This is a genomic window from Nonomuraea sp. NPDC050643, assembly GCF_040654715.1.
Classification (GTDB): Bacteria; Actinomycetota; Actinomycetes; order Streptosporangiales; family Streptosporangiaceae; genus Nonomuraea.
The window spans coordinates 1-55,948 of record NZ_JBFAIM010000029.1; the positions used below are offsets into that span (position 1 = coordinate 1).

The window sequence follows — 55,948 nt, forward strand, 5'->3', positions numbered from 1 at the left end:
ACATGATCACCGGCCTCTACACCGCGCTGGCCGACTCGATCCCCATGATCTGCGTGACCGGGCAGGCCCCCGGCACGACGGCCCGCGCCGCGCCGCCGGGCTGATCGAGGAGCTGATCCGCGCCCGTACGGCGCCGCTCACCGGAGGCCGGCCGTGAGATCCGAAGAACTACTGGACGCGCCGTACGCCGACGTGCCGACGATCCCGGCGCCCGTCGACGTCATGCCGAGCCTGATCGCGGCCGGCCGTACCGCGCCGGTCGTCAGGGTCGGCTACTACGGGGGCACCGCGTGGGCGGTCACCGACATGGAGCTGGTGCGCGCCGCCCTCACCGACCGGAGGCTCAGCAAGGACATCGAGCTCACCCCCGAGTGGATGCGGGTGCCCGGCGTCATGCTCGGCTCGCAGCCGCGCGCCGACGTCGCTCGTACGATGGTGATGAGCGAGGGCGCGGAGCACGCCCGCATCCGGCGGCTGCACGCGCGGATCTTCACGCCGCGCAACGCCGAGAAGTGGGGCGCCCGCCTGGAGGTCCTCGCCGAAGACCTGCTCGACGAACTCACCGGCGGGGCCGGCAGCGGCGGGGCCGGCGGGGCGGGCGAGGTCAACCTCGTCGAGCGTTACACCTACCCGCTGCCGCTCGCGTTCATCTGCGACATGCTCGGCCTGCGGCCCGGGATGCGTGCGGTGATGCGGCAGGCCACCGACGCCATCATCTACTCGCCCTCGCAGGAGACGCGCGTCGGCGGCGTCGGCGCGCTGGCCGGCGCGGTCGCGGGCTGGGCGGGCGATCCCGGCCCGCTGGACGACGGGCTGATCACCGGTCTGCTCGACGCCGTCGACGGCCAGGAGGCGATCACCGTCAACGAGGTCGTGACCTGGACGGTCGGCCTGGTGATGGCGGGCTACGAGTCCACGGCGAGCCTCATCTCCGCCGGGATCCTGGAGGCGCTGCGCCGTGGCGGGCACGAGCGGCCGCGTACGCCGGGGCAGATCGACGCGTGGATCGAGGAAACGCTGCGGGTGCACCCGCCCTTCCCGCACGCCACCTGGCGGTTCGCCACCGAGGACATGGACCTCGGCGGCTACCTCATCCCCGCGGGCGCACCCGTGCAGATCAACGTCGCGGCGGCCAACCGCTGCCCGCACAGCGAGAACGCCGGTGACGACACCGACGAGTTCGACCCCAAGGCGGGCCGCGGTCACATCAGCTTCGGGCTCGGCCACCACTACTGCCTGGGCGCGCCGCTGGCCCGCCTGGAGGCCCGGATCGCGCTCACCGCGTTCCTCCACCGTTTCCCGAACGCCCGGCTCAGCGAGGAGAGCGAGGTGGGATGGGAGTCCGAGTGGATGACCCGTCGCATCAACGTCCTGCCCGTCGTGCTGGGACGACCCACCCGAACCCGGAAGGGATGACCCCCGTGGCCGCGACCTCAGAATCCGTCCTCGCCCTCGCGATGCTGCCCGAGCACGAGGCGTACCCCGCCGTGGCCGCCCTGGGCCCCGCCGCGATCGCCGAGATCGTGCTGGCCGAGGTGGCCGCGCTGACCGGCGTGCTGCCCGGCCCGGAGGAGAAGGTGCCGGTCCAGTTCGACCTGGGTTTCGGCGGCGCGCGGATCGGCTACGTGCTCACCGTCGGAGGCGGCGGCGCGGCGACCGTGGAGGCGGGCACGCTCGCCGAGCCGGACGTGGTGATCCGTCAGGACCTCACCGAACTGATCCGATCCGTGTACGGCGAGGCCGGAACCCACGTCGCCACCAGGGAGATCACCCTCAACGCCCCGGACGGCCCGCCCGGCTCCGACCCCACCGGGCAGCTCGCCCGCCGCCGCGCCAACGCCGTCGCCGCCGCCCGGTCGGCCTCCCGGGCCGCGACGCAGAACCCGGCCGGCCTGACCGAGCTCGCGATCGGCACCGGCACCGACAAATGGGGCAGGCACTGGTACACCGCGACCTACGAGCGGCACTTCGACCGGTTCCGCGACGGCCGCGTGCGCGTGCTGGAGATCGGCTGCGACGGCGGCGAGTCGATGCGCATGTGGACACACTACTTCCGGCGCGGCGAGCTGCTCCGGCTGGACTCCAAGGACAAGGCGCTGATCACCCCGCCACGCGCGCGGTCGGTGTTCGGCGCGCAGGACGACGTGGGGTTCCTGACCCGGATCGTCGCCGAGCACGGGCCGTTCGACGTCGTCATCGACGACGGCAGCCACGTGAACAGCCACGTCATCACCTCGTTCGGCACGCTCTTCCCCCATCTGCGGGCGGGTGGCCTCTACGTGATCGAGGACCTCGGCGCGTCGTACTGGCCGGGATGGGGCGGCAGCAGCACCGAGCTCAGCTCCCCCGCGACGACGGTCGGGTTCATCAAGGAGCTGCTCGACGGGCTCAACCACCAGCAACTGGTACGCGACGGCGCCTACGAGCCGTCGCTCACCGACCGTACGGTGTCGGGCCTGTCGCTGTATCACAACATCGCGTTCATCCACAAAGGGCTGAACAGCGAGCGGGGCGCCCCCGCGTGGGTGACCCATGCCAAGTCCGCGCTGTTCCTGTGACCGGGGAGACCTGCGATGACGCGAACCTGTCCGCTCCCGGAGTTCCCGTTCGTCCGGTCGAGCGCGCTCGACGCCGACGCCCAGGGCATCGAGCTGCTCGGCGACGCTCCGGTCGTGCGGGCGCGGTACCGCGACGGCGGCGAGCTGTGGGTGGCGCTCGGCAACGCGACCGCGCGGCAGGTCGTCACCGACCCGCGCTTCTCCCGGCAGGCCGCCGTCGCGCCGGACGGCCCGAAGATCGGCAACGCCGTGCCGGACCTGCTGATCAGCATGGACGGCAAGGAGCACCTCGCCGCGCGCAGGCTCTTCGCCAAGGCGTTCACGCCGCGCACGGTGGAGCGCCTGCGGCCGTGGATCGAGGGCCTGGTCAGCGACCTGCTCGACGAGGTCGAGAGGGTGGGCCCGCCGCTCGACCTGGTGGAGCACCTCACCGCGCCGCTGCCGGTGACCGTGATCTGCCAGCTCCTCGGCGTTCCGTACGAGGACCGCGGCGACTTCATGGACTGGACGGACCGGATGCTCGGCGACACCGGCTACACCCCGCGGGAGATCGGTGAGGGCATCGGCCACCTGCAGACGTACATGCGCGGGCTGGTGGCGTACAAGCGGGACAATCCCGGCGACGACCTCACCACCGAGCTGATCCACGTCACCGAGAACGGCGCCCGGCTCACCGAGGACCAGCTCGTCAACAACCTGTTCCTGATGCTCGGAGCGGGCCACGACACGACGCTCAAGCAATTGTCGAACTCGTTGCTGCTGCTGCTGACGCGCCGCGAGGAGTACGTCCGGCTGTGCGAGCGCGCGGACCTCATCCCCAACGCCGTCGAGGAGCTGCTGCGCTACCTCCTGCTGTCCCCGACGGGAATGCTCATCCGCGTCGCGGTGGAGGACGTCGACCTGGGCGGGCAGCCCGTCCGGGCCGGGGAGACGGTCGCCGTGCTGCACCACGTCGCGAACCGCGACCCCGCGCTGTTCGCCCGCCCCAACGACCTCGACCTCGCCCGCGAGGACGCGATCAAGCACCTGTCGTTCGGCGCGGGCCCGCACTTCTGCCTCGGCGCCCCGCTGGCCCGGCTCGAGCTCGTCACGGCCCTGACCCAGCTCACCCGGAGGCTCCCGGGCCTGCGGCTGACGGTGCCGGCGGAGGAGGTGCCGTGGAAGGAGGGCGGCCTGCAGCGCGGACCGCTGCGGCTCCCCGTCGAGTGGTCACCCCGTGCCTGACCCGGATGACTTGTGCCTGACCCGGATGAAAGGAAACACCGATGATTGAGCTCCCGCTCTTCCCGTTCGTGCTGCGGGAAGCCGATGAGGACGACCCGATCGCGCTGAAGTTCCGGGAGAGCGGCCCGCTGGTGCGTGCCCTCACCGAGGAGGGCACCGAGGCGTGGGTGGCGCTCACGTACGAGACGGCTCGCCAGGCGATCACCGACCCCCGGTTCAGCAGGCCCGCGGCGTTCGAGGCGGAGTCTCCGAAGACGACGCCCGCCCAGGCGACGCCGGAGATGCTGCCGAAGCTCAAGAAGGAGGACCACACGCGGGTACGCCGGGCGATGCTCAAGGCGCTCACCCCCGCCGCGCAGGAACGGCAGCGGCCCGCGATCCGCGCGCTCGTCGAGCGGTTCCTGGACGGCTTCGGCACGAGCAGGCCGGTCGACCTGCTGGCCGCGTTCCTCACCCCGCTGCCCGTCACGATGATCTGCCGGCTCTACGGCGCTCCCGAGCAGGACTGGGACCCGTTCGTCAGATGGGCCGACCACATCCAGCAGACGACGTCGTTCACCGCCGTCGAGATCATGGAGTCGGCCGCCGAACTGCAGAAGTACGGCGAGGATCTGGTGCGGGCCAAACGCGCCGACCCCGGCGACGATTTCACCTCCGACCTGATCCGCATCGGTGAGGAGACCGGTGGCCTCACCAACGAGGAGATCGTGCAGAACCTGCTGCTGATCCTCGTGGCCGCGAACGACGCCTCGCTCAAGGAGATGGCGGTCTGCTTCACCGCGCTGCTCAAGCGCCCCGACCACTACGCGTGGCTCGTGCGGCACCCCGAGCACGTGCCCACCGCGGTCGAGGAGCTGATCCGCTTCTCCCGCCTGTCCCGTAGCGGCCTGCCGGTCCGGGTGGCGCAGGAGGACGTGGAGGTCGGCGGCCGGCTCGTCCGCAAGGGCGAGGGGGTCATCCCGCTGCACCATCTGGCGCACCGCGACCCGGAGGTGTTCGCGGATCCGGACCGGCTCGACCTCACCCGCCAGGAGGCGGGGCGGCACCTCGGTTTCGGTGGCGGCGCTCACTACTGCACGGGCGCCCCGCTCGCGCGCGTGATGATGCAGGAGGCGTTGAGCGGACTCACCACCCGGTTCCCCACCCTGCGGCTCGCGGTGCCGTGGGGGGACCTGGAGTGGCAGGAGGGCGGGCTGCTCCGCTCCCCCAAGGCCATTCCCGTCCAGTGGTGACATCCCTGTCCAGCAATTTCCATCCACGAGATTTCGGAAGGTCTTCCATGGTCCAGACGCGAACGAAGGGCGCGTTCGACGGCGTCTTCGACAAGGTCGCCGGCGAGTACGACACCGAGGGCGTCCTGTTCTTCAAACCCGTCGCGGAACGGCTCGTCACCCATCTCGGAGTAGAGGAGGGCGGGCAGGTCCTCGACGTCGGCTGCGGCCGTGGCGCGGTGACGTTCCCTCTCGCCGCGGCCGTCGGCCCCAAGGGCCTGGTGTTCGGCATCGACGTCTCGGTGGGCATGGTCGAGGCGCTCGGCGCGTCGGTCAAGGCGGCCGGGGTGCGCAACATCCAGGTGCGCCTCATGGACGGGCAGGACCCGGCGTTCGCGCCGCAGGACTTCGACGCGATCACCGGCAGCATGAGCATCGTCATGCTGCCGGACCTCGCCTCCGCGTTCCGCAACTACGCGCACCTGCTCAAGCCCGGCGGCACGCTGGCCTTCACCGCGCCCGACACCCGCAACCAGGTCGGCGCGTGGAAGTCCGGCCCGGTCGACATCGGCAGGATCGCCGCGGAGATCCCTGAGGAGGTGCTGCGCTCGCACCCCATGCTGGCCAGGCTGGTCAACGGTGACCTGCTCGATCTGTCGGCCGTCGCGGGCCTGCTGGCCGAGGCCGGTTTCGTCGACGTGGCCGAACACCGCGAGGAGGTCACGGTGGTCGCCGACACCCCTCACGGGCTCGTGCGCTGGACACAGCGGCATGGCATGCGAGCGGTGTGGGACGCGGTCCCGCAGGACCGCCGCGCGGTGGTCGAGCAGGCGCTGATCGCCGAGGCGACGGCGCAGGCCGACGCCGACGGCAAGGTCCGTTTCGGTTTCCCTGTCGCGTATTTCGTGGCGCACACCCCGCAGGCGGGCGCCGGCGGCTGCCCGTTCGCCTAGCCCCTACATCGTCATCGCCCTGGAGGTTCCCCGTGACCGTCGCCATCGACGCGCTCGACGAGCTCGCACGTCCCGAATACCGCAGGGACCCGTACCCGTTCCTGCACTGGCTGCGCGAGAACGATCCCGTGCACCAGACGAAGTTCGGCTTCTACCTGCTCAGCAGCTACGACGACGTGTTCTACACGATGCAGCACACCGGTACGGCGTTCACCGTGCCGGACGAGACCTCGATCTGGCGGGACATCCCGCCGGACAAACACCACCATCCGTCGATCAGCAAGCAGATCGCGGCGTTCGCGTCGAAGAACCACCCGCACTACACGCGGCTGCGGTCGGTCATGGCGCGCGACATGACGGCGGCGCGGGTGCAGAAGCTGCGCCCGCGGATCCTGGAGCACCTGGGCGACATCCTCGACGGCATCGCGCCGAGGCTCGCCGCGGGCGAGACGGTCGACCTGCACGCCGAGGTGTCCACCCCGCTCACCCAGTTCGTGTTCGCCGACCGGGTGGGTGTGCCCACCGAGGACAAGGAGTGGATCGCCGACACGATCGCGCTGATGATGCAGGCGCTGGTGACCACCGACGAGAAGGTCGTCCTGGCCGCCGACGAGGCCAGCGACGCGGTCGAGGACTACTTCCGGGCGCGGGTCGCCGAGCGGCGGGCCGATCCGCGGGACGACATGATCACCCGGCTGGTCAAGGTCCACGACGGCTACGCGCCCGAGGACGACAAGCTGCTCATCGCGATCCTCTGGATCATGTGGATGACCGGGTACGAGAGCACGATCTCCGGCATCGATCGCGGCATGCAGGCGTTCTTGTCGCACACCGAGTACCGCTCGTGGTGCGACGGGGACGACGAGTCGAAGGTGCAGGCGTTCGTCGAGGAGACGCTGCGCCACGACGGCGTCGTGCTGTACACGCCGATCCCGCGCATCGCGCTGGACGACGTGGACATGAGCGACGTCACGATCCCGGCGGGGTCGTCGATCCGCATGCTGCTCGCCGGCGCGAACCGCGACCCCGGCGTCTTCCCCGACCCGGACAGGTTCGACCCGAGCCGCAACACCCACCGCATGCTGAACATGGGCTACGGCATGTTCCACTGCAGTGGCGCGGCGCTGGGCCGCGCGGAGATGGCGCACGTGCTGACCGGTCTGCGGCGGCGGTTCCCGGCCCTGACCTCGGCCGGTGAACCGAGGTGGAGCGACATCATCGAGACGCGCATCGTCGAGACGCTGCCCGCCAGGCTGGCCTGACCCTCTGGAGGACCAGGTCCGTCGTCACCCGTGGAGAAGGGCGTAGCAGCGGTGAAAGCACTCGTACTCGCGGGAGGGTCGGGCACCCGGCTGCGGCCGATCACCCACACCTCCGCCAAGCAACTGGTCCCCGTCGCCAACAAGCCGGTGCTGTTCTACGGCTTGGAGGCGATCGCGGCCGCCGGGATCACGGAGGTGGGCCTGGTGGTCGGCGGCACGCAGGCGGAGATCGAGGCGGTCGTCGGCGACGGGTCGGCGTTCGGGCTGCAGGTGACGTACCTGCGGCAGGAGGCGCCGCTCGGCCTGGCGCACGGGGTGCTGATCGCCCGCGAGTTCCTCGGCGACGACGACTTCGTCATGTACCTGGGCGACAACTTCATCGTGGGCGGCATCAACGGCCTGGTGGAGCGGTTCGCACGGGCGCGGCCGGCCGCCCAGGTCATGCTCACCCGGGTCGGGGACCCGCGCCGGTTCGGCGTGGCGGAACTGGACGCGAGCGGGCGGGTCGTCGGGCTGGAGGAGAAGCCGGTCCGGCCCAGGAGCGACCTGGCGCTCGTCGGCGTCTACCTGTTCAGCCCGGCCGTGCACGCGGCGGTGGCCGAGCTCAAGCCGTCGTGGCGGGGTGAACTGGAGATCACCGACGCGATCCAATGGCTGATCGAGGCGGGCCTGCGCGTCGACTCCTCGGTGATCTCCGGCTACTGGAAGGACACCGGCAACGTCACCGACATGCTGGAGGTCAACCGGCTCGTGCTGGAGTCGCTGGACGCGCGGGCCGACGGCCGGGTGGACGGCGCCAGCGAGCTGATCGGCCGGGTGGTCGTCGAGCCCGGCGCCTCGGTCGAGCGGTCCCGGGTCGTCGGCCCGGCCATCATCGGCGCCGGCGCCCGCGTCCGCGACAGCTACGTCGGTCCGTACACCTCCATCGGGGCCGGATGCGTCATCACCGAAAGCGAGATCGAGTATTCGATCGTGCTGCCGCGGGCCTCCATCGACGGCGTGGGCCGCATCGAGGCGTCCCTGATCGGCCACGACGTCGAGGTCACGCCCGCGCCCCACCTCCCCCGGGCCCACCGTCTCGTGCTGGGCGACCACAGCAAGGTGCAGATCCGGTCGTGAAGGGCCCGGTGACGAGGGCGCGAACTCACCGATAGGATCTTCGCATTCTCGCTGAAGCCTGGTCAGCCGCCCGCCGCTACCGCTACGGCCCCGCGGCTGCCGTGATCGTCGTGCTCTACCTGGCCGCCGTGGTCGCGGCCATCGTGTTCTCCGCCGTCACCGGTGAGGTGGGCACCGCCTGGACGGTCGTCGTGTGGTCCCCGTGGCCCGGGCCGCCCCCGGGGTGGTCCGGAAACGGGTTCGTGCCGGCGTTGATCGGCTCGCTACGGGCCTGGATGCTCTGGCAGGTCCTGCGTGGGCCGGTCGTACGGGTGCCCCGTCCGCCGCAGGAGCGTGAGGCGGTCGCGCTGCGGCTTGCTCTCTACCTGGGCGTGGCCGTGAACCTGATCCCCTGGAGCCAGGGCGGCGGCCTGTACCAGGAGGTGGCGTCCGTCGTCTCCTTGGTCGTGCGGGTGGCGCTGGTGGTGCTGTTCGCGCTGGTCCTGACGGGGACGCTGCCCGGGTTCCGGACGGTGGCGCTCGCGCTGGGGGTGGTCGGTGTGGCGGGGGCGGCCCTGGGCCGGGTGCTGGTCCCGACCGCGACCTCGGAGGGCGGGCTGGGACCCGTGCCGGTGTGGCTGGTGTTCGAGGTGCTCGGGCTGGTGCGTGTCGCCTGGCAGGTGATGATGCTGCGCGGTCAGCGCGGCGACGGCCGGTGGAGCGCCGCCACCGTGCGCTATGGCGTGCTGGACCTGGTGGCCTTCCTCGCGCTGCTGGTCGTCAACGCCGTCAACTGGCGGATGTGGAATCCGCCGATCGAGGCCCTGGCCTTGGGGTGGGTCCTCGCGGCGCTGAACGTGTTCGGGCCGATCTGGTGGGCGCGGACGGCCCATGAGCTCGCGGACGACCGTCGGCAGCGGGTGGTCGCGGGCCGTTAGCGGGTGCTCGGCGGCGTCAGGGCCGTGGTCCATCCCGGACGGTCGGCGAAGGAGGTCGTCCATCGGCCGCTGCTCGCGGATCGGAACACGTGAGGCACGGTGACCGGCTCCGTTTTTCAGCGGGTGGTGAACGCGCCGCCGTTCACGTGGATGGTCTGGCCGGTGATGTGCCGGGCGCCGGGAGAGGCGAGGAAGACGATGGTCCGGGCGATGTCGTCGGGTGTGCCCGGCCGCTTGAGCAGGGTCTCCTCCACGAGCCTGCGGTGGCGTTCCTCGGTCATCCCGTCACCGAAGAAGTTGGTGCCGGCGACGTAGCCGGAGGAGATGACGTTGCAGGTGACGTCGCGGGGGCCGAGCTCGGCGGCCAGGGAGGCGTTCCAGGCGGCGAGCGCGGCCTTGGCGGCGCCGTAGGAGCCGCCGCCGCGTTCGGCGCCGATCGACCCGAGGCTGACGATCGCGCTACCCGGGGCGAGCCGGTCGCGGACCGCCGCCGTGGTGAGCACGGCGGTGAGCACGTTGGCGGAGACGCTGGACAGCCACTGCCGGGCGAGCGCCTCCAGCGGCGGAGCGCCCGCGTCCGGGGCGGCGGGCAGGCCACCGGCGGCGTTGACGAGCACGTCGAGCGACCCGGCCGGCTCCCCTGCCAGGGCGGCGACCTCCTCGGGGCGGGTGGCGTCGCAGGCCAGCCCGCGCACCCCCAGTTCCTCGGCCGCGGACTCGACGGTGTCCCGGTGGCGGCCGGTGATGACGACGTCGGCGCCGTCGGCGGCGAAGCGGGCGGCGACGGCCCTGCCGATGCCGCTGGTTCCCCCGGTGACGAGGACGGTTCTGCCCATGATTCCTCCTGACGGCTGATATGTTTAGACCTAAATATAGTGGAGGGTTCTCACAGCGGATGACCGACACCCCTACCAGCCCTGCGGAGATCGCGGCCGCCTGGCAGCGCGAGCGCCCCGGCACGCCGACCGACTCCATCGAGATCGTGACGCCGATCTGGCGGCTGGCCAAGATGCTCGCCGACGACCGCGCCCGCGTCCTGCGCGCCGCCGGCATCGACGCGGCCACGCTCGACCTGCTCTCCGTGATCCGCCGCTCCGGCCCGCCCTACCGGCTGAGCACCCGCGAGCTGGCCCGCCGCACCCTGGTGACGGCCGGCGCGATCTCGCAGCGCGTGGCCAGGGCCGAGCGTACGGGCCTGATACGGCGCAGCCCCGGCGACACGGGCCGCAAGAGCGTCGCGGTGTCCCTGACGGACGAGGGTCACGCGCTCATCGAACGATCGGTCGACTCGGTCCTCGGCCGCGAGGCGTCCCTGGTCGCCGGGTTGACCGCGGCCGAACGCGTCACGCTCGCGACGTTGCTGGAGAGGCTGACCATCGACGTCCGGCACCGGATGTCGGCCACGGCGCCGCCTCACACCTGATCAAGGGGCCGGCGGTTGTGCGTCCGGGGCAGGCTCGCCGACGGTCGGCGAGCCTGCCCGCCGGTCAGTTGCGCGCCTGGTCGGCGGGCTCGGACACGGACGGCTTGGATACGGACGGGTCGGGCACGGACGGGTCGGGCACGGACGGGTCGGGCACGGACGGCTCGACGGCCTGGCGGGTGTCGCGCCGGGACTTGAGCATGCTGGCCCCCGTCGTGACGGCGAGCACGGTGACGATGACGGCCAGCGAGATCCAGTTGTTGATCTCCGGGACCCAGGTGACGTGCTCGCCGCCGTTGATGAACGGCAGCTCGTTCTCGTGCAGGGCGTGCAGCACGAGTTTCACGCCGATGAAGCCCAGGATGATCGCCAGGCCGTAGGTGAGGTAGACGAGTTTCTCCACAAGCCCGCCGAGCAGGAAGTACAACTGTCTCAGCCCCATCAGCGCGAACGCGTTGGCCGCGAAGACCAGGTAGGCGTCCTGTGTGATGCCGAAGATCGCGGGGATCGAGTCGACCGCGAAGACCAGGTCCGCGCCGCCGATGGCGATGATGACGATGAACATCGGGGTCAGCATGCGGCGGCCGTCGTGCTTGATGGTCAGCCGTGAGCCGTGGTAGGCGTCGGTGACCGGGAACAGCCTGCGCACCAGCCGTACGACGCCGCCGTTGGGGTCGTAGTCCTCGTCGTCCTTGCTGCCGAAGGCGAACTTCCACGCGGTGTAGATGAGAATGCCGCCGAAGAGCCAGAACACCCAGCTGAAGCGCTGTACGGCCTGCGCGCCCACGCCGATGAAGACCCCGCGCATGACCAGCGCCATCATGATCCCGATGAGCAGCACGCGGTGCTGGTGGATCGCGGGCACGGCGAAGTTCGCCATGATGAGCATGAAGATGAACAGGTTGTCGACGCTCAGCGTGTACTCGGTGATGTAGCCGGTGATGTACGAGGCCGCCTGTTCATCGCCGCCGAAGATCCACACGGCTGCGCCGAAAGCGACGGCACAGCCGATGTAGAAGGCGATCCAGCGCGCCGACTCGGCGATCGTGACCTTGTGGGGTCTCCTGTTGACGATGATCAGATCGAGGAGAACGAGCCCGAGCAGAGCGGCGATGGTGGCCGCCCACAGCCAGGCGGGCACGGACATAGGTGGGGGCATAGCGCTCCTCCGACTTGGCGTTGGCACGTCCGTCGGAGGTCTTCTCCGCCCGCAGCGTCGCGGACCGACCGCGCCGGGCCCCGAGGGCGGGTCCGTGATGACGACGCGGCCGCGAAGGAGTACTCCCCTCCACTTCGCCTGCGATCATACATACCGAATGGGATAAGCCAACATCCCCCTGGTGAGGCCCTGGCTCGGCGCGGGCCGCCGAAGGGGCCCTCGGCGGCCCGGCCGGGCGGGTGCCGACGGACCCGTCCAGGTGCCGCACATTCATGTCGAAGGCAATGTTCGGTAGGGAAACCGGTGGAACGGCGCGGCCCGCCACATCTCCCTGGGAGGCCTTCGACACTTGACCTGCACGAGATAACTGACAACCCGGGAAAGGCCCAGAAAAGGGCCCAAGGAGGTGCCGAATCATGTCTCAGGGCGGATCCGCGGACAAGCAGACAATGGCGTCCAACGCGAAGCGGGCGCTGGGTCTGGATGAATCCACCAAAATATGGCACGCCACCGTCTCACCCTCTCCGGAAGGGGCCGCCGAGTTCGTCAACAGGCCCCCTGCGCAGGGCGCGGGGGAGGCCGCGTTCTCCAATCGCAGCGACGGCTCCGTGGACGTCTACTACTACCTGTGACGAACCGGCGTCTCACTCCTGCGCCGCCGGGAAGCGCGGCAGCGGGCGGATCAGCGGAGTGAGCGTGCGTACGGCGTCGTCCAGGGTGATCACGTCGCGGGTGGCGATCGGGACGATCTCGCGCGCGGCGACGTGATCGTGAACGTGCTCGCCGATGATGCGCCCACGCCGGTCATGCGGCCAGTACATGAGGATCCGGTTGCGCTTGGTGAACCAGTCGTCGGACGGCTCGATCGGGAAGCCCTGGGCCGCGAGCTCATGGCCGGTCATGTAGAAGTGGAACGAGGAGTCGGCCCAGAATCCGGCGTCGCTGACCGTGAGCACGGGGTCGTGCACGGAGAACATGTGGCCGACCTGCTGTTCGTAGAACGCCTGCACCTCCTTGCCGGTCAAGGTCACGCTGGCCCCGTCGAGGTCGAGGAAGTAGACCGGCTCCTCGACCATCATGTCGGGCGCGAACAACTCCGGCCAGCGGCCGGTGAGCTCCAGCAGGTAGTGGCGCCTGACGACCTCGAGGATGTGCCGGCGCAGGGGTTCGCGGGCGGTCCTGATGAGGGCGTCCAGCGCCCGGGGGATGTTGGTGAGATCTGCTTTGGCCATGACGGCCCCTTTCGCGTCCTGTCGTGGAAGGGCGCAGCGAGGAGGCGCCCATGCGTTAGGGCGTTCCATGCGGTTCCGCCCTTGGGACGTGTCGGGCTGCGATGGTGAGCCGGTCTCCGGCAGGAGGGTGATCCCGGTGTCCGGTCGAGCCGGACTCGTCAGGGACGGTTCGGATCCGAAGGGGGCGCGAACCGTACGGTGATGGACAGGCCGCCTTCGGGGCGTGCGCCGGTGCTGAGGGTGGCGTGGTGGGCCCGGGTGACAGCGTGGACGATGGCGAGGCCGAGACCGTAGCCGTCGCGGCGGCCGTGACGTTCGGGCGCCAGCCTCTGGAAGGGCTGGAAGAGGCGCTGGATCTGGTCGCCGGGGATGACCGGGCCGCTGTTGGTGACGGTGAGGGCCGCCTGAGTGCCGGAGGTCCGCGTGGTGACCTCCACGTGCCCGCCCGCGTGGTTGTGGCGGACGGCGTTGTCGACGAGGTTGGCGACCAGGCTTTCGATCAGTCCCGGGTCGCCGGCCGTCACCGCGGGCGTCAGGTGTACGGCGAGGTCGAGGCCGGCCTGCGCGGCCAGGTCGCGGCGGGAGGCGAGCACTCCTTCGACGACGTGGGCGAGGTCGAAGGTGTCCCGGCGGGTGAGGCCTCGCTCGCTGGTGGCCAGCGCGAGCAGTGCCTGGACGAGCCGTTCCTGGTGCGCGCCGAGGGCGAGGGCGTCCTGGCAGGCCGCGCGCAACGTGCCGGTGTCGGCGTCGGGGTCGGCGAGCGCGACCTCAAGGAGGGTGCGCAGCCCGGCCAGAGGGGTACGCAGCTCGTGGGATGCGTTGGCGACGAAGTGGCGCTGGGCGTCGAAGGAGGCTTGCAGGCGGGCGAACAGGTCGTCGAGGGTGTGACCGAGCTCGGTCAACTCGTCCGTGGGCTCGCCGAGGTCGAGGCGCCGATGAAGGTCTCCGGCGGAGATGACCTTGGCGGTGGCGGTGATGGCGCGCAGCGGCTGCAGGAAGCGGCCGGCGACGTACCAGCCGAGAGCCAGCGCGAGGGGAACCAGGAGGACGAGCGCGACGGCGGATCCCGTGAGGAGCTGGGGCAGGCCGATCCCGGGCCCGGTCTCGGTGATCACCCTCGACGAGGGGTGGTCCTTGGAGGTGGCCGCGTCGATGCTGGCGAGCGGGACGGCGACCATGACGAGCACGAAGACCCCGGCGGCGTAGATGCCCGCCGCGTAGGCGAGCGCGAGCCGCGTCTGCAGGGACCTGCCGGCGAGCCTCTGGGAGGTCATGCCGGTCCGATGCGGTAGCCGCCTTCGCGGATGGTCTCGATCACGGGCGGGTCGCCGAGCTTGGCCCGCAGCCGGTGCATGGTGTGCTTGACGGCGCTGCTGAAGGGGTCGGCGGCCTCGTCCCAGACACGCTCCAGCAACTCTTCGGCGGAGATGACCAGGCCGGGCACGGCCAGCAGGCATTCGAGCAGGGCGAACTCCCTGGGGCTCAGCTCGAGACGCCGCCCGGCCCGGAACGCGGTACGGCGGGCCGGGTCGAGGGTGATGTCCCCGCACGTCAGGGTGGGCGGCAGCGGCGGGGTGGCGCGGCGGGCCAGGGCGCGGACGCGGGCGACCAGTTCGGCGAACGCGAACGGCTTGGCCAGGTAGTCGTCGGCACCGAGGCTGAGCCCGTCAACGCGATCCTCGATCGTGCCGGAGGCGGTGAGCATCAGGACGCGGGTCTCGCAGCGGCCGTGGGCCAGCCGCCGGCAGATCTCGTCCCCGTGGACGCCGGGCAGGTCGCGGTCGAGGACCACCACGTCGTAGCGGACGGCGGCCAGGCGGTCGAGGGCGGCGGTCCCGTCCAGGACGACGTCGACGGCCATGCCCTCACGGCGCAGCCCCGTGCCGATGGAACGGGCGAGGACCTCGAAGTCCTCGACGACGAGGACCCTCACCGCCGCCCACCACCGGTCGTCGCGCGCACGGGGCGGCCGAACCTGCCGCCGGGTCGGGATGCCATGCCCGCAACGATGCCAGATCCCCGGTCGCAGCCAGGTCGCAGCCGCCGCGACCCGGCCGGAACCGGGTGCCGCGTACAACCGTCGGCATGAGTTCGTTCACGCCTCACCCACCCGGCCGACGGGCCGGCTTCGCCGCGTCACTGCGCGCGGAGTGGGCCACGTTCCGCTCCACGCGGGGCTGGGTGCTCACCATGGCGGCCTCCGTGCTGGTCACCGTGTCGCTCGGACTGCTGGTCGCCGGGGGCGCCCGCAGCGCCTGCGTGACCTACCGGGGCGAGGGCCCCTGCCCCGCGCCTCTGCTGGGACCCGACGGCACGGCGGTGAGCGACAAGTACTACTTCGTGCACCAGCCGCTCAAGGGAAACGGCAGCATCACCGCCCGCGTGTCGGACATGACCGGGCAGATGCGGATGCCGGACGCCGTACCCGGGGTGCGCAACGTCAAGGCGGGCGCGGTGCCCTGGGCGAAGGCCGGGCTCCTGGTCAGGCAGAGCCTCACGCAGGGCACGCCGTACGCCGCCGTCATGATCACCGGCGCTCATGGCGTGCGGATGCAGCACGACTTCACCCACGACGTGGCCGGCGGTCCGGTGCGGGGTCCGCGGTGGCTGCGGCTGACCAGGTCGGGCGACACCATCACCGGCTACGAGTCAGGCGACGGCGAGAGGTGGGCGAAGGTCGGCACGGTCGAGCGGGCCGGGCTGCCGGAGACGGTCGAGATCGGGCTGTTCGCCGCCTCGCCCGGCGCGGTGTGGGACATGGCGAGGGCCTTCGCCGAGGCCACCGCCACCTTCGACCGGATCACGCTGCAAGGCGCGAACGGTTCGTGGCGGCACGACGACGTCGGCGTCTCCTTGGGGCCCGACGGCAAGAGCCCGCACCATCCGGGCCGGGTCGTCGAGTCCGGCGGCAGGCTCCTCGTGACCGGCGTCGGTGACATCGGGCCGGCGACGGCGGGGGGCGGCCTGCGCGCCGACCTCATGCTGATCGGCGGGGGCGTCGGGCTGATCCTGGTGCTCGTGGTGGCGGTCCTGTTCTCCACCACGGAGCACCGGCGAGGGCTGATCGGGACCGGTCCGCCGCCGGCACGACTGCTGGCCGCCAAGGCGGTGGTGGTCGGCGCGGTCGCGTTCGCGGCGGGGCTGGTGACCTCGGGAGTGGTCGTCCCCGTCGGCCTGGCGCTGCTGCGTGCCCATCAGAACCCCATTCAGCCGATCACCCTGGTGACCGAGCTGCGGGTGATCGTCGGCTACGCGGCGCTGAGCGCGGCCGCCGCCGTGCTGGCGCTGGGCCTCGCCGCGCTGGTCAGGCGGGCCGTCATCGCCATCGTGCTGGCCGTCGCGCTGGTCGTCGCGCCCTACCTGCTGGCGTCCGTGGGGCTGGTGCCCTGGCTGCTGATGATCACCCCTGCCGCCGGGTTCGCGATCACGCAGAGCGTTCCCACGTTCGCGCACGTGGACGTGGACCTGTCACTGATCGGCGGCTACTACCCGCTCCCGCCGTGGGCGGGTCTGACCGTGACCTGCGGATATGCCGCCCTCGCCCTCGGGGCGGCGATCGCCGCGCACCGCGGGAAGGCGCCACGTCCGGTGCCGCCCACCTGAGCGCGCGGGAGCCGCACCGCGACAGGCGGACGAGAGAATGACGACAGATCACCGGAAGCGCGTTTTCTTAAACTTTGTCCAGCCAGGATTACTGGACAGTGGAATGGAGCTGATAAATGAGGCTCGTCAAAGAATTCGCGGTCACGGCCGCCGTCGCCGCCGCGCTGGTCGTGCCGGCAGCGCTGGCACCGCCGGCCATGGCGGCCGAAAACGGCCGCGTCAGCGTGGCAGGATCATCGGCCAATGATTCCGCCCATGTCATGGGCGGACGAGTGGGCCCGTTCCGGACCTGGCAGGAATGCCAGAGATCGCGCAGGGAATGGGACATCGATTACGGCGTCAGCCTCTGCTATCACTCCGGGCCCTACCCCGACATGTTCTGGTTCGACTGGTACTGATCGGATCAGCGGCGACGCACCAGCCCGTGCTCATACGCGTAGATGACGGCGTGTACGCGCGTCCGCAGGCTCAGCTTGTGGAGAATACGGGCGATGTGCGTCTTGACCGTCCCCTCCTCGATGGTCAGGGCCCTGGCGATCTCACTGTTGCTGAGACCGCCGGCCAACTGGTGGAGCACCTCCCGCTCACGGGCGGTGAGCCGGTCAAGAGCGCCGGTGGCCGGGGCAGGCGACAGCGCGGCGAAGCGATGGATGAGCCGCGTGGTGACCTGCGGGTCGAGCAGGCCCTGACCACGGTGCAGCACCCGTACGGCCTCCAGCAGCAACTCCGGACCACTGTCCTTCAGCAGGAACCCGGCGGCGCCCGCCTGGAGCGCGCCGAACAGGTACTCGTCGGTGTCGAAGGTCGTCAGCGCGAGCGTCGGGGGCGGCGTCTCGGTGGCCATGAGCCGCCGGATCGCGGAGATCCCGTCGGCCTTCGGCATCCGCAGGTCCATCACCACGACGTCGGGCCGCCGCCACAGCGCCTGGCGTACGGCCTCCACGCCGTCGGCCGCCTCGCCCACCAACGCGATGTCGGGCTCACTCTCGAGAGTGAGTCGCAGCGCGTTCCGCACGGCGGGCTGGTCGTCGGCGATCACCACGCGAATGGTCATGCTCGATCCTCCCGGACCGCCACGGGAGGTGCGACCGGTGCGGGGGCGATCGGGACCGTCGCCTGGACGAGCCATCCGCCCGGTGGCCGCGGGCCGGCCATGAGCGTGCCGCCGTGCTGGAGCACGCGTTCCGTCATTCCTCGTAGGCCGCGCCCTTGCGCGGCGGGGTGCGGGACGGCCGGACCGTTGTCGCGAACGGCCAGCGTCACCTCACCGTGATCGCGTCGCAGGCTCACCACCACCTCGGTGGCCCGCGCGTGCCGGACGGCGTTGGTGAGCGCCTCCTGGGCGACCCGGTAGACCGTGTGGGCCACGCCGGGCGGCAGCGGGTCGTGCGGGCCGTCGCGGCGTACGGTGATCCGCAACGGCGGGATCGAAAGCCGGCGGGCCAGTTCTTCGATGCCCTCCAGATCGGCGCTCGTGTCAGAGGGCCAGTCACGCAGCGTGCCGAGCAGGGCGCGTACCTCCCGCAGAGCGGTGGTGGACAGGTCGGCGATGGTGCCCAGGGTCGTGTCGGCGGTCGCGGACGACCCGCGCAGCGTCCGGCGGGTGGCGGTGGCCTGCATGTGGATCGCGGTCAGGTGGTGGCCGACGCTGTCGTGCACGTCGCGGGCGAGCGCCGCGCGTTCCTCCGCCACGGCGCGTCTGGTCTCGGCCTGATCCAGCAGCGTTCGGTGGCGGGCGCGTTCGCTGTGCAGCCGCAGGGCGCGGCCGACGGCCACGGGCGCGATGCCCATCACGACCAGGTCGGTGACCCCCGACACGCCTGGCAGGGCCGCCGGCAGCACCAGCCCGTAGCCGAGCGTCCACTCGACGGAGCAGCCCGGCACGAGCCACGGACGGTGCGGCAGGTGGTAGGCCGCCGCGCCGAACATCGCCATCGTCACCAGTCTCCCCGGCCAGCCGATCACCTGCAGGCCGAGCAGCGTCACCGCGGCCGACAGCAGGGCCCCCGCCAGGGGATGGCGGGCCCGCAGCGGCAGCGGGAGCGCCGCCAGGACGCTGAGGCCGGCCAGGAGGAGCGCCCCGGTCCGCCCCGGACCGCCGCCGCCGTCCAGCACGGTCAACGTGACGAGCAGGACGACGGTGGCGAGCAGGAGCCCCCCTTCCCGCACCGCCCGGACGCGTCGGAGGGCGCGGAGCCGGGGCCACCGCGGGGACGCCGGCGGCTGCGGAGGATGACGGTTCACGGCGGCCACGCTATGTCAGCAGGAGGCGCCGACCGGCGGCAGCGCGCCCGTGGTCAGGTAGCGGTGGACATGCTCCCGCACGCACGTGTTCCCGCTGAGATACAGGGCGTGGTCGCCGGTCGCGTTCAGGTAGCGGGAGCCGGGGTAGGGGAACTCCGCACAGATGAAGATGCGCGACAAGTCAGGATCCGGGAGTCCTTCCACCTTGGTGAAGAACGTGGCGTCACCGGCCTGCGCCTGGGAGATGCCGGTGGCCATCCGCTCCCACATCTCCTGGTAGGCGAAGCCGGAGCGGGAGACGATCTGCGTGTCGGTGACCGTGACGCCGGGACCCGCGGGGATCGGCTCGCGGCGGGCCGTGGCGAGCACCTCGTCCCAGACCGCCTCGACGTCCTTGCCGTGCAGGGCGCAGGTGGAGGTCCGCTCGCACCAGCCGGCGAAGCGATGGAAGTTGCCCTCCAGCGCCTTCGCACGCCGCTTCAGCCAGTCGCGCAGCGAGATCGTGGTGTGGTCGATCACGCTGTCCAGGTACATCCGCCCGACCTTGCCGGGAAACAGCTCCACGTAGGCCTGGGCGAGCGCGGTGCCATGGGAGTTGCCGAAGTAGGTCAGCCTGGACTCGCCGAGCGCCCGCCTGATGGCGTCCATGTCGTGGGCGGCCTGCCAGGAGGTGAGGCGGCCCGACAGGGGGCCCGCCTCCTTGCCACACGTCTCGCCGAAGGCGCGGTTCTTCGCGGCGTAGGCGTCGAAGGCCGCTCTGTCGGGGAAGACCCACTCGTACGTGAACGGCGCGGGCGTGGGGCAGGTGATGCCGCTGGACGTCCCGAACCCCCTCGGATCGAAGATCGCCACGTCGAACCAGGTGGTCAGGTCCTCGAAGGTGGCCTTGGCCTGCCGCAGGATGCGGATCTGCGCGCCAGGGCCGCCCGTCTTGACGAGCAGCACCCCTTTGCTGGTGGCCTGGTTCTTCGCGGGCAGCTTCGCCAGCCCCACAGTGATCTTGGCCTGTGCCGGCCGGGCCCAGTCGGCCGGCACCGTCAACCGGGCGCATGCCGGCCCGTCACCGCAGTCTGCCCAGGACAGCTCGGCCGCCTTCGCCGGTGGAGCGAGTGATGCCAGCAGAGCCAGGGCGCCGACGGCGGACCTGAGGACGAGGTTCATGCGGGACATGCTGGCCGGGCGGCGCGGGGCGCCGCATCTGCCGTTCGGCAGATCTTTCGCTCCCGCCGGGCGCCATCGGTTTCGAGGCCGAGGCGCGGCGTCGTGAACGGGGGCCGCGTCACCAGCCCCCGATGCCCTCCCCGGTCTTCGCCGCGCCGAGCGGCGCATGGGCGGCCGATCGGATGCGCCGCCGGTATTCGGTGGGCGTGAGCCCGACCAGGGTCCGGAAACGGCGGGCGAAGTACGTCGGGTCGTCCCAGCCGACGGCGGCGCCGACGCGGGCGGCCGGCAGGGTCGAGTGGGCCAGCAACGTGGCGGCCCGCTCGGCCCGCAGCCGGGCCAGGAAGCCCAGCGGCGTCAACCCGACGTACCGGACGAACAGCCGGCCGAGATAGGCGGGATCGAGATTGACCGCCCGGGCGAGATCATCCAGCCGCCACGGGTGCGCGGGCGCCGCCTCGAGCCGGGCGATGGTGGCGGCGACGGCGGGGTGGACGGCCGGATGGACGGCGGGGTCGAGCGTCTCCGGTTCGGGGTCACGACCGTCGGCCAGCACGCCGAGCACGGTGATCAGCCGGCCCAGCACCCGGCCCGGCCGGCTCTGACCGGCCCCGAGGTCTCGTTCGAGCCGGCCGATCTCTGTGATGGCCTCGTCGGCGGCGGCCGGATCGACGGTCGTGACCGCCACGCCGTGCGTGCCGGAGGCCACCGGGTCGGTCCACAACATCCGGCGCAGCATCGGGAGGTCGTACAGCGCCGCCAGTTCGCCTCGCAGCGCCTGGGCGGACAGGCAGCAGTTGGCGACGGTCAGGCCGGCGCAGTCGCGGAATCCGTGCCAGGCGCCGGGGCGGAGCACGATGACCTGCCCGTGCCGCAGCGGGCGCGCGCCCTGGCTGGTCAGGTGCCGGCCGTGGCCGGTCCCGATCACGGCGATCTCGAGGAAGTCGTGCGCGTGCGGGTCGATGTCGAGATCCACGTGGTGGACGCCGCCCAGGACCGGGCGCCCGGCGAACAGCTCATGCTCGTGCAGCGTGGCAGGCATGTCGGAATCGTACGACTGTCCGCCGGGATCGGCCTAGCCCTGACGGCGTACAACGACGACGCTGGTCGGTATCCCGACAGCAAGGAACCACGGAGGTCAGCGATGACAACGACCACGAACGAGCAGTCCGGCAGCGACGTCGGCGCCGACGGCCGGCTGCCGGACGACCTGGTGGCGGCGTACCGCGAACACGGTTTCGTCCGAGTGCGAGGCGTCCTCGATCCGGGCCAGGTCGAGCGCTTCCGGGCTGGGGCCGAGGCGTTCCTGGAGGCGCATAGGGCGGAGAGCCTGGAGCGGCAGGGCGTCTTCAGCCAGCTCGTCAACGTCTGGCAGCACGACCGGACGCTGCGGGAGCTCACCTTCGACGTGCGGCTCGGCCGGATCGCCGAACAGCTCGCCGGGTTCCCGCTGCGGTTGTGGCACGACCAGATGCTGGTCAAGGAGCCGCACAACAACGCCGCCACCGAGTTCCACCAGGATCGTCCGTACTGGCCGCACGCGGGCGACCGGCTCCCGCTGTCGGCGTGGATAGCGCTGGTCGACGTTCCGCCGGAGCGCGGCTGCATGACCTTCCTGCCCGGCACCCAGCATCGCACCGGCCTGCGCCCGCAGGACCTCCACCATGAGGAGGACCTGTTCGCGGCGGACCCGTCGCTGCGCTGGATCTCTCGCGTCACCGTGCCGCTCCGCGCCGGCGACTGCACCTTCCACAGCGGCTACACCGGCCACATGGCGCTGCCCAACCGCACCGGCCAGGCCCGGCTCGCGCACGTCACCATCTACATGGACGAGGCGACCCGTTACAGCGGGGCCGAGCACGTCGTGACCGACCCTCTCGGGCTCACCGTGGGCGACCGGCTGGACGGCGACGCCTTCCCCCGCCCCTGGGCGTAGGCCGTCACCGGACCCTGGCGCGAAACTGTCGGTGACGGCCTTCATACTCTGCGTCATGGCAGAAGAGGCCCTGGACATGGGCGAGATCACGATCTCCGACTGGTACGGCCACGCCGACAAGATGGCCGAAGTCCGCTTCCGCACGATCGCCAGACGCCTGCCCTCCCTCATCCGCCAGGCCATGGAGGTGGCCTGGCGGGCGAGTCCCCGCGACACCCTGTGCGCCGTCGTCCTCAACCTGCTCGGCGGCGCCTTCACCGCCTTCGGGCTGCTCGCGACGACGGGTGCGCTCACCGCACTGTTCACCGCCGGGCCGACGCTCGACCGGGTGCTGGCCGCGCTGCCCAGCTTCGCCCTGGTGGCCGCGGCCGCCGCGATGCGGGCGACGGTGCAGGCCGGGGCCGGATGGGCCCAGGCCCGCCTCAACCCCCAGATCTCCCGCCTGACCGAGGAGCGGCTCTACAGCCTCACCAGCGAGGTCACGCTCGCGGCCTTCGACGACCCCGACTTCCACGATGCCCTCGAACGCGCCACCGCGCGGGGGATGTACGTCGCCTCGACCGTGGTCGCCTCCACGATCGACGTGCTCACCGCCGGCATCGGGCTCATCGCCGTGGCCGGCGTGCTGGGCGTGCTGCATCCCGTCCTGCTGCCGCTGCTGCTGCTCGCCGTCCTGCCCGACTCGTGGGCCGCCGTCCGCAGCGCCCGCATGCGCTACACCACCGAATACGCGCTCATTCCCGCCCGCCGCCGCAAGTGGATCATCGGCAAGCTGCTCGCCGAGCGTGCCGCCGCCGCCGAAGTCCGCGCGTTCACCATGCGGGGTTTCCTGCTGCGCATGTACGACGCGGTCGCCACGGCCGAGCAGGACGTCCGGCTCGCCCTCGCCAGACGGCAGACGATCACGCGGCTGATCGGCGAGGCCATGGGCGGCATCGGCGCCGCGCTGGTCTACATCGCCCTCGGCCTGCTGCTGGCGGTGGCCGCGATCCCGCTCGCCGTCGCGGGCACCGCCGTCCTGGCCATCAAATCGGCCCAGACCTCGCTGGCCAACCTCATGTACGCCACCAACCGCCTCTACGAGGAGGGCCTCTACTTCACCGACTTCACCGCGTTCCTCGACCTCTGCGCCGACGGGCGCCGCCGGCCCGGCGCCCGCCCCGCCACCCCGGCGCTGACCGGCTTCCGGCGGATCACCGCCGAGGGGATCACGTTCTCCTACCCCGGCTCCGACACCCCGGCGCTGTCCGGGGTGTCCCTGGAGATCGAGCGCGGCGAGGTGATCGCCTTCGTCGGCGAGAACGGCTCCGGCAAGACCACCCTGGCCAAGATCCTTTCCGGCCTGTACGAACCCGACGACGGCGCGGTCCGCTGGGACGACATCGATCTGGCGGACGTCCACCCCGACGCGGTCCGCCTGCGCACCGCCGTCATCGCCCAGGACCACACCCGCTGGCCGCTGACCGCCCGCTACAACATCACCATGGGCACCGACAAAGGTGAGCCCGCCCTGCACGCGGCCGCCGCCGTCGCCGGGGCCGACGACGTCATCGCCGGCCTGCCGCACGGCTACCGCACCCTGCTCGACCGCCGCTTCAAGGACGGCCACGAGCTGTCGGGCGGCCAGTGGCAGCGCATCGCCGTGGCCCGCGGCTTCCACCGCGACGCCGACCTGCTCATCTGCGACGAACCCACCGCCGCCCTCGACGCCCGTGCCGAGCATGCCGCGTTCGAGGGCCTGCGCCACCACGCCGGCGGCCGTACCGTGCTGCTGATCACGCACCGCCTGGCCAGCGTCCGCTACGCCGACCGCATCTACGTCCTGGAGCACGGCAAGGTCGTGGAGCAGGGGACCCATGAGACGCTGATGGCCGCGGACGGCCTGTACCAGGAGCTGTACACCCTCCAGGCCACGGCCTACCGCTGACGACCGGCCGGCCTTCGTCACCCCCTCTCTCGCGTCACGCGAGAGAGGGACCGGCTCAGTCGAACAGCTTGTCCGTCACCGTCTTGGGATTCGGCGCCTTGACCGACACCTTGCTCCCCCATCCGGTGTATCGGGTGTCGACGGTGACGACGCTGCCTTCGAACTCGCTGTAGTCGTTCTTCACCCCCGTGGCCGTGTACGAGCTCGACAGCTTGCCGACCAGGCCCGCCGAGGTCAGGGTCAGCGTGTAGTCGATCTTCGTCTCGGCGGCCCACGTGCTGACCCCCGAGCGGGCGAACCAGGGCGACACCTTGGCCAGCTCCTTGAACGTGATCACACCGGCGACCTTGCCACCGGCCCTCGCACCGTTCTCGATCAGCGCCGACAGCGTCGTGGGCTCGGCGGGGTTGAGGATCTGCCCGTACACGCCGGGCGGCGCGCCGCCGCCCTTGCGCTTGAACCAGGTCTTGCCCTTCGGCAGCATCTTGGTCAGGATGCCGCCGGAATGGTAGGCGGTCCTGCCGATCGCGATCGTGCGGGACTTCTCGTCGTCCCACGAGGTGGTCGTGATGTCGTAGGCCGCCAGGCCCTTCCGATCGAACTGCAACACGCCCTTGCTGGTCTGCGCCTGCAACGTGTCGGTGCCGTCGGACCAGTTGGCCTTCTCGGTGAAACGCACCCCCTGCCCGGGGGCGAACTGGGCCGTCAGCGCGCGCACGGGATCCTTGGGCGCCGCCTGGGCCGGCGTGCCGGTCGCCAGGAGCGTTCCACAGGCCGCCGCACCAGTGATCATCTTCTTCATGACGAGGGATCATGCCGCAACCGCATCACGGCGCGGCCACGGCCGGGCGGCGCGGCTCACTCCCACGGCAGGGTCACCTCGACCCCGAACCCGCCGCCTGGCAGCGGTCCCCCCTGCGCCGTGCCGCCGAGTGCCTCGGCGCGTTCGCGCATGCCGATCAGCCCGTGCCCGAACGCGCCGGCCCGCCCCCGCTCCGTGCCCCCGACGCCCCCGACGCCGTCGTCGGTGACCTGGATGTGCAGCCCGTCATCCGCGTAACGCAGCGTCACCTCGGCGTTGGCGTCCTTGCCGGCGTGCTTGAGCGTGTTCGTCAGGGCCTCTTGCACGATCCGGTACGCGGCCAGGCCGACGTCAGGGGGTGCGGGACGAGTGGGGCCCTCGACGCGTAATCGTACGTCGATGGGCAGCCACTCGGTCAGCTCCCGGATCGCCTCGATCCCCGGCTGCGGCAGCGTCGGACCCTCCCGCAGCACGCCGAGCAGCATCCGCAACTCGGCCAGCGCGGTACGGCCCACGTGCCCGATCGCCTCGACGGCCGCCCTCGCCTCGGCCTTGTCGTCGTTCAGCAGCGCGACGCCCGCGCCCGTCGACTGGATCACCATGGCGCTCACGTTGTGCGCCACGATGTCGTGGAGCTCGCGGGCGATGCGGATGCGCTCCTCGGCCAGCGCGACCTGGGCCTTGCTCTCCTCGGCGCGGGCCGCGGCGCGCGCCACCGCCTCGGCCTCCGACCGCCGCAGCCTGCCCAGCCCCCAGGCCGCCGCGCAGGTCACGAACGACACCACGTACAGGTCGTCGGGAGGCTCCGGGAGCACCGGCCCCGCCCACATCCGCGCCACCGTCACGAGCGCCGGCAGCAGCGTGCCCGCGAGGAAGACGACCGGCCACCGCGAGGAGGTCCACCGGCCGCCGGTGTAGAGCACGAGCATGAGCGCGGTCGGCGTGCTCAGCTCCGCCCACGAGGCGTTCCACTCCGCCCAGATGTCCCACCGGCCGCCGGCGAGCCACAGCGTCCACACCAACGCCAGCACCGGCACCGGATACCGGCGCCGCACGGCGAGGCTCGCATAGGCCAGCAGGTCGCCCCAGAACGTCACCGGCAGGCTGCCGGGGCTGGCGATGGTGTGATCGCTGTAGGGCACCTCCACCAGGAGGAACGTGCAGGCCGCCGCGGCCAGCAGCGCGTCGGCGAGCTGAGGGTGCTCGCTCCACCAGTCCAGGGCTCGCCGCACCATGATCGAACACTACGGCCGGTACGTCATGCGCGCCAGCGCCGTACGCCCTGCGTCGCCGGGCCGGTCAGGGCGCGGGAGGTGCGGTGGCGCATGAAGCCTCCAGAGGGTCACGTCACGGCGTTCTCGACGGCACGCCGCACCTGAGGGGAACCGGCACCATTGTCAGGAAAAGCGGGCCGCGGAGCGTCAACCCACCGAGTGAGGATCGCTGCAACCTCCGCCGTACGGCCGGGCGGGCAGGGGTCAACCCACGCCGTACGCCGCCCCGCCTCTACCGCGGAAGTCGTAGCGGTGGTCGACGGCGCGGACGACGAGCGACGAAGCGTGACCTTCGATGACGTTATGTGACCGTGGCGCGCGGGAACCCTTCACGCGAACGCCTTCTCCCGCCCCGCCACGGAGGTGCCGGCTTGACCCGCCCGACCGACGGCTCCGTCCCGTCCCGCCCGAGCGGCCCGTGGACCTCGGCGGTGCCGACTACGGCCTGCCGGAGCAGACCTCCAACGTCGCCGCCTACCTGTCGAACATCCGATCCTGGATCAGCGGCAACAACGCCTGGAGCCGCAGCACCAAGCGCTACACCGGATAGAGCGGCTCCGCGAGGCGGTCGCGCACGGGACGGTGCTCGGCGACGTCCCGTCAGGTGGCGTCGAGGGCCGCGGTGATCTTGCGGGCCATGTCGGCCACGGTGGGGCCGGGCTCGCCCTGGTGGGTACGGGCGGCCGCCTCGATGGCGACCATGATGGTGCCGCGGAAGTTGTCGGCCTCGGCCGGATCCCGCTGCTTGAGCAGGCTCATGGCCGCCGTCAGGGCCGGCAGCACGTGGTCGGCGAGCCCGGCCACGGACCTGCCGTTCAGGTTCACGCCCCGCGACTTCTCGGCGAGCACGTGCCCGACCAGGCCGGTCGCGGAGTACAGGGCGACGGAGCCTTCGGTGGCGGCCTTGTGGGGCCGACCGGCGGCACCGGCGGCGGCCATCAGCGTGACGGCGCCGTACGCGGCGGTGCGCAGGGTGAGCTTGTCCTGGTCGGTAAGGGCGACGGACATGGCGACGTACTCCTTCGGACGGGCGGATGGTGGGAAGCGTCGTGGGCGGAGAGCGGAGCCGAGGAGGCGCCTCCCTTCGTCATGGCCACCACCATCGCCGACCGCTCTGATACCAGGCCGTCGCCGTGCTGACGCGGCCCTGACACCGGGCACCCGCACGGGACACCCTGCCGTCCACCTGTCTGGGCACCGGCCGAACTCCCGGGCGAGCCGTCCAGCGACCCCGGCCGCCGGTCGGGCGGCCGGGGGGCGCTCACGGCCGGGAGACGCCGTGGTAGTGCGGCAGGTCGAGCGGCGGCACCGGGAACCCGCCGGCCGCCGGCTCTTCGGACAGTTCCTCGAACTCCGCCTCCACCTGCGCCTTCCTGGCCTCCTTACGGCGCTGGCCGACGGTGTCGAACCGCATCCAGACGGCCAGCGCGCCGACCACGATGAGCACGCCGAGCCCGATGCCGAGCGTCCTGTCGCCCTCGTTGACCACGATGTTGCGCACGGCGGCCACCAGCAGGATCCAGGCCAGGTTGACCGGGATCAGCACCTTCCAGCCGAGCGACATGAGCTGGTCGTAACGCACGCGCGGCAGCGAGGCCCGCACCCAGATGACGAAGGCGAAGCACAGGACGAACTTGACGAAGAACCACAGCACCGGCACCCAGCCCGTGTGGGCCCACGCCCACGACATCGGAAGCGGCGCCCGCCAGCCGCCCAGGAACAGCGTGACGGCCATGCCGGCGGCGGTGAAGGTGTGCAGGTACTCGCCCATCATGATCAGGGCGAACTTCAGCGACGAGGAGTATTCGGTCTGGAAGCCGCCGACCAGCTCGCCCTCGCCCTCGGGCAGGTCGAACGGGATGCGGGCGGCCTCGCCGAACATGCAGATCACGTAGATCAGGAACGACGGGATCAGCAGCACCGCGTACCAGGTCTGCTCCTGCGCCCCGACGATCTCCGACGTCGACAGCGTCCCGGCGAACAGGAACACGGCCACGAACGACAGCGCCATCGCGATCTCGTACGACACCACCTGCGCCGCCGACCGCAGACCACCGAGCAGCGCGTACGGCGAGCGCGACGACCACCCGGCCAGCACCACCCCGTAGACCGACACCGCGCCCATGGCCAGCATGAACAGCACCGCCACCGGCAGGTCCACGAGCTGCAGCGGCGTCCGCACGCCGAACAGGTTCACGACCGGCCCGAACGGCACGATCGAGAAGGCCAGGAACGCCGGCACCACCATGATGACCGGCGCCAGCAGGTAGAGCACCCGATCCACCCTGCGCGGGAAGAGGTCCTCCTTCAGGCCCATCTTGATCGCGTCGGCGACCGACTGCAGCAGACCGAACTTGCCGGCCCGGTTGGGCCCGTAGCGGTGCTGCATCCGCGAGATCAGCTTGCGCTCGAACCAGACCCCGAAGACGACTCCCAGCGCCAGAAAGAGGAACACCATCACGGCCTTGATGATGGTGATCCACAGCGGGTCCTTGCCGAAGTCGGCGAGGGTGGGATCGGCCGCGAGAACGCCTGCCATGACGTGTTGCCCCTTCCTGTCCCCCGGCACCCGTTCGGCCCGGAGCGGAAGGTCACGCTAGCCGGTGAGCCGATCGGCGTCTTGAACGAATGCGAACAGCCGCTTCGGCGTCATCTGCGCCATCGCCCGGACCTCGCGGGTGAGGTGCGGCTGGTCGGCGTAACCGCAGGCGACGGCCTCGTCCAGGGTGGCCGAGGGTCGTCTCCACGTGTCCACGACCCGCTGGAACCGGGCGATCCGGGCCACCGTCTTGGGCGACAGGCCCACCACCCGGCGGAATCCGAGCTCGACATAGCGACGGCTGACGCCCAGCTCAGCGGCCAGGGCCGCGATGGTGGGCGGGCCGGTCGGCGCCTGCAGCCGCCACCACGCGCGCATGATCAGGTCGTCGGGGCCGGGGTCGGGGCGCAGCCACGCCGTCAGCCGCTCCTCCAGCAGGCCGAAACGGTCGGCCCAGCCCGCCGACGCGGTCAGCCGGTCGGTCAGCTCCGCGGCACGGGTGCCGACAAGGTCTTCCAGCCGCACGGTCGTGCCGGCCACCTCGCGTACGGGGGTCCCGGTCAGCGCCGACATCCCGGCGGGGGTGAGCCCGACCGCCACCCCGTGACGCCACGGCGTATGGGCCGAGAACGTGGCGGTGGCGCGGGGGCCGGTGACGATCGGGCCCATGCCGGTGAAGTCGATGATCAGGGTGGCCGCGTTGAGCGGCAGCATCCGGCTCGGGTGAGCGGGCTCTCCCGCCCGGGTGCGAAAGCCGGCCCACCCCAGCACGTAGGGACGCAGGCGCGGCGGCGACGGACGGGCGACCATCTGGTACGGCTCCGCCTGCGGCTGCGTGGGCAGTGAATGAATGGCCATCACCCGGCAAGCCTGCCCTGGCCCCACCGGCCCCGTGATCCCGGAGGGGTGTCAAGGGGGTTGTCCCGTAGCCAGGTCAGGACCTGGTCGGCGTGCTCGTTCGGCGGAAAGATCGGATAGAAGACGTGCTCGATCACGCCGTCGCGGATGATCAAAGTTAGCCGCTTGTACAGCGTCGGCCCGCTGGTCTCGAACGTGGGCAGGCCGAGCGCCCCGGCCAGGCTCCGCCCGGGGTCGGAGAGCATCTGGAACGGCAGGAGGAGCCGCTCGACCACCTCACGCTGATAGTCGGTGTCCTGGCTGGACAGGCCGAGCACACCGGCCGCGCCGGCGGCGAGCAGGTCCTGGTAGTGGTCGCGGAAGCCGCAGGCCTCGGGCGTGCAGCCGCGCGCTCCGGGAATCGAGTCCCAGCCGTCGGGCAGGTCGGTGCCCGGGCGGCCGGTGAGCGGATAGATGTAGATCACCGTCCGCCCGGCGCCGAGCGCGTCGAGGCGGACCGTCGCGCCGCCGGTGCCCGGCAGTTCCAGGTGCGGCATCCTGGCGCCGGGCAGATGAACGGCCGCGCCGTCGTCCTCGGGGACGGGCAGGCCGGCGGGCAGGCTCGTGTAGTCGGTCATCAGGTCCTCTCCTCCGGTGGCCGGCGAGACGCGGGAAAGTAGCGCACCGCTTTGGTCGTCACGCCCGCCCGGCGGGCCAGCTCACCGATCTGCACGTCTCTCACCTCGATGAACGCTAAACCTTGCCCTCAAGGGTAAGGTCAAGCCCCATCGAGGGGACCGGCCGTCACCCGGGCGGGCGGCCGGGACGCCGACGCGTCAGCGCCCCGGCCGGCCGAGAAGCGCCAGGGCCGGCTCGGCGAACTCGGCGTGACCGGACTCGGCCGCGCGTCGAAGCGCGGCGCGGTCGCCTCGCATCTCACCCACCCGGAAGGCGGCCTCTGCGATCAGCTCGGAGTCGTCCGTTCCGCTCAAGGTGCGGTCGTACCAGCGAAGGGACTCTTCTCTGTTTCCGAGCCGGTAATGGAGTTCGCCCAGATGCGCCGCCGCCAGCGCGGCGTCCTCGTGGTCGGATTCGATGACGGGCCCGTACCAGCGCAGCGCGGCGGGGACGTCGCGGGCGAGCTTCGCCGCATAGCCGAGCCGCATCGCCGCCGCATGGGCCGTTGCCGGTCGGCCGCTCGCCACCGCGCGCAGCCACCATGCGCGGGCCGTTTCCTCGTCGCCGACGCTCTGCGCACGGTTGCCGAGGAACATCATCGCCTTGGCCGCGCCCAGGTCGTCCGCTTCGGCGATCTTGAGAAGCAGGGATCGTGCTCGTTGTTCGTGTCCTGCTCGGTGGAGGAGGCGCGCGTAGGCGAAGGCCGCGGTGGAGTCGCCGGCGGCAGGCTCCGGGCCGGCCTGGTCGGTCACCGCCCTCCGTGCCGCCTGCGCGGCCACCGCATCGCCGGTCTCGTCCAGCAACCGGGCCAGGGTGTCGAGCGCCCGCGCGGCCGGCACGGTCCCGCCGAGCTCGTCCGCGCTCGTCCAGTAGGCGGCAAGGAACCAGGCCCCGTCCCCGTCGTCGTCCTCGGGTTCGCCGAAGGTCGCGTAATGATCGCCGAGCTCGGCGTAGGCGGCCGCCGCCAGGGCCGGGAAGCGGGCACCGGCGGTCTGCGCGATGTGCCGTAGGTCCTCGGGCAGGTGCATGGCCGCCGTCGTACGCACCAGTCGCTCACCGATGGCGGCGGTGGCCTCTTCCGGGTAGGCGTTCCCGCTTTCGAGCGCGTACCACCACATCGTGGCCCCGAGCTCGGCCGTCACCCGCAGCTCCAGCAGGGCGGCCACCATGGCGTCGTCGCCCGCGCGGGCATGGACGAACGCCAGGTCGGCGACGATCAGTGCCATACGGGTGAGGTCGAGGTCGCCGCCGTACCTCGTTCCGTCCGCGGTCTCGAGGTCGCCGTCGAGGAGGGCCATCGCGAAGTCGATCACCTCGCTGCCGCCGTCGTACGCGCGTCTCAGCTCGTTCAGCGCCCCGAAGCGGTCACCCTCGCCCATGAGCCGGTGCGCGCGCTCGGCGGGCGACACCATGCCCGCACGCTCGCGGGCCTCCCCCATGAGCTCGGGCATGCCGAAAGCGTGCACGATCAGGAACGCGGCCCGCGCGTCCGCGTCCCGGCCCTGCCCGCGGAGCCGGACGCAGAGCTCCAGGGCCGCCCGCGCCTCGTGGGCGAGCCGGGCGTCGAAGGCCATGGCGTCGAGATCGAGATCGAGGTCGTCGAGGGCCAGCAGTGCCCGCACCGTGGCCTCGGGGTCGCCGACGGCCGTCGCGCGCCGGAACGCGTGAGCCGCTCCTTCCCTGTCGCCCCGGTCCTTCAGGATCAGGCCGCGACGCACGAGCCGGCCGCCCGCCACCGTCCAGCCCCATGAGGCGAAGCCGGTGCCCATTCCCTGGCCCGCGCGGAGCGGCTCCAGCCAGCGCGCGTCCGTGACGACCACGTCGTAGTCGGCCTGAACGAGCCGGTCCTCGTGCTCCCATGGTTCATGCCACCGGTGGAGGCGCCAGTCGAGTTCGGTGTAGTGGGTTTCGTACAGGAGCGCGAGTTCGTCGCCGCCGGAGAGGTTCCGGGCGCCTACCCTCTCCACGCTCTCGACGAAGCGGCCCGCGTTCGTCTCGACCCAGTCCAGGTCGAGGGTGTCCACGAGCGGGACGAGGTCGTGGAGCGGGCCGCGCCGCCGTCCTGCCTCCCCATCGGCGGCCTGCCACAGCACGCCGAAGAAGAAGCTCCGCCCCTCGGGAAGGAGCTCCTGGGGAGGCCGGGACGGATCGTGGTCGGCCAGGAACACGCGCAGGCGCACCCGCCGCCCGTCCAGCTCGAGCACGCGGACACCATGGGTGTAGATGATCATTCAGGCCCTGTCGATGAAGGCGCCGGCGGAGGCGGCGAGGACGGCGGTTCTGGCCGCCTGGTCGGGAAGGTCCGGGTCGGGTGGCGTACGGAGGAGCACCAGATGGTGGTACACCGGCGCGACGGCGGCGATGAGCAGGCGCCGCGCGTCGGTGCCCGGCGGGAGTTCGCCGCGGCGAACGGCCCGGCTGACGATGACCTCGCAGCGCGCGTAGCGGTCGTCCCAGAGCCGTCGCAGGCCGCGGGCGGCCTCTTCGGAGCGGAACGAGGCGGCGATCAGGGCCGCGGCGATCGACGGCCGTGCGGTCAGGGCAGCCTGGTTCTCGTGGTTCAGTGCCGCCAGGTCGCCCTGGAGGGAGCCGGTGTCCTGGGGCCGCCAGTCATCGTCGCCCGTCGCCTCGAGGAGGTCGGCGAGCAGGCCACCGACGTCCCGCCAGCGCCTGTACACCGTCGCGCGATGCACGCCCGCACGGGCCGCGACGGCGTCCAGGGTGAGATCGTCGTAGCCGCGCTCGCCGAGCTCGGCGCGGACCGCGTCGAGAACCTGCGTACGGATGCGACCGGTACGGCCACCAGGACGGCGTCGAGCCGGCGGCACGGGCGGACCGCCCTCCGGCGGCGGCAGCGCGGCCGTCATCGCCCGGAATCCGTTTGCTCGGCGAGCGGGGTCATGACAACATCTTAATGTAGCAATTGTCGCATTAGTGGAGATGTCCTTCGCAGCGTTCACCCGGCCACGCGCCCTTCGACGCCATCCCGGACAACCGTCTCCGCCCTGACGACAGGCAGGTGCCGGGCCCGTTTCGCCCAAGACCCGAAATGAGTGATCTCCATGTCCCGTCGCCGTGCCCACATCGCCATGGTCGGCATCCCCGCCGTCAGCCATGTCCTGCCCAGCCTGGAGATCATCCGTGAGCTGGTGGCACGCGGCCATCGGGTGACCTACGCCAACGACCCGGCGGTCGGCGACCTGATCGCGGCCACCGGGGCCGAGCTGGCCCCTTGCACCTCCGTGCTGCCGGTCGCCGACAACAACTGGCCCGACGACCCCATCGCCGCGATGGGCCTCTTCCTCGACGACGCCGTTCAGGCCCTCCCGCAGTTGCGCGCCGCCTACGACCACGACCCCGCGGACCTCTACCTGTACGACATCGGCGCCTACGCCGCCCGCGCCCTCGCCGAAACGCAGGGCCGCCCGATCCTGCAGCTCTCCCCGACCTTCGTGGCCTGGAAGGGCTACGACCAGGAGGTGGGCGCGCACCTGCGGCAACTGCCCGGCGCCGACGCCTACCGGGCGAGGTTCGCCCAGTGGCTGATCGACTCCGGGGCGTCCACCACCGACGTGGACACCTTCTCCGGCCTGCCCGAACGGGCCCTGGCCCTGATCTCCCGCGCCATGCAACCGCACGCCGACCAGGTCGACACCGACAGGGTGACCTTCGTCGGCCCCTGTTTCGGCCTGCGCGGGGAGCAGGACGGCTGGACACGTCCCGCCGACGCCGAGAATGTCCTGCTGATCTCACTGGGCTCGGCCTACACCCGCCGGCCGGAGTTCTACCGTCAGTGCCTGGCGGCCTTCGGCGACCTGCCGGGCTGGCACGTCGTCCTGCAGATCGGCCGCCACACCGACGCGCGAGAGCTGGGTGACATCCCGTCCAACGTCGACGTGCGTCCCTGGGTGCCCCAGCGGGCGATCCTGGACCAGGCGGACGCCTTCGTCACCCATGCCGGAATGGGCGGCTGCGGCGAAGGGCTGCTGGCCGGTGTTCCGATGATCGCCGTTCCGCAGGCCGCCGAACAGTTCCTCAACGCCGACCGTCTCGTCGAGCTGGGCGTCGCCCGGCGCATCGACACCGCGGACGCCACGGCCGAGGCACTGCGTGCCGCGCTGAGCGAACTCGTCGCCGACCCGGACGTCGCCCGCCGCTCGACACGGCTCCAGACCGAGGCACGAGCCGAAGGCGGCACCACGCGGGCCGCCGACCTCATCGAGCGCATGCTGAGCTGACCTCCACGCCGACCTCCACGCCGACCTCCACGCCACCTCCACTCCGGCCTCCACCCGCCGCCCGGCGGAGGGCACGTCAGGGTGGGCCATGACCCTGGGCGCAGGCGTCGCCGAGGACCGCGGCGACCCGGTCCAGGACGGGCGGCGGCGGCGGGGTGAACGGTAGGCGCAGGTAGTGGGTCAGGGTGGCGTCGGCCGCGAAGCTCGGGCCCGCGACGAGCGCGATCCCGTGCTCGTTCGCACGGCGTACGACGGTGTCCGCGGATATGGCGCTCAGCCGCAGCCACAGGGCCAGCCCGCCGGGCGGGCGGGTGAAGCGCCAGCGATCGTCGCCGTCGAGCAGGGCGCAGAGGTGGTCGCGTTGTGCCCGCTGCGCCCGGGCGCTGGGTGCGGCCATCGAGGGCATTCCCGGTCTGCGGCTGCTCGCGCCCGTACGGCTCAACGTCGTGTGCTTCACCCTGAGCGCCGACCCCACCGCGGAGCGGCTGGCCGCGCTCAGCGAACGCCTCGCCGGCGAGGCGTTCCTCACCCCCACCGTGCTGAACGGCGTGCCCGCGCTGCGCGCCGCCTTCAGCAACTGGCGCACGACGGAGGCCGACGTCCACCACATCGCCGGATCCCTGCGCGCCGCCGTACGCCATGCCTGAGGAGGGTGCCACCGAACGTCGCGCGCCACCGATCCGGCGCCGCCGCCCACCTCCAGGCACCGCCGGTGCGGGCGCACGCCGACCTCGTCCAGAATGGTCGTGGTCACCGGATCGCACAGGCGCTCCAGCGCCCGCAGCCGATCGGCCTCCGCCGGCGTGCCGTGCCGGAACACTCCCCGGCCGTAGCGTCCACCTGCTCGCCGGGCTGCGCATGCGTGGTCATGACGCGTTCCTCCCGCACTCGGGCGCCGATCGGCTGGAGGGGATCAGTACGGCTTGTTCGCCGGATCCGTCCAGATGAGCTCGGCGCGTCGCCGCCGCAGCCGCTCCTCCTCCCGGTAGTGATCGAGCCACCGATCGACGAGGTCGTCCTCGTGCCCGAGCAGCGTGTTCATCTTGCGGATGTCCGCCAGCTCGTCGGGGTGCAGTTCCCCGTCGGCGGAGCAGGCGCGGATGGCGTCGTGCACGAGGCCGCGGGAGGAGGCGGCCACCGCGGGGCTCAGCGCCAGCACGGACTCCAGTGCTTCCCTGCCGTCGTAGGTCTCCAGCAGGTCGATCAGCTCCTGCGCGGCCCCGAACGCGGCCAGGTACCCCTTGACCCAGTCGCGTTCCCCGCGGCTGATCGTGCCGTCCCCGGCCGCGCAGATCATCAGCGCTCTGGCGTACTGCTCCTGGTCATATGCCGAGGGCCGGGTGTCGAAGGCCCAGTCCTTCTGGAACAGCCATTCGGCGCCGAGTTCGCGTGCGTCCATCGTGATCACCTTTCGGTCGAGGTCCTGCCACCACAGATCCCCCGACGCGCCGCTCCGTTATCCGTCCGCGCCGCTACAGCATGTAGTCACTCTCGATGCCAATATTCACCATCCGTAACTGGAGTCACCTCCGTCCATGGTGTATCCACGCGACGACGGCGGGCCGGGACCCCCGTCCTCTGACTCGTCCGCTGACACCGAGAAGGATGCGGTGATCATGCATCGCCAGCCATTGCATAGGAAGCTTTCCTATTTAATACTGCGATCAATGCAGCGTATCGCGGTGCGCAAGGCTCCATCATGCCGCTGATGCGCGTAGCGCCATGCCCCGCCGACTCGGTAGACCCACTGCCCGGAGGTCCTCGTGCATCGTCGTGTCCCCGCTCTCGTCGCCGCCGCGTTCGCCTGTCTCGGCGCACTCTCCGTCACCGCCACGCCCGCGCAGGCGGCGGTCGTGGAGGTGGTCTACAGCCCGCTCTCGCTCGGCGACTACTGCTCCGCCAGGGTCGACTCCTCCTCCGCCATCGGCTTCTACAGCGGCAGCGTGAGCTGCTATCGCCGGAGCACCGGCGGCTCCGGCCTGACCTACACCGGCAGCGGCAGCGCCTCCGCCGCGTGCGCGTACTTCAACCCCACCTACACCTACGTCGGCTCCGCCCAGGGCGCCAGCCAGGCTCTGATCTGCAGATACTCGGTCTGACCCGGGCCGGGCGCCGCCCTCCCCGGCGGCGCCCGGGCTGTGCGCCCTTGACGGTGACTACGCAAAGTACGATCGTGGTTACGCGGATGCCCGGCGCAGGGCGTCGGCCAAGGGGGCCTCATGGCGATCACCGTCACCTTCACCGGCAAGAAACCCCTCCCCACGGGCGAGAGCGGCTTTCGCGTATGGTCATACGCCATCGACCCCAGCCCGCCCGGTGAGATCCCCTCGGGGCTGCGGATCGCCCTCGCCTTACCGCGCGACATAGAGGTGCAGGACCCCGCCGGGTTCCCGAACATCCCCGCGCTGGCCAACACGTTCCTGGTCCGGGACACGAGCTCGTCCCGTCAGTACGTCGGCCGCATCACCGGCCCGGCGGGCACCCAGAACCTGTCGTTCGTCGCGCCGGCCGCCGAGTCCACCGCCGAACTGCTCCTGGTCAGGCTGCAGACCGGCCAGTCACCCGCGACGATCCCCTTCGCCGCCACACCCGGCGGGCCGCAGGCCCCGGCCCAGATCCTGCCGGCGCCGGTGCACGGCCCGCCCGTCTACAACGGCCGTCCGCCGGCCGAGTTCGCTGGGATGCTCCCCTACGCCAGCGAACTGTTCGGCATCTACCAGCCGCTGGCCGGCTGGTTCGGCCTGCAGAACTCGCTGCGCGCCGCCCGCGGCTCCGCCGACGAGGCCCTGGCCCGCCTCAGCCACGACTCGTTCTCGGCCGCCACGGCCGACATGCTGGACGATGACACCCTGGCGGCCCTGGCGGAGCGGTTCGACGCCGTGACCCGCGGCGTGCTCTCCCCGGTGGGGCTGGTGCAGTTGTTCCGGCAATACTTCTTCGAATTCGACACCTTCCTCGGCCCTCCCGCCGGTCACCTGTGGCTCAGCCCCGGCGGCACCGTCGAACTCGTCGAGACCAGCACCCGGCGAACGCTCGTCGAGAAGAGCGTCGAGCAGTTCGAGGAGACCTCGCGCAAGGTCGAGGAGAGCCTCACCGAGCAGGACGACATCGCGAACGCGGTGAAAGAGGACAACGCCAACGACACCAAGCTCGGGGTCAGCGCCTCCGGCGGAGCCAATGTCGGGATTTATCATGCCGACGCCAGCGCCAGCTTCAGCTTCGAGGCCACGGTCAAGCGCTCCTCGGAGGAGACGCACAAGCATTCGCGTACGCAGAGCGCGAAGGTCACCAGCGAGATCAAGCGGAACTTCAAGACCACCTTCAAGACGGTGACCGAGACCACCGACCTGTCCAGCCGCCGCTACATCGTGCAGAACACCGGCGACAAACTGGTCAACTACGAGCTGCGGCGCAAGATGCGCAAGGTCGGCGTGCAACTGCAGCACATCGGCGCGCGGCTGTGCTGGCAGGTCTACCTGCCCATGCCGGGCCGCACGCTCGGCCTGGGCGATCTGGTGCACATCGTCCCGGCCCCGGACCTCACGTCCATCAGGGAGCCGGACCGGCCGCCCCCGCTGGTCGACAAGACCACCCAGTTCACGGGCGCGTTCCCGATCAGGAAGAAGCCGGGCACCGAGGATCCCCCGGAAACCGGCATGGAGTTCGTGCACCACCATCCGCCGGACGCCGACGGCATCACCGACCACGACAACGCCATCCATGCCGTCGCCCGGATGGACTACACGCCGCCGCCACCCGAGCCCGGATACAAGCTGAAGGAGGCCCGGCTCGTGTCCGTGGCGCCGGGGCGGGCCTTCACCGACCATCTGTGCCGCGTCAACGAGCCCAGAACGGGCTTCGCCGTCTTCGCGCAGTTCTTCAACGCCGGCGACCTCAGCCCGATCGGCCTCACGTTCGAGCTCAACTGGGACGCGCCGGACACCAATGACGCGCACGACCGGTACAAGGAGGAGATGAAGGTCTACCACGAGAAGGTGGCCGAGCTGCAGCGCACCGCGTACGCCGGCGCCTTCCGTGACCGGCTCGGCCTGGTCGGCGCCATGCGTCCCCGTCCGTCGCAGGATCTGCGCAGCGAGGAGCGGCAGACCATCTACGGCAACCTCATTCACCAGCTCAAGCCGTTCGAGCTGTTCGAGGACCTCTATCTGGGCTCGGAGCTGCTCCGGCAGATCTTCGACGTGGACGAGATGCTCTACTTCGTGGCGCCGGACTATTGGCGGCCCCGCACCGTCTCCCCGGCCCCGGCTCCCCCGCCGAACCCTCCCCTGCCGACCCAGGGCAGCGTGGGCAGATATCCGGTGCCCGAGCCGGGCATTCTCGCCGGCCGAACCGTGGTGAGCTGGTATTCGCACACCGACAAGACGAACGCCGTCGACCCGCAGGGCCAGGCCACCGACGAGTGGCGGGTGAACTATCTCATCACCGAGGAGAGCCAGCCGGCCCCGCTGGGCAGTTCGCTCGGCTGGCTCATCCAGGTCGACGGCGACGCGCGCCGCAACGAGTTCCTCAACGCCGCGTGGGCCAAGGCGGTCCTGCCCGTACGTCCCGGACGCGAGCGCGCCGCGCTCGACTGGCTCAAGAAGGCGAATGTCGAGGGGCAGGCGGCGCTCGGCCTCGACTACCCGTTCCAGCCGGGCGACCCGCCGGAGTTCCAGGGCCTGAAGGTCAGGGAGGTCCTGGACAAGCTCGCCGAGCAGTTGGAGAGGTCCAACGTGCTCATCGCCAACACGCTCGCCACGGAAGAGGTGTTCGAGAACGGCTTCGACCCGCTCCGCGGCGGTTTCCGTCCGGCCGATCCCTACCAGGTCTTCGACCAATGGATCGAGGTGCTGCCCACCGACCAGGTGGTGGCGGTGGAGGTGCAGTACGACCCCAAGACCGGCCAGCAGTTGTGACGCCAAGCGCGGCCGCCTGGCGGGTCACCGTCGTCATCGAGAACGCGAGCGGGGTCCCGGTCCCGGGTGCGCGGCTCGCGCGGCGGGTGTGGGCCGGCGGCACCGTTCAGCAGTTTCCCGAGGTGACGGTGACCGGGGCGACGTTCTCCTTCGACGTGCCGGGCGAGACCCAGAGCATCGTCTGCGAGGTGCGGCATCCGCGCCACGCGACGCTCGTGATGAACGCGGTGCGCGGCCCCGGGGAGAGCGTCTGGCGATGGACGAACGCCACGCGGCGCGTCCGCACGTCCGGGAGCGACGTCACGATCGTGGCCACCCTCGGCCGCGTACGGCCCGCGCCGCTGGGACACGTTCCCGAGCCCGACCTCGACCTGCGGGCGGAGGCGCTGCGCCCCCGGCTGGACGAGGCGGCGCAGAAGAACGCCGAACTGCGCAGGCGGAGACGGCCCGCGACCGAGCCGAACTACCTCCCGCTCGATCTCGACCACCGGACCGCGCTCATCACCCGGGATCGGCTGGCCTACCGCTCGCAGGCGACCGCGCAGCGGGCGATCGGCGCCTTCCACGTGGCGGCCGCGCCCTTCCTGTCCGCGACACCGGAGGCCGAGGGGTGGGGGCGCTTCGCGAACACCTCGCACGGCGTCGATCCGGTTCGGGAGGGCCGGCTCTACCTGGTCGAATACGGCGAGGTGAGCGACGAGCCGAGCGCGGCCCCGCGTTTCTCGGTCGGCCTCTGGGTGCCTCACCGCCTGCACGCGGAGACGGTCACGGCGCTCGACTTCGTCGTCTGGCTGCATCCGGCCACGAACGACCGGCTGAACCTGCCCCAGGTCGACTACCCGTTCCGGGCGCCGTATCCGTACGGGATCATCGTGGGCCGGAGTCTGTCGGGCGGCGTCATCGCGACGCAACGGTTCCTCGACATTCCCATTTTCCACCTGCTCAGGCAGCACTTCCTCGCCTACCAGCTCGCCGCCGCGCGCCGGGACGCGGTCATCGTGATACCGGTCGCGCCGTCCAGCCATTTCGCGCCCTTCGAGGCGCCGGCGACGCTGATGCGGCTGCTGCGCGAGCTCTGCCTGTGGATCCCCCGCGACGTGCCCCGGGGCGCCGAGGCCGCCGTCCATCCGCCCGCGCCGGTGGTCGGGCGGGTCGCGGTCAGTGCGTTCAGCGTCAGCGTCCCGCGCCTGCACACGCTGATGAGAGCCGCACTTCCCGATTCGCGTTACGCCGCGCCGCACTGGTGGGGGCCGGGCCAGGATGACGCCGCCGCGTTCGACCGGGTCTGGAAGGAGCAGTGGGCCATCGACGGCGTCGCCGGCGGCTTCCCCGCGTATGCCGACGCGGCCGCCGTGTGGCTGCAGCAGTACGCCGACCGGCGGCTGCGCATCTACAAGAGCGAGTTCACCGGCGGCTGGGACCCCTTGGCGCGCCGGCCGGGAGCATGGGCCTCCCTGACGAAGGGCGCGACGTCGGTGCGGCGCGAAAGCGGCAGGGTGTGGGCCCTCTCGGCGGGTGACTCCCAGGGCCGGTGGCAGGCCGTCTCGCTGGCCGACGCGTTCGTGCTCGGCCCGGAGAGCGGGCCGGGCGCCGCGCTGGAGCCCCGGCTGCTGCCGAGCGGCGCCCATGAGCTGATGCCGCGTATCTGCTTCGGGCACGCCGCCGTGACGAGCGGCCTGACCGCCGCCCGCTGACCTTCGGCGGTTCTCAGGTCGCGGGGGCGGGCTCGCCGTCGCCGGTTCGGCGCAGGCGGTCGAGGCCGGCGCCGGCCGTGGACTCGTTCCACTGGTCGCCGGTCTGCCTGCTGAGCTCCAGGGCGTACCCGAAGTGCCGGTGGGCCTGGCTCTCGCTGCCCGCGTCGAGGTGCGCCAGCCCCAGCCAGGTGCTCGCCATGGTCTCCCGCCACCGGTCGCCGCCCTGCCGGCTGAGCTCCAGCGCCCGGCCGAAGTGGTGGCGGGCCACGCTCGCGCCCCCGGCGTCCAGGTAGACCGAGCCGAGGCCGGTGTGGGCCAGGGTCTCGCCCCACCGGTCGGCGCACCATTCGCTCAGCAGCAGCGCCTCCCGCAGGTAGCGCAGCGCCTGCGGGAGGCGGCCCATCTTGCGGTAGGTGTCGCCCAGGCCGGAGAGCGCGCGGTTGGTGCCCACAGGGTCCTCGACCTCCCGGTACAGGAGCGCGGACAGCAGGAAGTGGTCGGCGGCGATGGTCAGCTCACCCGTCCTGTTGTGCACGAAGCCCAGGTGCGTCAGGGTCTTGGCCTGCCCCGCGGGGTCGTCGTTCCAGCAGTCGAGCACCAGCGCCCGGTGGTGGAGGACGACGGCGACGGCGTCGGCCCCGGACAGCCAGTGCGCCAGGCCGAGGTTCTTGAGCGTCTCGGCCTCGGCCACGCTGTCCGCCGTGCTCCTGGCGGCGTTCAGGGCCAGCCGGTGGGTGTGGATCCAGTCGTGGATGTTGCCCCGCAGCAGGAAGAAGTGCCACATGGCGCGGGCGAGCTGCCAGGTGTGGACGGGGAAGCCCGCGTCCATGGCCACGTCGATGGCGGCGAGCAGGTTGTCCTGCTCGCGTTCCAGCCAGGTGGTCGCGGCCTGCCGGTCGGCGAACGGCGGCGCCTGGCCCGAGGGGGCGGGCAGGCTGGGGAGCCGGCTGGGCTCGATCAGGTGGGCGGCCTGGTCGGCGGCCGACAGGTAGTGGTCGAGGAGGCGGTGGAGGGCGGCCCGCCGCCGATCGTCGGGTTCGTCCGCGTCCAGGGTGGCGCGGGCGTGGTCGCGTACGAGGTCGTGGAAGGAGTAGCGGCCGGGTGCGGGCTCCTGCAGCATGTGGGCGTCCACGAGGCGTTCGAGCAGCCGCTCCGCGGCCCGCGGCGGCAGGCCCGCGAGCGCGGCCACGCACTCGAGCTCGGCGTCGAGCCCGGGGAGCAGTCCGAGCAGGCGGAACATGCGGCGCTCGTCGGCTCCCAGCCTCCGGTACGACAGCGCGAACGCGGCCTCGACGCTGCCGGCGCCCGCCTGGAGCTCGGCCAGGCGGCCGTGTTCCCTGCGCAGCCGCCTGGTCAGGTCGGCCACCGTCCATGCGGGGCGGTGACGGACGCGGGCGGTGACGATGCGGATGGCCAGCGGCAGCCGGCCGCACAGGTGCACGGCCTCCTCCGCCGCGGCGGGGTCGGCGTCGGCGACGCGGCCGAGCATCGACACGGCCTCCTCGGTCGCCAGCTCGCCCAGCGACAGCGGCTCGGCCCCGTCCAGATCGACGAGCCTGTTGCGGCTGGTCACGATCGTCAGGCAGCCGTGCCGCCCGGGTAACAGCGGCACCACCTGCGCGGCGTCCACGGCGTTGTCGAGCACGATCAGCGCCCGGCGGCCGGCCAGCGTGGAGCGCCACAGCGAGGCGCGCTGGTCGGTCTCGACGGGGATGCGCCCGTCGGGCACATCGACCGCGCGCAGCAGCGCCTTCAGCGCGGCCGACGTGGTCATCGGCGCGACCCCGGCCGAGTAACCGTGCAGGTCGAGGAAGAGACGGATGTCCGGATAGCGCTCTTTGATCAGGTGGGCGGCGTGCACGGCGAGTGTGGTCTTCCCGATGCCCGCCATGCCGTCGATCGTCCAGACCTCGGCCGTGCCGCCGGGGTCGAGCAGCCGCTTCAGCTCCTCGGCGCGCCCGACGAAGTCGCCGATGTCGCGCGGCAGGTCGTCGCGGAGCGCCTCTTCGTGCGGCGGCGGGCTCTCGGCGGACCCGCCCGGCGCGGCCGGTCGGGTGTCCACGACCTCGGCCAGGCGCCACTGCCGCACCAGGGCCCGCGTCTCCCCCTGGCCCGCCCCGAACGCCGCCGCGAGCCGCTCGACCACGCGCGCGTCGCCCGGAAACTGCTTGCCGGTGCAGAACCGGTGCACCGTGGAGGTGCTCAGGCCGACACGGCGGGCGAGCGCCTGATAACTACGGCCGGAGCGCACCTTGAGCGTTTCGAGTAGGGCAGCGAAATCGCGCCGAACGTCGGTCTCCCGCATTCTGTTGTCCCCCGCTATGACGATCTCCCCGACCTCAGCCTGCCACAGGGCCGCCGGGGGCGCGCGAAGTCGTCGCGGCGTCGTCCCGGCGTCGTCGCGGCGTCTCACGGGCGCGGGACGAGCGCCGGAGAACCGCCTGCTCAGGCGGCGTCCGCGTCCCAGGCCGTCCCATCTCCCTGGTGGGGACGCCGGCGGCCGAGGCAGTGTCGGGTCCGTCAGCGGCAGGAAGGCGGTGACATGGAAATCCTCGACCCACTCGTGCTGGCGGCCCGGATCGTCCTGGCGTTGCTCTTCGCCGTCGCGGGTCTGAACAAGCTGAGCCGGCCCTACCCGGCGGCGCTGGCCGCGGTGCGGTTCCGGTTGATGTCCGCGCCGAGGCTCGCCTTCGCTTTCGCGCTGGGCGGCGTGGAGACGGTGACGGCGATCGCGCTGGCCGCGCCGCCGCCGTTCACGATCGCGGGTCTGGCGCTGGCGGCGCTGCTGTCCGTGAGCTTCGTGGCGGTGTCGGTTCCGGCGCTGCTGCGCGGGGAGAAGTTCGCCTGCGCGTGCCTGTTCGGGCAGGCGCACCTGTCCTGGCTGACGCCGGTCAGGGCGTCGGCGATGGCGCCGGCGGCCAGGACGCCATGCGGCACATGGGCCCGCTGCCCGAGCGGGCGGCGGCCGCCCTGGAGCGGATCGGCGTGGGCACGGACGTCACCGCGGCGGTCTTCGCCGGCGACCGGGCGCTCTGCCTCGAGCAGGCCCGGCTCATCAAGGCGGCCGACGTGGACCCGGGCCGGACGATGTTCCTGGTCACGGGCCCGGAAGGCGACGACGCCGCGCGGCTGCGCGACGTGCTCGCCTCGACCGGGGCGCGCGTGGTCACCGAGCCGGACGCCTCGCGGATCGCGGACGCCCTGGAGGTGAGCGATCCTCCGCTGGCCTTCCACGTGTCGAAGGGCCGGATCGTCGCCCGGTCCCGGCTCGGCCCCGGCGGCGACTTCGGCCGCTTCTCCCGGCAGATCAGGCAATGGCTCAAGACGGAACAGCCGGCCTGAGCGGGCCTCCCAGACCGGCAGGCGTGTGCCTGCGCGTGGCCGGCGGGCCGCGCACCACCCGAACGGCGGACCGAGAGGAGGTGAACGGCATGGCTACGTACGAGCGTCCGGAGATCACCCTGGTCGGCGGCTTCCACGAGCTCACGCAGTGGGGCTGCGGCGGTCCCCAGTGGGAGTGGATCGGCGAGAACTACTGCTGAGCAAGACCGCTGAGCGCGGCGGGCGACCTCCGCCCGCCGCGTTCCCTACACGAGAAGGAGCGCACCGATGGCAATGACGGGAATCGCGTGGTTCGCGGCTCTTCCCGACCTGGAGCGGAGCGAGAAGATCGCGCGCATGCTCCGCGACCTGTTCCCCGGCGTGGACGAGATCCGGCACCCGTCCGGGCGGCCGTGGCTCGTCGGAAACCTGCGCGCGGATCACCGCGTCGTCGGGCGCTCCCGCGACGCCGTCGTGGTGGTCGCCGGGGAGCACGCGGTGAGCGAGGAGTCCGCGGCGCGGCTGGCGTCCGGGCTGCGCGGCGTGCGCGACCTCGACGGGGTGCGGTTCGGCGGCAGCGCGCACGTGCTGGCCTCGGTGGGCGGCCGGGTGCTGGTGCGGGGCACGGCGTCGGGGGTGCGCCGGGTGTACCGGTGCGTGGCCGGGGGTGTGCCGGTGCTGGGCGACCGGGCCTCGGTGCTGGCCGCGCTGACCGGCGCGGAGGTCGATCGGGGCAGGCTGGCCACGCGGCTGCCGTTCCCGCTGCCGCCGTGGCCGTTGGGCTGGGCGTCGGTGTGGGAGGGCGTCGAGGCGGTGCTGCCCGGCCACCAGGTCGTGCTCGACGGGCGGGGCGGCGCCGTACAGACGCGGTGGTGGCGCCCGCCGGCGGCGGTGCCGCGTGAGGAGGCGGTGGCGGCCTTCAGGGACGCGCTGACGGAGGCGGTGGCGGTGCGCGCCGGGCCGGGGCGTACGGTCGTGTCGCATCTGAGCGGCCTGGACTCCTCGTCGGTCTGCTCCCTGGCCGTCCGCGGCGGCGCGGACGTGGTGGCGCTGACGGCGGCCCAGCCGGACCCGATGGACGAGGACGTCCTGTGGGCGCGGCGCACGGTCGCCGCGCTGGAGGCCGGCGGCGGGCCGCCGGCGAGGACGCGGCGCTCGCCGGCGAACGGGGTCCGCACCACAACCTCGCCTCGATCGTCGCGGCCGGGCAGGCGATGGGCGGCTTCCAGCGGCTGGCCGCGGAGCAGGGCGTCACGCTGTCGGCGCCGTTCCTGGACGACCGGGTCATCGAGGCGGCGCTGTCGGCGCGCGCCCTGGACCGCTTCGACCCCTCCCGCTACAAGCCCCTGCTGGTGGACGCCATGCGCGGCGTCGTCCCCGCCCCGACGCTGGCCCGCACGACCAAGTCCGAGACGTCGGCCGGCGCCGTCATGGGCGGCAGGCGGCACCGCGACCAGCTCCTGGGGCTGGGCCGCGACAGCCTCCTGGGCGAGCTGGGGCTGATCGACGCGGGAGCGTTCCTGTTCGCCTGTCAGGGCCCGGCCGAGGCGTCGGCCCAGCACCGCCGCGTCGAGCCGACGCTGTCCTGTGAGAGCTGGCTGCGTACCGTGAAGGAGGCGAACGGTGTACGCGTTGGCGCCTGACATCTCGGCCGTGGACACCGACTACGGCATCGCGCTGCTGCACCACGCGCGCGGCCAATACTGGAACCTCAACCCGAGCGGCGCGATCGTGCTGCGCTCGGCGCTGGAGAGCGACGACCTCGGCCGCGCGGTCGAGGCCCTGATGAGCGAGTACGACGTGGCGCGCCCGACCGCCGAGAAGGACGTCGGCGACGTCGTCGGCGGCCTGCTGGCGGCGGGCATCCTGGTGGAGGCGGGGCCGTGAGCTTCGACCCGACCATGTCGGTGGCCCCGGCCGCCTACCGCCGCCGCGAGCGGTGGGCCGCCCGGCTGGCGGTGGTGGCGGCCAGGATCCTGGCCAGGCGTTCGCCGAAGACCATCGCCAGGACGCTGACCCTGCTGAGCCGCGGCGCCCGGCCCGCCTCCTACGCCGAGGCCATCCGGGCCCGCGAGAGCGTCACCGGGACGAGCCTGACCTGCGCGAGCCCCCGGGGCTGCCTGCCGCGCTCGATCGCCACAGCGCTGCTGTGCCGCTCGCGCGGGTGCTGGCCGACGTGGTGCGCGGGGGTCAGGGTGATGCCGCCGTTCGGCGCGCACGCCTGGGTGGTCGCCGAGGGGCGCCAGGTCGGCGAGGCGGCCCCGCCGGGGTACCACCGGGCGCTGGTCCAGGTTCCGGGGGGCGCGGCATGACCGGGTTGCCGGAGATCCCGATGCCGCGCGAATGCCCGTACCGGTTGCCCGCCGGATACGCCGCGCTGCGCGCCGAAGGGCCGATGACCCGGGTACGGCTGCGCGACGGCACCCCGGTGTGGGCGGTCACCGGGCAGGCGTGGGCGCGGGCGCTGCTCGCCGATCCCCGGCTGTCGTCCGACGCGCTCCACCCGAACCATCCGCAGTTGTCCCGGCCGGAGGGGGCGCCCCGCCGCGACCCCGAGCTGAAGCGGGCGGCGCTGACGTTCGTGGAGATGGACGACCCGCTGCACGCGGCGCACCGGCGGATGGTCATCCCGTACTTCAGCGTGCGCCGGGTGCGCGCGCTGCGCCCGCACATCGAGGCGGTGGCCGACGACCTGGTCTCGCGGATCCACGCCGCCGGCCCGCCCGCGGACCTGATGGCGGCGCTGGCGGTGCCGCTGCCCGCGCTGACACTGTGCGCGGTGCTGGGGGTGCCGCACGCGGACCGGGAGTTCTTCCGCGCGCACCTGGTGTGGCCGATGCTGGAGCACCCGGCCTCTGGCCCGTCGTTCCGCGCGGTCCGCGAGCTGCTCGCGGAGCTGCTGCCGGCCAAGAACGGCGACGACGACGTGCTCGGCGGGCTGGCGCGCCGGGTGGCCGCGGGCGAGCTGACCGAGCGGCAGGCGCTGGAGATGTGCTCCATGCTCATCATCGCCGGCCACGAGACCACCGCGAACACGCTCGCCCTCGGCGTGCTCACCCTGCTGGCCCATCCCGGCCAGCTCGCGGCGCTGCGCGCGGACCCGGCCGCGATGCCGGGCGCGGTGGAGGAGCTGCTGCGCTATCTGACGGTCGCCGACACCGTTCCGCGCGTGGCCCTGGCCGACATCGAGATCGGCGACCGGCTGATCAGGGCCGGCGAGGGCGTCGTGCTGCTGCTGGCCGCCGCCAACAGGGACGCCGCCGCGTTCGCCGGGTCCGAGCGGTTCGACATCGGGCGGCGGGCGGGCGGCCATCTGACCTTCGGCCACGGCGTGCACCAGTGCCTCGGGCACGTCCTGGCCCGCGCCGAGCTGGAGATCGCGCTGACCACGCTGCTGGCCCGCCTGCCCGGGCTGCGGCTGGCCGTGCCCGCCGACCGGCTGCCGGTCAAGCCGGCGCTGTCGCTGCAGGGGGTCACCCGGCTGCCGATCACGTGGGAGCCATGATGGGCGGCTCCCGGTTGCTGCTGGCGCAGCTCCGGCCGTACCGGTGGACGGTCGTCGCCGGCGGGCTGCTGGGGCTGGCCGGCGGCGCGGCCGGCCTGGTGCAGCCGCTGGCGGCCAAGGTGGTGACCGAGTCGCTGCTCGGGGGCCGCCCGGTGGCCGGTCCGCTCATCGGGCTGACCTGCCTGATCGTCGCCGGGGCGCTGGTGTCGGCCCTGGGCCGCTACCTGCTGGCGCTGGCGGGCGAGAACGTCGTACGGCGGGCCCGCGACCGGCTCACCGGCCGGATCCTGCGGATGCGCGTGGGCGAGCTGGACCGGCTCGAACCCGGCGACCTGATGTCCCGGCTCACCGGCGACATCTCGCTGCTGCGGTCGGTGACGGCCACGGCCGTGGTCAACGGGACGGCCGGCCTGGCGCTGATGGCCGGGGCGATCGTCATGATGGCGGTCACCGACCTGACGTTGCTGGCGGTCACGGCCGGGGTGATGGCGCTGACCTGCGTGGTGATGGCACTCGTGATGCCGGTGATCTCGGCGGACAACCAGCGGGCGCAGGCCGCGATCGGGCGCCTCGGCACGGTCGTGGAGCGGGCGATGGGGGCGTACCGGACGGTCAAGGCGAGCGGCGCCGAGCGGCGGGAGACCGCGAGAGCCGTGGACGCCTCGGCGACGGCGTGGCGGCACGCGGTCCGCGCGGCCCGGTGGCAGTCGGCGACCGGCGTTTCGGGCACCGTGTCCACGCAGCTCACCTTCCTGCTCGTGCTCGGGGTGGGCGGCGCGCGGGTGGGGAGCGACGCGCTGCCGCTGTCGTCGTTGATCATGTTCCTGTTCTGTCTGATGTACCTGTCGAACCAGCTCGGGCAGGTCATCTCGGCGGCGACGCAGTGGCAGGTGAGGCTGGCCGCGGTGCGCCGCCTGGACGAGGTCGACCGGCTCCCGTCGGAGACCGATCCCCCGGCGTCTCCTCCGGCCGGGGACGGGTCCGCGTCGGTCGCCTTCTCCGGCGTGACGTTCGGGTACGACCCGGCGGCCCCGGTCCTGCGCGAGGTCTCCTTCAGCGTCCCGCCCACCGGCATGACCGCCGTCGTCGGCCCGTCGGGGGCGGGGAAGAGCACGCTGTTCGCGCTGCTCGAACGCTTCTACGAGGCGGAGCGCGGCACGGTCGAGGTGGACGGGCGCGACGTACGGCACTGGCCGCTGGAGGCGTTGCGGGCCCGCATCGGCTACGTCGAGCAGGACGCCCCGGTGCTGGCCGGGACGCTCCGCGACAACCTGCGCCACGCCCGCCCCGACGCCACCGACGAGGACATCCACGGCGTCCTCGCCCAGGCGGGGCTCTCGTCCGTGCTGGTCCAGCTCCCCCACGGGCTGGACACGGCGATCGGCCACCGGGGCGCCACCCTGTCCGGCGGGCAGCGGCAGCGCGTCGCGATCGCCCGCGCCCTCCTGCGCCGGCCCCGGCTGCTGCTGCTCGACGAGATCACCTCCCAGCTCGACGCCGGCAGCGAGGCTCCGCTCCGCCGGGCCATCGAGGAGATCGCGACCACCATGACCGTCATCGTCATCGCCCACCGGCTGTCCACCGTGACCAACGCCGACCGGATCGTCGTCCTGGACGGCGGACGCGTCCGCGCCGTCGGCACGCACCGGGAGCTGCTCACCTCGGACGACCTCTACCGCGAGCTGGCCGCCGGCCAGTTCCTGCCGTCATGACCGTCTACGTGGCCGGACCGGACACCGGCACGGTCGCCGTCGTCGAGGGCGGCGCGGTCGTCGCCGCCATCCCCGCCGGGGACAAGCCCTACGCGGTCGCGGCGACCACGGAGCGGCTGTACGTGACCGACTTCACCGGCCACGCGGTCTCCGTCGTCGACCGGGACACCAGGGCCGTCGTCTCGCGGATCCCGGTCGGCACCAGCCCCGGCGGGATCGTGCTCTCCCCCGGCGGGCGCCGCGCGTACGTCACCAACTACCAGACCCACGACGTCCACGTGATCGACACGGCCACGTGCCGGGTGATCGCCACGGTCCCGGTCGGCGCGCACCCCAACGGCGTCGGCGTCACGCGCGACGGCGCCCACGTGTACGTCACGAACACCGGCGCCAATTCGCCCGAGCAGCCGAACGACGTGTCGGTCATCGACGCCTCGTCCCTGACCGTGGTGGCCTCGATCGAGGTGGAGGCGGGCGCGTACGGGCTGGCGGTGGCGCCGGTGGGCCGGCGCGTGTACGTCGCCCACTACTACAGCCACCGCGTCCTCGCCATCGACACCGCCTCGCGGGAGATCGTGCTGCAGGCCGAGGTCGGCCAGAGCCCGGAGAGCCTCGCCCTCTCACCTGACGGGACCCTGCTGTACGTGAGCAGCCGCCGCGCCCACGAGCTCACGATCGTCGGCACGGAGGCGGGCGAGGTCGTGGCCCGCGTCCCCGTACGCCATCCCGCCGGGGTGACGGCACCACCCAAGTGATCATGTGGCGCGCGGATGACGGCATACTCGGTCGCAGCACTTCGACGACTGTGAGGTGAACGATGCCGGAGACCGTACTCCGTCACGTCTTCCACGTCCCCGCCCCGCCGCCCGTCGTGCTCGCGCATCTCAGCGAGCCGTCGAGCTACGTCGGCCTGTCGCCGCTCGTGGTGGCGGTGCGCGACGTGCGCCGGGAGCCCGGCGGGACCCGGTTCGTGTCGGTGGAGCGGTTCCGCTTCTTCGGCTTCGTGAAGTACGACAACCTGATCGAGGTGACGTTACGGGTGTCCGAGGAGGGCGTCGAGGGCGAGGTGGTCAGCCCCGGCGGGGTGCGGCTCGCCTATCGGTTCGGGCTGACCGCCGACGGCACGGGGACCGAGGTGGAGGACGTGCTGACGGTGCGGGCGACGCGCGGGCCGGTGCTGCGGTACGCCGCCCGCAAGGCCCGGGAGGTGCAGCTCGCCCGCGCGGACGTCCTGGCCAGGCGGGCCCCGACGCTGACGTGAACGGCTGCCCGGCCGGCTGCGCGCCACGGCGGGGGCCGCGTCCTTCGAGCCGCTCCCCGGATCACCCGAGGAACCGTTCCAGCCGGTCGGCGCAGGGGGCGTGGCCGATCGTGCGGCAGAGCCGGACGGCCTGCTCGGCCGTGCGGCCGGCCTCGACGCGGTCGCCCCGGCCGGAGTGGAGCGTGGCGAGCTCGGTCAGGGCCGCCAGTTCGGGCAGGCGGTAGGCGTGGGCGTGGGCCGTGTCGTGAGCGATCAGGGCGGTCCGGACGGCTCCGTCCAGGTCGTCGCGGGCGGCGTGGAGGCGGGCACGGGCGATGAGGGCGTAGCTCTGGTGCCATCGAAGGCTCGCGATGCCGATGAACTCGTCGGCCAGGTCCAGGTTGTCGGCCGCGCCGGCGTACCGGCCGAGGCGGATCTCGGTGTCGGCCAGCGCGACCAGGGCGGCCGCCTCGACGAGTTTGTCCCCTTGGTCGCGGGCGAGGCCGACGGCGTGCCGCGCCGCCGCGTGGGCGGCCGGCCACTGCCCGGTTTCCCAGTACAGCCGGCTGAGCCAGGTGTGCGCGTTGGCCGCGCCGCCCGCGCCCAGGGCGTCCAGCAGGGCCGCCGCCTGTGTGAGCGCGCGTTCGGCCTCGTCGTAGCGGCCCTGGTCCATCAGGACCGAGCCGAGGTCGCGCAGGTCGATCGCCTCCGCGTAGGTCAGTCCGTGCCCGCGGCTCAGGTCGAGCGCCTCTCGCCGGCAACGTTCCGCGCTCTTGAGCCGGCCCAGGTGGTGGTACTGCCCGCCGAGCCTGTTGAGCGTCCGGTTGCGTCCGGCGACCGAGCCGAGCTCGGTGAAGAGGTGGGCCGCCCGGCGGTTGTGGATGGTCGCCTGTTCGAGCTGGCCCGTCCATTCCAGGGCGAAGCTCAGGCTCTCCCAGGCCTCCGCCTCGCCTTCCCGCCATCCGCAGGCGGCGGCGATGCGGGCGGCCCGCTCGAGATGATGGACGGCCTCCTCACGACGGACCGCACGGAACAGGCTCTTGCCCATCCCGTAGTGCAGCAGGGCCCGCAGCGCGGGAAGGTCCGCACGCTCGGCGGCCGCGAGCAGGGCGGGCGCGATCTCCAGCCAGGCGCCGTGGTGGCCGGTGCTGTTGCAGATGATCCACACCTGCTCGGCCAGCCGCCAGGTGCGGGGGCCGGGATCGCGGCGGGCCGCCTGGGCCAGCGCGGCCACCAGGTTCGCGATCTCCTCGCCCGTGGGCTGCACCGGGGGTCCGGCTACCGGGGAGGCGTGCCCTGGCAGCCGGATCTCGTCGGGGGCGCACCAGGCGGCGATGGCGTCGCCCAGGCGGAGGTAGTGGTCGATCAACCGGCTCCAGGCGGCGTCGCGATCGGGGTCGCCGCCGGCCTGCGCGCCGGCGTAGAGCCGTACCAGGTCATGGAGCCTGAACCGGTCCGCGCGGTGGTGTTCGACGAGGTGGGCCGCGGCCAGGAGCTTGAGCGCCGTACGCGCCTCGACGGGTGGGACGCCGGCCGCCGAGGCCGCCGCCTCGACGGTGAAGTCCGGCCCCGGGATGAGGCCCAGCAGGCGGAAGACACTCTGGGTGGCCGGAGCGAGGACGCGGTACGACACGGAGAAGGCGAGGATGACCGGGTTGTGGCCGGTTCCGTCAAGGGTGAGACCGGTCAGCGGGTCGCCCGCGGTGAGTTCCTTCACCACGGCCGCGGTTCCGTTCCACGGGCTGGCGGCGTTGGCCGCGGCGATGCGCAGCGCCAGCGGAAGGCCGCCGCAGAGCCGGACCAGCTCGGCGCGGGCCGACGCCTCCGACGGGTCTTCCGCCGGACCCAGCATGTCGTCCACCAGCGCGAGGCAGTCCGCCTCCGGCAGGGCCCCGAGCGAACGCCGCCTGGCCCCCGCGCCCGCCACCAGCTCACCCAGGTGCTGACGGCTGGTCACCAGCGTCGCTCCCGACGGCGGCAGCAGCGGGCCGATCTGCGCGGCCGAGCGGGCGTTGTCCAGGAGCAGCAGGACCGGGCGTTCGGCGAGCAGCGAACGGTAGAGGCCGAGCTGCGCGTCGAACCCGCCGGGGACCTGCCCGGCATCGACGCCGAGGGAGAGCAGCAGCCGGGCCAGGGCGGCGGGGGCGGTCAGGGGCTCGTGGTCGGCGTCGTAGCCGCGGAGGTCGACGTAGAGCTGGCCGCCGGGGAAACGGCTCTTCGCGCGGTGGGCCCAGCGCAGGGCCAGCGCCGTCTTGCCCATCCCGGCCGTTCCGCTGAGCACGCACACCGCTCCGCCGGTGTCCAGGGCGTCGTCCAGCCAGGCGAGTTCGTGCTCGCGCCCGGCGAAGCCGCGGATGTCGCGGGGCAGTTCGGCGGGACGCGCGGGGTGCACGGTTTGCGTCGTCTGCGCCGTCTGCGTCGCCTCGTCGGCCAGGAACCGCTGGTGCAGCTCCCGCAGCGGCCGGCCCGGCTCGATGCCCAGCTCGTCGATCAGCCGGTTCCTGGTCTCGCGGTAGACCGCGAGCGCCTCGGGCCGGCGTCCGCACCGGTGCAGCGCCAGCATGAGCTGTGCCTGCAGGCGCTCGCGCAGGGCCTGTTCGGCCGCCGCCGTACGCAGGTCGTCCACGATCTCGCTGTGACGGCCCAATTCCAGCTCGGTCTCGAACAGCTCCTCCAGCGCGCCGACCCGGCGTTCCTCCAGCCCGGGGCGCTCCTGCTCGATCAGCACCGCGCTGGTCCCGCTCAGCGCGGGGCCCCGCCACAGCGCCGCCGCCGCACGCAGCCGCCGTACCGCGATCTCGGGGTGGCCGCTGCCCAGATGTTCACGGGCGGCGGCCCTGTACTGCTCGAACGCCTCGAGGTCGACCTCGCTCCGGCCGGTGTGGATGCGGTAGCCGGCGCCGACACGGCTGATCCGCTCCCTGCCCAGCAGGGTCCGCAGCTCGTGGACGTAGACCTGCAACCGTCCGAGGGCGGTGCGTGGCATCCGCTCACCCCACACCAGGAACGTCAGCCGGTCGTCCGACACCGTACGGTTCGCGTTCAGCAGCAGCGCGGCCAGCACCGTGCGCTGCTTGGGCGAGCCCAGCTCGACCGGACCACCGGGCCCGTCCACCGAGACCGGCCCCAGTAGCCGATACAGCACTCTTCCTCCTCCGCCTTCCGGGAGGTCCTGGCGTCTGCCGGCCCTCGCCGAAACGCAACACCACCGTAGGGCCCGCCTTGGGGCCCGTCTTGCACGCTCGTGCGGGAGATCAGCGATCGGTCACGGTGCGGGTGTGTTCGGCCAGCAGCGTGAGCCCGTGACGATCGACTGACGCCGACGTGGCGGACAGGATGACGGCGCCGGTCCCGCTCTCGCGGTCGAGTCCGGCCCAGGACCGGAAGCCGCCGGTGCCGCCGTTGTGCCAGACGACCTGACGTCCTTCGACGACGATGGTGATCCAGCCCGCGCCGATGCGTGCCCCCTTGCCGAAGGGGGCGACCGGATCGAGGGCGGCGATCCCGGGTGCGGAGCCGTCGAGCAGTGCGGCCATCAGGCGGGCCATGTCCTGGATGGAGGCCCGGATGCCGCCCGCGGGTCCTATCGCCTCCCCGGCCCACGGCTGCCGCGGCCTGCCTCGGCTGCTCCTGCCGACGAGCGCGTCCGGCCCGAGCTCGTCGGCCGTCGCGGGCAGGTGGACGTGGGCGAGTCCCAGCGGGCCGACGACCCGTACGGTCCGGGCTTGGGCGAGCAGTTGCCGGAGGCTGTCATCGTAAGGGTTGACGCCGTGCCGCCAGAGGGCGAAGGCGCGCCGCAGCGGACGTGCCGACCGGGGCAGTCCGGGCAGCCCCGACCGATGCCGGCTGAGCGCGGCCAGCGTCAATCGTGCGGCCGGGACCTCGCCGAGCGGCAGCGACTCGCCCAGAGCCGAGTCATGCCGGATCTCCCCTCGGTCGAGCGCGTCGGCGTACAGCAGTCCGGTGACCGCCTTCGAGATGGACCCGATCTCGAAGGCGGTGTCCAGGCCGACGCCACGGGCGGCCACCGTCACGTCGCGAGGGGAGATCAGGGCGGCGGCCGCCACAGGATGCCGGGAGCCCAGCAACTCCTCGATTCTCGTGGCGAGCGCAGGGTCGCCGTGCACCGCCGTCACGATCGGCCGCCGAACACCCGGCAACCCACGCGAACCCGTGCCATGGCACCCCACCCCAAGCCGGTCAGCCCCTCGATGTCCGTCAACCTGCCCGGCCCTCCGCCACGACCGCGCCCCTCTTCCTCTCCCTGCCCCGACCGAACGACACGATCAGGAAGAGAAAGAGGGGCTACGAACCCCACCGTGGTCACCTGACCCACCCCCTGACGGGCCATGAGCCCCGTGGGTGCCGCTCAGCGGCCAGACGAAGCGGACGCCATGGCCGGACGTCTGCTTCCGGCCTGGTCGTGGCCGATGTCGCAGGACACTACGAGATCGCTCTTCCGATTTTCTTCCGTCCCGGTTCCGAACCCGCGCCCACGACGTGTCTTCAGCGGCGGTAGTAGTAAGCCGCCGTGTATCCCATGTTTCCTCGAATGCTGACGTTCTTGCAGTTCTTCTGCGTGAACAGCGATCCGCTCTGGTTGGCGCCGCGGAATTTGACGACCCAGCCCGGTGAGTCCCATTTGGCCGAGTTCACGATGGCGATGTGTCCGTGGGGGCGGTAGTAGTTGCTCTTCCACACGGCTACGTCGCCTTTGCGGGGTGCTATCCCGTGCCCTACGTATCGAAAGCCGTTTCGCTTCAGGACGGGGCCCATGTCGGTGGCGTTCGCCATGCCTCCGGTGAGGCCGTAGTACCGCTTCACGAACGTGACGCACTGGCATGTCTGGGCGGCCGCCACGCTGACGTCCGACTCGTCGACGACGTCGGTGCCGACGCCATCGGCCGGGCCGTCGTCCTCAACGGGGGCGGTGGTTCGAGCGCTGTGACCAGCGGTGCCGGCCATCGCCGATGGACCGGTGAGAGAGAGCGCCAGTCCGACCGTGATCGCCAGCGCGGTGGTGCGCGAAAGGGTTCTCGTCAGCGAATCGCCGCTGTTCAGTGCCATCGAATACTCCTGAGGGAATTGATGCGATCACGAACGGCGAAACGGTACTGCGCGGCGCAACAGCGGTGCCATAAATCCACCACACGCATGAGGGCGCTGGAGGCCGGGAAGGTGGCGGCGTCCTGGTCAGCGCGCCGAGCGTTGGCGTGGCACGGCGGCGAGCTTGGGGCGGATCCGGTCGGCGGCCGGGGGGTCG

53 protein-coding genes and 2 pseudogenes (1 of these 55 cut by a window edge) are annotated in these 55,948 nt (G+C 72.1%); 31 read left to right on the forward strand and 24 right to left on the reverse strand.

Annotated features, from left to right (window positions below):
- Positions 1-153: 153 nt before the first annotated feature.
- From AB0I15_RS33350 to AB0I15_RS33385, 8 genes are all read left to right on the forward strand, one after another.
- Positions 154-1,416, forward strand: coding sequence for a cytochrome P450 (locus tag AB0I15_RS33350; RefSeq protein ID WP_358104110.1), 1,263 nt, complete (start codon positions 154-156; stop codon positions 1,414-1,416).
- Between the two features lie 5 nt (positions 1,417-1,421).
- Entirely contained in the window at positions 1,422-2,558 is a 1,137-nt protein-coding gene (locus AB0I15_RS33355; protein ID WP_358104113.1) for a class I SAM-dependent methyltransferase, read from the forward strand.
- 15 nt (positions 2,559-2,573) lie between these two features.
- Entirely contained in the window at positions 2,574-3,782 is a 1,209-nt protein-coding gene (locus AB0I15_RS33360; RefSeq protein WP_358104116.1) for a cytochrome P450, read from the forward strand.
- Positions 3,783-3,823: 41 nt separating this feature from the next.
- The gene (locus AB0I15_RS33365; RefSeq protein ID WP_358104119.1) at positions 3,824-5,014 is read left to right on the forward strand and encodes a cytochrome P450; all 1,191 of its coding nucleotides are present in this window, start codon (positions 3,824-3,826) and stop codon (positions 5,012-5,014) included.
- A gap of 47 nt (positions 5,015-5,061) precedes the next feature.
- Entirely contained in the window at positions 5,062-5,946 is an 885-nt protein-coding gene (locus AB0I15_RS33370; RefSeq protein WP_358104122.1) for a methyltransferase domain-containing protein, read from the forward strand.
- Between the two features lie 32 nt (positions 5,947-5,978).
- Entirely contained in the window at positions 5,979-7,208 is a 1,230-nt protein-coding gene (locus AB0I15_RS33375) for a cytochrome P450 (protein WP_358104125.1), read from the forward strand.
- 51 nt (positions 7,209-7,259) lie between these two features.
- Positions 7,260-8,327: a glucose-1-phosphate thymidylyltransferase gene (locus AB0I15_RS33380; RefSeq protein WP_358104128.1), complete on the forward strand. Its 1,068-nt coding sequence runs from the start codon at positions 7,260-7,262 to the stop codon at positions 8,325-8,327.
- Positions 8,328-8,428: 101 nt separating this feature from the next.
- A complete protein-coding gene (locus AB0I15_RS33385; RefSeq protein WP_358104131.1) occupies positions 8,429-9,244 on the forward strand; it encodes a hypothetical protein in 816 nt (271 codons plus the stop codon).
- Between the two features lie 116 nt (positions 9,245-9,360).
- On the opposite strand, the gene AB0I15_RS33390 is transcribed toward AB0I15_RS33385, so the two are convergent.
- Positions 9,361-10,080 (reverse strand): SDR family oxidoreductase, encoded by a 720-nt coding sequence (locus AB0I15_RS33390; protein WP_358104134.1) that lies wholly within the window; start codon positions 10,078-10,080, stop codon positions 9,361-9,363.
- Positions 10,081-10,139: 59 nt separating this feature from the next.
- Between AB0I15_RS33390 and AB0I15_RS33395 the strand changes: the two genes are divergently transcribed.
- Entirely contained in the window at positions 10,140-10,667 is a 528-nt protein-coding gene (locus tag AB0I15_RS33395; protein WP_358104137.1) for a MarR family transcriptional regulator, read from the forward strand.
- A gap of 64 nt (positions 10,668-10,731) precedes the next feature.
- On the opposite strand, the gene AB0I15_RS33400 is transcribed toward AB0I15_RS33395, so the two are convergent.
- Entirely contained in the window at positions 10,732-11,814 is a 1,083-nt protein-coding gene (locus AB0I15_RS33400; RefSeq protein ID WP_358104140.1) for a TerC family protein, read from the reverse strand.
- A gap of 461 nt (positions 11,815-12,275) precedes the next feature.
- Here AB0I15_RS33400 and AB0I15_RS33405 point away from each other — a divergent pair, with 461 nt between their 5' ends.
- The gene (locus AB0I15_RS33405) at positions 12,276-12,458 is read left to right on the forward strand and encodes a hypothetical protein (RefSeq protein ID WP_358104143.1); all 183 of its coding nucleotides are present in this window, start codon (positions 12,276-12,278) and stop codon (positions 12,456-12,458) included.
- Positions 12,459-12,470: 12 nt separating this feature from the next.
- Here the strand turns inward: AB0I15_RS33405 and AB0I15_RS33410 are convergent, their stop codons facing one another.
- The 3 genes from AB0I15_RS33410 to AB0I15_RS33420 form a co-directional block, all read right to left on the reverse strand.
- Complete coding sequence (locus AB0I15_RS33410) at positions 12,471-13,058, reverse strand: hypothetical protein (RefSeq protein ID WP_358104146.1); 588 nt, start codon at positions 13,056-13,058, stop codon at positions 12,471-12,473.
- Positions 13,059-13,216: 158 nt separating this feature from the next.
- The gene (locus AB0I15_RS33415) at positions 13,217-14,332 is read right to left on the reverse strand and encodes a HAMP domain-containing sensor histidine kinase (RefSeq protein ID WP_358104149.1); all 1,116 of its coding nucleotides are present in this window, start codon (positions 14,330-14,332) and stop codon (positions 13,217-13,219) included.
- Positions 14,329-14,991, reverse strand: a complete 663-nt coding sequence (locus AB0I15_RS33420; RefSeq protein WP_358104152.1) for a response regulator transcription factor — start codon at positions 14,989-14,991, stop codon at positions 14,329-14,331. Before AB0I15_RS33420 ends, AB0I15_RS33415 begins: the two co-directional genes overlap by 4 nt.
- 152 nt (positions 14,992-15,143) lie before the next feature.
- On the opposite strand from AB0I15_RS33420, the gene AB0I15_RS33425 reads away from it, so the two are divergent.
- Positions 15,144-16,661, forward strand: coding sequence for a hypothetical protein (locus AB0I15_RS33425; protein ID WP_358104156.1), 1,518 nt, complete (start codon positions 15,144-15,146; stop codon positions 16,659-16,661).
- Positions 16,662-16,777: 116 nt separating this feature from the next.
- On the forward strand, positions 16,778-17,059 hold the full coding sequence (locus AB0I15_RS33430) for a hypothetical protein (RefSeq protein ID WP_358104159.1): 282 nt from the start codon (positions 16,778-16,780) through the stop codon (positions 17,057-17,059).
- 5 nt (positions 17,060-17,064) lie between these two features.
- Here the strand turns inward: AB0I15_RS33430 and AB0I15_RS33435 are convergent, their stop codons facing one another.
- From AB0I15_RS33435 to AB0I15_RS33450, 4 genes are all read right to left on the reverse strand, one after another.
- A complete protein-coding gene (locus AB0I15_RS33435) occupies positions 17,065-17,715 on the reverse strand; it encodes a response regulator transcription factor (RefSeq protein ID WP_358104162.1) in 651 nt (216 codons plus the stop codon).
- Positions 17,712-18,905 carry a sensor histidine kinase gene (locus AB0I15_RS33440; RefSeq protein WP_358104166.1) on the reverse strand — a complete coding sequence of 398 codons (1,194 nt, stop codon included), beginning with the start codon at positions 18,903-18,905 and terminating at the stop codon, positions 17,712-17,714. The genes AB0I15_RS33435 and AB0I15_RS33440 overlap by 4 nt, the downstream gene beginning before the upstream one ends.
- Positions 18,906-18,920: 15 nt before the next feature.
- Positions 18,921-20,066 (reverse strand): alpha/beta fold hydrolase, encoded by a 1,146-nt coding sequence (locus tag AB0I15_RS33445; RefSeq protein ID WP_358104168.1) that lies wholly within the window; start codon positions 20,064-20,066, stop codon positions 18,921-18,923.
- A 118-nt stretch (positions 20,067-20,184) separates the two neighbouring features.
- Positions 20,185-21,108, reverse strand: coding sequence for an AraC family transcriptional regulator (locus tag AB0I15_RS33450; protein WP_358104171.1), 924 nt, complete (start codon positions 21,106-21,108; stop codon positions 20,185-20,187).
- A 102-nt stretch (positions 21,109-21,210) separates the two neighbouring features.
- Between AB0I15_RS33450 and AB0I15_RS33455 the strand changes: the two genes are divergently transcribed.
- The gene (locus tag AB0I15_RS33455) at positions 21,211-22,002 is read left to right on the forward strand and encodes a phytanoyl-CoA dioxygenase family protein (protein WP_358104174.1); all 792 of its coding nucleotides are present in this window, start codon (positions 21,211-21,213) and stop codon (positions 22,000-22,002) included.
- Between the two features lie 55 nt (positions 22,003-22,057).
- Complete coding sequence (locus AB0I15_RS33460) at positions 22,058-23,929, forward strand: ABC transporter ATP-binding protein (RefSeq protein ID WP_358104177.1); 1,872 nt, start codon at positions 22,058-22,060, stop codon at positions 23,927-23,929.
- Positions 23,930-23,984: 55 nt separating this feature from the next.
- Here the strand turns inward: AB0I15_RS33460 and AB0I15_RS33465 are convergent, their stop codons facing one another.
- Together AB0I15_RS33465 and AB0I15_RS33470 are read right to left on the reverse strand one after the other, a co-directional pair.
- Complete coding sequence (locus AB0I15_RS33465; RefSeq protein ID WP_358104180.1) at positions 23,985-24,731, reverse strand: hypothetical protein; 747 nt, start codon at positions 24,729-24,731, stop codon at positions 23,985-23,987.
- Between the two features lie 56 nt (positions 24,732-24,787).
- Positions 24,788-25,966: a histidine kinase gene (locus AB0I15_RS33470; protein WP_358104183.1), complete on the reverse strand. Its 1,179-nt coding sequence runs from the start codon at positions 25,964-25,966 to the stop codon at positions 24,788-24,790.
- A gap of 457 nt (positions 25,967-26,423) precedes the next feature.
- Between AB0I15_RS33470 and AB0I15_RS33475 the strand changes: the two genes are divergently transcribed.
- Complete coding sequence (locus tag AB0I15_RS33475) at positions 26,424-26,555, forward strand: hypothetical protein (protein WP_358104186.1); 132 nt, start codon at positions 26,424-26,426, stop codon at positions 26,553-26,555.
- A 50-nt stretch (positions 26,556-26,605) separates the two neighbouring features.
- On the opposite strand, the gene AB0I15_RS33480 is transcribed toward AB0I15_RS33475, so the two are convergent.
- From AB0I15_RS33480 to AB0I15_RS33505, 6 genes are all read right to left on the reverse strand, one after another.
- Entirely contained in the window at positions 26,606-27,013 is a 408-nt protein-coding gene (locus AB0I15_RS33480; protein ID WP_358104189.1) for a hypothetical protein, read from the reverse strand.
- A gap of 253 nt (positions 27,014-27,266) precedes the next feature.
- Positions 27,267-28,544: an NADH-quinone oxidoreductase subunit NuoH gene (gene nuoH, locus AB0I15_RS33485; protein WP_358104192.1), complete on the reverse strand. Its 1,278-nt coding sequence runs from the start codon at positions 28,542-28,544 to the stop codon at positions 27,267-27,269.
- 57 nt (positions 28,545-28,601) lie between these two features.
- Positions 28,602-29,402, reverse strand: coding sequence for an AraC family transcriptional regulator (locus AB0I15_RS33490; RefSeq protein ID WP_358104475.1), 801 nt, complete (start codon positions 29,400-29,402; stop codon positions 28,602-28,604).
- Positions 29,402-30,019: a peroxiredoxin gene (locus AB0I15_RS33495; RefSeq protein WP_358104195.1), complete on the reverse strand. Its 618-nt coding sequence runs from the start codon at positions 30,017-30,019 to the stop codon at positions 29,402-29,404. Before AB0I15_RS33495 ends, AB0I15_RS33490 begins: the two co-directional genes overlap by 1 nt.
- Before the next feature lie 198 nt (positions 30,020-30,217).
- On the reverse strand, positions 30,218-32,290 hold the full coding sequence (locus tag AB0I15_RS33500; RefSeq protein ID WP_358104198.1) for a hypothetical protein: 2,073 nt from the start codon (positions 32,288-32,290) through the stop codon (positions 30,218-30,220).
- On the reverse strand, positions 32,291-32,926 hold the full coding sequence (locus AB0I15_RS33505; RefSeq protein WP_358104201.1) for a TetR/AcrR family transcriptional regulator: 636 nt from the start codon (positions 32,924-32,926) through the stop codon (positions 32,291-32,293).
- Between the two features lie 195 nt (positions 32,927-33,121).
- Between AB0I15_RS33505 and AB0I15_RS33510 the strand changes: the two genes are divergently transcribed.
- Entirely contained in the window at positions 33,122-34,297 is a 1,176-nt protein-coding gene (locus AB0I15_RS33510) for a macrolide family glycosyltransferase (RefSeq protein ID WP_358104204.1), read from the forward strand.
- 76 nt (positions 34,298-34,373) lie between these two features.
- Here the strand turns inward: AB0I15_RS33510 and AB0I15_RS33515 are convergent, their stop codons facing one another.
- The gene (locus tag AB0I15_RS33515; protein WP_358104207.1) at positions 34,374-34,694 is read right to left on the reverse strand and encodes a hypothetical protein; all 321 of its coding nucleotides are present in this window, start codon (positions 34,692-34,694) and stop codon (positions 34,374-34,376) included.
- Positions 34,695-34,743: 49 nt separating this feature from the next.
- Between AB0I15_RS33515 and AB0I15_RS33520 the strand changes: the two genes are divergently transcribed.
- Complete coding sequence (locus AB0I15_RS33520; protein ID WP_358104210.1) at positions 34,744-34,944, forward strand: hypothetical protein; 201 nt, start codon at positions 34,744-34,746, stop codon at positions 34,942-34,944.
- 266 nt (positions 34,945-35,210) lie between these two features.
- Here AB0I15_RS33520 and AB0I15_RS33525 read toward each other — a convergent pair whose 3' ends face one another.
- On the reverse strand, positions 35,211-35,696 hold the full coding sequence (locus AB0I15_RS33525) for a hypothetical protein (protein ID WP_358104213.1): 486 nt from the start codon (positions 35,694-35,696) through the stop codon (positions 35,211-35,213).
- 364 nt (positions 35,697-36,060) lie between these two features.
- Between AB0I15_RS33525 and AB0I15_RS33530 the strand changes: the two genes are divergently transcribed.
- The 3 genes from AB0I15_RS33530 (at position 36,061) to AB0I15_RS33540 (ending at position 40,907) form a co-directional block, all read left to right on the forward strand.
- Complete coding sequence (locus AB0I15_RS33530; protein ID WP_358104216.1) at positions 36,061-36,396, forward strand: hypothetical protein; 336 nt, start codon at positions 36,061-36,063, stop codon at positions 36,394-36,396.
- Between the two features lie 120 nt (positions 36,397-36,516).
- Entirely contained in the window at positions 36,517-39,213 is a 2,697-nt protein-coding gene (locus tag AB0I15_RS33535) for a hypothetical protein (protein ID WP_358104219.1), read from the forward strand.
- Entirely contained in the window at positions 39,210-40,907 is a 1,698-nt protein-coding gene (locus AB0I15_RS33540; RefSeq protein ID WP_358104222.1) for a hypothetical protein, read from the forward strand. The genes AB0I15_RS33535 and AB0I15_RS33540 overlap by 4 nt, the downstream gene beginning before the upstream one ends.
- A 13-nt stretch (positions 40,908-40,920) precedes the next feature.
- Here the strand turns inward: AB0I15_RS33540 and AB0I15_RS33545 are convergent, their stop codons facing one another.
- Entirely contained in the window at positions 40,921-43,212 is a 2,292-nt protein-coding gene (locus tag AB0I15_RS33545; RefSeq protein ID WP_358104225.1) for a tetratricopeptide repeat protein, read from the reverse strand.
- 237 nt (positions 43,213-43,449) lie between these two features.
- Between AB0I15_RS33545 and AB0I15_RS33550 the strand changes: the two are divergent.
- The 11 genes and pseudogenes from AB0I15_RS33550 to AB0I15_RS33600 form a co-directional block, all read left to right on the forward strand.
- Positions 43,450-43,749: pseudogene (locus AB0I15_RS33550) on the forward strand (MauE/DoxX family redox-associated membrane protein); the annotation flags it as partial.
- Positions 43,750-43,844: 95 nt separating this feature from the next.
- Entirely contained in the window at positions 43,845-44,249 is a 405-nt protein-coding gene (locus AB0I15_RS33555) for a hypothetical protein (protein WP_358104488.1), read from the forward strand.
- An 89-nt stretch (positions 44,250-44,338) separates the two neighbouring features.
- Positions 44,339-44,449 carry a lasso RiPP family leader peptide-containing protein gene (locus AB0I15_RS33560; protein ID WP_358104228.1) on the forward strand — a complete coding sequence of 37 codons (111 nt, stop codon included), beginning with the start codon at positions 44,339-44,341 and terminating at the stop codon, positions 44,447-44,449.
- Between the two features lie 136 nt (positions 44,450-44,585).
- Positions 44,586-45,290 (forward strand): annotated as a pseudogene (locus AB0I15_RS33565) (asparagine synthase); the annotation flags it as partial.
- A gap of 29 nt (positions 45,291-45,319) precedes the next feature.
- The gene (locus AB0I15_RS33570; protein ID WP_358104231.1) at positions 45,320-45,871 is read left to right on the forward strand and encodes an asparagine synthase-related protein; all 552 of its coding nucleotides are present in this window, start codon (positions 45,320-45,322) and stop codon (positions 45,869-45,871) included.
- Entirely contained in the window at positions 45,852-46,115 is a 264-nt protein-coding gene (locus AB0I15_RS33575; protein WP_358104234.1) for a lasso peptide biosynthesis PqqD family chaperone, read from the forward strand. Before AB0I15_RS33570 ends, AB0I15_RS33575 begins: the two co-directional genes overlap by 20 nt.
- Positions 46,112-46,540, forward strand: coding sequence for a lasso peptide biosynthesis B2 protein (locus AB0I15_RS33580; protein ID WP_358104237.1), 429 nt, complete (start codon positions 46,112-46,114; stop codon positions 46,538-46,540). The genes AB0I15_RS33575 and AB0I15_RS33580 overlap by 4 nt, the downstream gene beginning before the upstream one ends.
- Entirely contained in the window at positions 46,537-47,733 is a 1,197-nt protein-coding gene (locus AB0I15_RS33585; RefSeq protein WP_358104240.1) for a cytochrome P450, read from the forward strand. Before AB0I15_RS33580 ends, AB0I15_RS33585 begins: the two co-directional genes overlap by 4 nt.
- Positions 47,730-49,445, forward strand: a complete 1,716-nt coding sequence (locus tag AB0I15_RS33590) for an ABC transporter ATP-binding protein (RefSeq protein WP_358104243.1) — start codon at positions 47,730-47,732, stop codon at positions 49,443-49,445. Before AB0I15_RS33585 ends, AB0I15_RS33590 begins: the two co-directional genes overlap by 4 nt.
- Positions 49,442-50,200, forward strand: coding sequence for a hypothetical protein (locus tag AB0I15_RS33595; protein WP_358104246.1), 759 nt, complete (start codon positions 49,442-49,444; stop codon positions 50,198-50,200). Before AB0I15_RS33590 ends, AB0I15_RS33595 begins: the two co-directional genes overlap by 4 nt.
- A 62-nt stretch (positions 50,201-50,262) precedes the next feature.
- Entirely contained in the window at positions 50,263-50,706 is a 444-nt protein-coding gene (locus AB0I15_RS33600; RefSeq protein WP_358104249.1) for an SRPBCC family protein, read from the forward strand.
- 61 nt (positions 50,707-50,767) lie between these two features.
- Here AB0I15_RS33600 and AB0I15_RS33605 read toward each other — a convergent pair whose 3' ends face one another.
- The 4 genes from AB0I15_RS33605 to AB0I15_RS33620 form a co-directional block, all read right to left on the reverse strand.
- A complete protein-coding gene (locus tag AB0I15_RS33605) occupies positions 50,768-53,830 on the reverse strand; it encodes a BTAD domain-containing putative transcriptional regulator (RefSeq protein WP_358104252.1) in 3,063 nt (1,020 codons plus the stop codon).
- A gap of 109 nt (positions 53,831-53,939) precedes the next feature.
- Positions 53,940-54,812, reverse strand: coding sequence for a serine hydrolase domain-containing protein (locus AB0I15_RS33610; protein ID WP_358104255.1), 873 nt, complete (start codon positions 54,810-54,812; stop codon positions 53,940-53,942).
- A 379-nt stretch (positions 54,813-55,191) separates the two neighbouring features.
- Positions 55,192-55,752, reverse strand: coding sequence for a CHAP domain-containing protein (locus AB0I15_RS33615; protein ID WP_358104258.1), 561 nt, complete (start codon positions 55,750-55,752; stop codon positions 55,192-55,194).
- 126 nt (positions 55,753-55,878) lie between these two features.
- A protein-coding gene (locus AB0I15_RS33620) for a BTAD domain-containing putative transcriptional regulator (protein ID WP_358104261.1) crosses the window boundary here: on the reverse strand, positions 55,879-55,948 show its final stretch. 2,873 nt of this gene lie beyond the right edge of the window; only the last 70 of its 2,943 coding nucleotides appear in the window; its start codon lies beyond the right edge, outside the window; the stop codon is at positions 55,879-55,881.

Excerpts from the sequence above, each read along its gene's own strand:
- AB0I15_RS33360 (WP_358104116.1), top strand. The coding sequence starts at position 2,574 with ATGACGCGAACCTGTCCGCTCCCGGAGTTCCCGTTCGTCCGGTCGAGC.
- AB0I15_RS33365 (WP_358104119.1), top strand. The coding sequence starts at position 3,824 with ATGATTGAGCTCCCGCTCTTCCCGTTCGTGCTGCGGGAAGCCGATGAG.
- AB0I15_RS33370 (WP_358104122.1), top strand. The coding sequence starts at position 5,062 with ATGGTCCAGACGCGAACGAAGGGCGCGTTCGACGGCGTCTTCGACAAG.
- AB0I15_RS33390 (WP_358104134.1), bottom strand. The coding sequence starts at position 10,080 with ATGGGCAGAACCGTCCTCGTCACCGGGGGAACCAGCGGCATCGGCAGG.
- AB0I15_RS33395 (WP_358104137.1), top strand. The coding sequence starts at position 10,140 with ATGACCGACACCCCTACCAGCCCTGCGGAGATCGCGGCCGCCTGGCAG.
- AB0I15_RS33400 (WP_358104140.1), bottom strand. The coding sequence starts at position 11,814 with ATGTCCGTGCCCGCCTGGCTGTGGGCGGCCACCATCGCCGCTCTGCTC.
- AB0I15_RS33405 (WP_358104143.1), top strand. The coding sequence starts at position 12,276 with ATGGCGTCCAACGCGAAGCGGGCGCTGGGTCTGGATGAATCCACCAAA.
- AB0I15_RS33410 (WP_358104146.1), bottom strand. The coding sequence starts at position 13,058 with ATGGCCAAAGCAGATCTCACCAACATCCCCCGGGCGCTGGACGCCCTC.
- AB0I15_RS33415 (WP_358104149.1), bottom strand. The coding sequence starts at position 14,332 with ATGACCTCCCAGAGGCTCGCCGGCAGGTCCCTGCAGACGCGGCTCGCG.
- AB0I15_RS33425 (WP_358104156.1), top strand. The coding sequence starts at position 15,144 with ATGAGTTCGTTCACGCCTCACCCACCCGGCCGACGGGCCGGCTTCGCC.
- AB0I15_RS33430 (WP_358104159.1), top strand. The coding sequence starts at position 16,778 with ATGAGGCTCGTCAAAGAATTCGCGGTCACGGCCGCCGTCGCCGCCGCG.
- AB0I15_RS33435 (WP_358104162.1), bottom strand. The coding sequence starts at position 17,715 with ATGACCATTCGCGTGGTGATCGCCGACGACCAGCCCGCCGTGCGGAAC.
- AB0I15_RS33445 (WP_358104168.1), bottom strand. The coding sequence starts at position 20,066 with ATGAACCTCGTCCTCAGGTCCGCCGTCGGCGCCCTGGCTCTGCTGGCA.
- AB0I15_RS33450 (WP_358104171.1), bottom strand. The coding sequence starts at position 21,108 with ATGCCTGCCACGCTGCACGAGCATGAGCTGTTCGCCGGGCGCCCGGTC.
- AB0I15_RS33455 (WP_358104174.1), top strand. The coding sequence starts at position 21,211 with ATGACAACGACCACGAACGAGCAGTCCGGCAGCGACGTCGGCGCCGAC.
- AB0I15_RS33460 (WP_358104177.1), top strand. The coding sequence starts at position 22,058 with ATGGCAGAAGAGGCCCTGGACATGGGCGAGATCACGATCTCCGACTGG.
- AB0I15_RS33465 (WP_358104180.1), bottom strand. The coding sequence starts at position 24,731 with ATGAAGAAGATGATCACTGGTGCGGCGGCCTGTGGAACGCTCCTGGCG.
- AB0I15_RS33470 (WP_358104183.1), bottom strand. The coding sequence starts at position 25,966 with ATGGTGCGGCGAGCCCTGGACTGGTGGAGCGAGCACCCTCAGCTCGCC.
- AB0I15_RS33480 (WP_358104189.1), bottom strand. The coding sequence starts at position 27,013 with ATGTCCGTCGCCCTTACCGACCAGGACAAGCTCACCCTGCGCACCGCC.
- nuoH (WP_358104192.1), bottom strand. The coding sequence starts at position 28,544 with ATGGCAGGCGTTCTCGCGGCCGATCCCACCCTCGCCGACTTCGGCAAG.
- AB0I15_RS33490 (WP_358104475.1), bottom strand. The coding sequence starts at position 29,402 with ATGGCCATTCATTCACTGCCCACGCAGCCGCAGGCGGAGCCGTACCAG.
- AB0I15_RS33495 (WP_358104195.1), bottom strand. The coding sequence starts at position 30,019 with ATGACCGACTACACGAGCCTGCCCGCCGGCCTGCCCGTCCCCGAGGAC.
- AB0I15_RS33500 (WP_358104198.1), bottom strand. The coding sequence starts at position 32,290 with ATGATCATCTACACCCATGGTGTCCGCGTGCTCGAGCTGGACGGGCGG.
- AB0I15_RS33505 (WP_358104201.1), bottom strand. The coding sequence starts at position 32,926 with ATGACGGCCGCGCTGCCGCCGCCGGAGGGCGGTCCGCCCGTGCCGCCG.
- AB0I15_RS33510 (WP_358104204.1), top strand. The coding sequence starts at position 33,122 with ATGTCCCGTCGCCGTGCCCACATCGCCATGGTCGGCATCCCCGCCGTC.
- AB0I15_RS33515 (WP_358104207.1), bottom strand. The coding sequence starts at position 34,694 with ATGGCCGCACCCAGCGCCCGGGCGCAGCGGGCACAACGCGACCACCTC.
- AB0I15_RS33525 (WP_358104213.1), bottom strand. The coding sequence starts at position 35,696 with ATGGACGCACGCGAACTCGGCGCCGAATGGCTGTTCCAGAAGGACTGG.
- AB0I15_RS33535 (WP_358104219.1), top strand. The coding sequence starts at position 36,517 with ATGGCGATCACCGTCACCTTCACCGGCAAGAAACCCCTCCCCACGGGC.
- AB0I15_RS33545 (WP_358104225.1), bottom strand. The coding sequence starts at position 43,212 with ATGCGGGAGACCGACGTTCGGCGCGATTTCGCTGCCCTACTCGAAACG.
- AB0I15_RS33555 (WP_358104488.1), top strand. The coding sequence starts at position 43,845 with ATGGGCCCGCTGCCCGAGCGGGCGGCGGCCGCCCTGGAGCGGATCGGC.
- AB0I15_RS33560 (WP_358104228.1), top strand. The coding sequence starts at position 44,339 with ATGGCTACGTACGAGCGTCCGGAGATCACCCTGGTCGGCGGCTTCCAC.
- AB0I15_RS33585 (WP_358104240.1), top strand. The coding sequence starts at position 46,537 with ATGACCGGGTTGCCGGAGATCCCGATGCCGCGCGAATGCCCGTACCGG.
- AB0I15_RS33590 (WP_358104243.1), top strand. The coding sequence starts at position 47,730 with ATGATGGGCGGCTCCCGGTTGCTGCTGGCGCAGCTCCGGCCGTACCGG.
- AB0I15_RS33595 (WP_358104246.1), top strand. The coding sequence starts at position 49,442 with ATGACCGTCTACGTGGCCGGACCGGACACCGGCACGGTCGCCGTCGTC.
- AB0I15_RS33600 (WP_358104249.1), top strand. The coding sequence starts at position 50,263 with ATGCCGGAGACCGTACTCCGTCACGTCTTCCACGTCCCCGCCCCGCCG.
- AB0I15_RS33615 (WP_358104258.1), bottom strand. The coding sequence starts at position 55,752 with ATGGCACTGAACAGCGGCGATTCGCTGACGAGAACCCTTTCGCGCACC.